Raw genomic sequence first — 57671 nt, forward strand, 5'->3', positions numbered from 1 at the left:
GCCGCTATTGCATTGGGAGCGCGACAAATAAAAGGCGGACTCGATTACCTTGACAATGCTACGCTAAGTAAGTCCTTCACATTAATCATCATAATTCTTGTTGGAGTTTTATCTCTAATCTCAGCTTTGAGTGGAATGCATAACGGCATTAAAAAACTATCTCGAGCTAATATATTTATGAGTTTTGCGCTGCTGCTTTTTGTTTTTGTTCAAAGTGATGTTCTCTTGATCTTAGAACAGTTTGTAATCGCACTGTATCATTATGTCGTCGACTTCATTCCGCTTAGTTTAGCCTATGGTAGCTTTAATCCCGGCGAGCAATTTCTAACAGATTGGACCTACTATTATTGGGCTTTTTGGATTGCCTGGGCTCCGTTTACAGGAATTTTTATCGCCAATATTTCCCGAGGAAGAACGCTTAGGGAAATTATAATTGGTGTGTTACTTATTCCCTCTTTAGGAAGTTTTTTCTGGTTCACCGTTTTTGGCCAAGCAGCCTTTGATCTTATCCAGCAATGGGGAACTTATACCAACGAGTTTGACAATGTGTTTAGTTCGTTATTTTTGTTTTTAAGCAATTATCCTGCGCAATTCATCATCAACACGCTAGTCATCCTGCTATTACTCAGTTTTCTCGTGACTTCTTTAGATTCCGCAATTCTTGTTTTAAGTCTTCATAGTGCTCGTAGAAAGAAGCCATCAAAACGCAACAGAATTTTGTGGGGATTGATTTTAACCATTACCGCGATCGCCTTTACCGTATTAAGTTTCAACAAAGAAGAGATAGACGTGCTCAACACCATGCAAAAGTTGCTCATCGTAACATCTCTACCGCTTAGCTTCTTTATGGTTTGGATGTTGATCAGGTGGATCAAAAATCTAATCGCTAAGACCTAGGCAGGAAAATTTCTGCCATCATACAACGGGCGCTTCCTCCCCCACAGGTTTCAATAGTTTTTAGATCACTGCTTAAAATCTCACTGTATTTTTCAATAGATGCTATTTGAGTTTCGTCTAGAGAATTATACGCTTGCGCACTCATCACCAAATACTTTTGGCCAGAAGCATTCACAACTTCAAGCATATTTCCTGCAAATTGATGCATTTGAGCTTCAGTGATCGCTATAATTTTTTTACCTGACTCCTTAAGCTGATTGATCACTTGCTTACGCTCTTTTTTATCATCTATAGACTGAAGACAAATCACGGCAAAATCTTGCGCGACACACATCATTACATTGGTATGATAAATAGGTAAGCGCTTACCATCAACGGTTTGATTGGCGTGAAAAATCACAGGCAAGTATCCAAAATCTTCACAAAATTCTATAAAAAGCATCTCATCTGCGCGTGCTGAAAGTGCGCAGTAGGCTTTCTCATTTTCCCGATCTAGAATAATGCTTCCGGTTCCTTCTAAAAAAAGTTCTTCCTCTTCAGCTTCGGTATAATCAATGACATTTTTTATAGCAAATCCAGAATCCTCAAGTAACGTAAAAAACTCCTCACGACGCTCTCTGCGTCTGTTTTCGGCATACATAGGATAAACAGCTACATCACCGTTAGCGTGCGTACTCACCCAATTATTAGGAAATATAGAATCTGGGGTGTCTAGCTCCTTCTCATCCTGTAGTACCAAAACATTAATTCCGGCTGCTTTGAGCTTTGCTACAAAGCCATCAAATTCTTCCTGCGCTTGTGCATTAATAGCTTCATTTTCAAGAGCGAGATCTTCTTGAAAATAATTGTTTACAGCAGTTTGCTCGTTCTTTCTAAAAGATGCAGGGCGCACCATCAAAACGGTATTGGTATTCTGTTTCATAGGGGTAATGACAATTTTATTGGCTCCGCCAAAGAATTTAATATCCAGATCGTTTTCGGGATTCCAAGAAATCAAAATTTTGTTTTTAACGTATGCCTCTTGGATTTGCCCGAGGTATTTTATTCTCTAACCAGAGGTAATGTGCTGCAACGCAAAAGCCCTTCCTGCTTAGATATTTCGGCATAAGGTACTTCTTCAACAGTAATACCTTTGTCGCGTAACCATGTGTTTAAACGCGTAAAATTTTGTTCTGAAATCACGACATCGGGAGCAATTGAAAAAATGTTTGAATTCATATGATACATTTCTTCCGCAGTGATCTCAAAGATATTTTCTTTTCCGAATAGATTTACAAGCCAATTATACTCAGACGCTTCCAAAAAACCGTTTTTATGCAAAATGGCATATTTTTCTCCAACCGGTTGAAAGCAGCAATCCAAATGCAAAGCATTCTCATAAGGATTGGTATTTGATTTCCTTAGATTAAACGAAACCACTTTTTTATCTGGAAACAGCTTTTGCAAATAGTCTATCGCTAGCATATTGGTGCGTGCGATAATATAATCAGAATAGTCTGGACCACGATATACTCCCACAAGAATATAATCTTTGTAAGGCATCACATCACCTCCTTCGATATGTGCTTCTTCTGGAAATCTTACAATTTTCTCAGGATCAATTTGTGTGAGCACGTGTTCTATAGCTTCGATTTCCTGCTCACGATCTGGTAAAATATTTGCTTTGATGAACGTATCTTCAATCACAAAACCAATATCTCTGGCAAAAATTTGATTATAATCTGCGATAAGTTTAGGTCTAAAAACCTGTACGCCATATTTATTAAAAACCTCTTCTACAGCATTCATCTCTGCCACCATATCCTCCTCTTTAGGGTAGGTTTTCTGTTTTATGTGTAAAATAGACTTAGGGTCATAAGCATCTTCAAGTTTTGGCACACCGCCATTGCTCAAAGCCGTCCCTAATATTACCGCTCGAAGACGAGAGGTTTCGTCTGTGATATTTAATTTAATCATACCCGCAAATATAAAAACAAAAGCGGGTTTTTGATCAACTCCAAAAACCCGCTTCAATTACTTTATTTTTTAATTCTAGCGTTCACTCATCGCTTTAAATGGACGGTGAGTCTCGCCTATATAAACCTGACGTGGTCGTCCAATAGGTTCTTTACGAAGACGCATTTCTCTCCATTGCGCGATCCATCCTGGCACACGACCCATCGCAAACATTACAGTAAACATTTCAACAGGAATTCCTAATGCACGATAAATGATACCTGAATAGAAATCTACGTTAGGATATAATTTACGTTTTACAAAGTATTCATCTTCTAGCGCTTCTTTTTCTAAACCTTTAGCGATAGCAAGTACTTCGTCTTCTATACCCAACTGTTCTAAAACGTCATCTGCTGCTTTCTTGATGATTTTTGCACGCGGATCAAAGTTTTTATAAACGCGGTGACCAAAGCCCATCAAACGGAATGGATCTTCTTTATCCTTTGCCTTAGCCATATATTTCTTAGTATCTCCGCCATCAGCCTTAATCCCTTCAAGCATTTCAATCACTGCTTGATTGGCTCCACCGTGAAGTGGTCCCCAAAGTGCAGAAATACCTGCGGAAATTGAAGCAAATAAACCTGCGTGAGATGATCCTACGATACGTACAGTTGAAGTTGAACAGTTTTGCTCGTGGTCTGCGTGAAGGATAAGCAGCTTATCTAAAGCTTCAATGATTGTTGAATCTACTTTGTACTCGCTGTTAGGTTTAGAGAACATCATTTTGTGTAAGTTCTCTACATAATTTAAGCTGTCGTCACCATAATCAAGTGGCTTGCTCTTTTTGGTACGCATCGTCCAAGCTACTAACACTGGAAATTTACCCAGAAGCTTAACGATTGCGTTATACATATCTTCTTCAGAATCTACATTAACAGCATCTGGATTGAATGCGGTCAAGGCTGAAGTAAGCGATGCCAAAACACCCATAGGATGCGCTGACTTAGGAAAACCGTTAAGAATTTTCTTTACGTCTTCATCTACGTGGTTTTCTTCTTTGATGTCATTGTGAAATTTGGTCAACTGCTCTTCAGTAGGTAATTCACCAAAAATCAGTAAATAAATCACTTCTAAGAAAGAAGCTTTTTCAGCTAAATCTTCAATGGCGTAACCGCGATATCTTAAGATTCCTTCCTCACCATTTAAAAAGGTTATTGCACTCTCGCAACTTCCTGTATTTTTAAAACCGGGATCTATAGTTGTTAAACCACCTGTTACTGCGCGCAAGCTGGCGATATCGATTGCACTTTCATTTTCACTACCAGTTACTATAGGAAACTCATAGGACTTATCACCTATTACTAGTTTAGCATTATCTGCCATTTTTTTAATATGTTTTAGCTGATTATCAATTTTTTCAAGAGCTGCTAAATTACGAAATGCAAAGGGATTTCTAAAGTATTTGCACTTATAGGAAGGTTAAAAAAATGAAAATAAAAAAGGGGTAAATACTTTAAAAGTATACTACCCCTCACCCAACTTCAAAACTTAGATATCTTAAGTTTGGTAAAAAAGAGCGAAACATACTTATTTCAGAATCGCTCTTTCACCCAACTTCAAATTTTCTGATCTAGTTACCTAGATATGTTAGGTGAAATAATCTAAATTTTGAACATTAAGTCCAATTTATTTGCGGTGGAAAATTAATAGTTTTTTTCTTACTAAAATTGAATTGTATCGAAAAAATAAGTACTTAATCGTTAAAACAAACCATTTAAGTCATCAAGTACTTGTATAAAGCGAGATATTCGGATTGCTACATTTTCATACAATGATCATTTTGAATCAGTTAGCATTTTTTACTGAAAAAATAATGCGATCAAAATAGACCCTGAGTATAAAAAAAGAGGCGCTTTATCAAAGCGCCTCTTTTAATAAGTTAAGCATTTAAAGATTAGCTTACTTTAAACGCTTTTTCTTTTGGGAAATACGCTACAGTCCCTAACTCTTCTTCAATGCGTAATAACTGGTTGTATTTTGCCATACGATCACTTCGTGAAGCAGAACCTGTTTTGATCTGTCCTGTATTTAACGCAACTGCAAGGTCTGCAATTGTATTATCTTCAGTTTCTCCAGATCTGTGAGACATTACCGAAGTATAACCTGCGTTATGCGCCATATTAACCGCTGCGATTGTTTCGGTTAAAGTTCCTATTTGATTTACTTTAATCAAGATTGAATTTGCAATACCGTTTTCGATACCTCTTGAAAGACGCTCTACATTTGTTACAAATAAATCATCCCCTACTAGCTGAACCTTATCTCCAATCTTTTCAGTTAAAGACTTCCAACCGTCCCAGTCGTTTTCATCCATTCCATCTTCGATAGAAATAATAGGATATTTAGAAGCAAGTTCTGCAAGATATTGTGCTTGCTCTTCGCTTGTTCTTACTACTCCTTTATCACCTTCAAACTTGGTGTAATCATATTTACCGTCTACATAGAATTCAGCAGAAGCACAGTCTAAGGCGATCATTACTTCGTCACCAAATTTATACCCTGCATTCTCAACAGCTTTCTGAATACTTTCGATTGCATCTTCAGTTCCCTCTAGCGTTGGTGCAAAACCTCCTTCATCACCTACCGCAGTGCTCAATCCACGATCGTGCAATACCTTTTTAAGATTATGGAAGATTTCAGTTCCCATTTTCATAGCATGAGTAAAATCTTCAGCCTTTACCGGCATGATCATAAACTCTTGAAAAGCAATAGGCGCATCACTATGCGAACCTCCATTAATAATATTCATCATAGGTACCGGAAGTGTATTTGCGCTTACTCCACCTACGTAACGATACAACGGCATGTTAAGTTCGTTTGCTGCTGCTTTTGCAACTGCAAGAGAAACACCTAAAATTGCGTTTGCACCAAGCTTTGATTTATTAGGAGTTCCGTCTAAATCAATCATCGTTTGATCGATCAGGTTTTGTTCAAAAACAGAAACACCTAAAAGCTCCTGAGCAATTACTGCATTAACATTCTCAACAGCTTTCAAAACTCCTTTGCCCATATAATCTGAACCACCATCACGCAGTTCAACCGCCTCGTGCTCACCAGTTGAAGCTCCTGAAGGAACTGCAGCTCTACCAAGCACACCGTTTTCGGTTAAAACATCTACCTCTACTGTGGGATTCCCACGAGAATCAAGAATTTGACGTGCGTGGATATTGATTATTATACTCATTGTTCTTTAAATATTGATTAGTTAATATAGTTAGCGCAATATACGCAATACTGCATTATTGAGCGGAGAAACAGCGAGCTTTTGACGAATTTTAAAGATTATTTAAAACTTTGTACGCATTGATTTCATTCTGTAGAAATATGTTAATCAATAGTCTAAAAGCTCCTTCTTTTAAACAAAAAATCCCGGCAATGCCGGGATTTAATTTATACTGAAACTTTATTCATTCGTTCTAAAAACTCATCAAAGAGATAAGTTGCATCGTTAGGACCAGGACCAGCTTCAGGATGGTATTGAACCGAAAAACAATTTTTGTTCTTCATACGTAGTCCCATCACCGTTTGATCATTAAGGTGCTTATGCGTCACCTCTACATCTGGATTGCTTGAAGCCTCATCGTAATTCACAGCAAAACCATGATTTTGAGAAGTGATCTCTCCTTTACCCGTACCGTGATTCAATACCGGATGATTAATACCGCGATGACCGTGGTGCATTTTAAATGTGCTAATACCGTTTGCCAAAGCAATAATCTGGTGTCCTAAGCAAATTCCAAATAGTGGCATATCATCTGCAAGTATGTTTTTTGCAGTTTCAATAACCTCTTTTAAAGGCTCTGGATCCCCTGGACCATTGGAGAGGAAAAAACCATCAGGATTCCAAGCCTTCATCTCCTCGTAAGGTGTATTATATGGAAAAACCTTGATATACATATTACGCTTAGCCATATTGCGCAATATATTTTTCTTGATACCTAAATCTACCGCTGCAACTTTATAAGATGCATTTTCGTCTCCAAAATAGTAAGGCTCTTTGGTACTTACTTTAGAAGCTAACTCTAAGCCGTGCATATTAGGAACATCAGCCAGTTTTTTCTTAAGGCCTTCCACATCATCCACCTCTGTAGAGATTACAGCGTTCATAGCGCCATTGTCTCGAATATAGGAAACCAAAGCTCTCGTATCAACATCAGAAATCACAAAAAGATTATTGCGATCTAAAAATGACTCAAGTGATTCATCTACACGAATACGTGAATAGTTATAACTAAAATTCTTACAAATAAGCCCTGAAATCTTTACGGTATCAGACTCTGTTTCTTCATTATTACCACCATAATTACCAATGTGTGCATTAGTAGTAACCATTAATTGACCGTAATATGAAGGATCTGTAAAAATTTCTTGATACCCTGTCATACCGGTATTAAAACAAACTTCTCCAAAAGCAGTCCCTTCTTTATTCCCTACAGATTTGCCATAAAAAATTGTACCGTCTGCAAGCAACAAAAGTGCTTTTCTATTGGTTTGATATTTCATTTAGTTTTTTTTCAAAATTAATTTAAAGGTTTATAATACTAAACAGAACTTCTGCATTTAATTTTTAAAGACTATTTACATAGTCCATCATTTTTATAATGTCTTTCTCGTCACCATAAGAAAGGTCGTTTTGCTTTACATATTTTACCAACTCTTTCTCCTTAGGCTTTTCTAAATCAAAAGATTTAAGCACACGCCCTTTACGCAATGGCATTAAGGTAATTTTATCATCATGCTCATAGTAAAAATTCTCTCTTCTGATGTATTTATCTACAGGTCTGTTTTTCATAGGATCCGGTGAACTAGGAACCAATTTTACGGTATAAGCTCTAAGTAGTCTGTCATCGCCATAATCTGCAATAACTTCATAAATCTGTCTCCCAGTCTTAGTGAACTTACTTTCATATTTTCTACCTAAAACTTCAAAATAATCGATCTGATTAAATTGAAAAGTAAATAAGGAATCTTGACCGATTTTGGTTACAAAAGCCTGTGTATTTAAGTTTAGATTGATATTATCTAACATATACAGTTGCCCATTAGTTGCATACACACGTGCACTATGAATCCAGTCATCAAATAGATACGGAGTACCTTCAACACGAGCTACCGGCGGAATACTTTGTATAGAACCATAAGAATTACGCACTCCATTAGAAACTGATAATAGTTGATCTGGATTATTAACCAGGCGTTCTTGATCTTGAGAATAAGTTGTAGCAATTGTAAGTATACAAACTGCTAGACTGATGAATGGTTTAAGCATAGTAAAAAGTATTAAAGGTTTATAAATACAAAAAAAAGGATAAGCCATAAGGCTTATCCTTTTTTAAAAAATTAAAACATTGGTATGTTTTTACTCTTCCTCGTCATTAGCTTTTGTTTCTTTAACAGGAGCTTCAGTTTTTGCAGTGGATGCTTTCTTACCTGCTCTACGAGTAGATTTTTTCTTGGTTTTACCAAGGTTATATAGTTCGTTGTAATCAACTAATTCGATCATCGCCATATCTGCATTATCTCCAAGACGATTTCCTAATTTGATGATTCTTGTATAACCACCTGGACGATCACCAACTTTTACAGCCACATCTCTAAAAAGTTCTGCAACCGCATCTTTTTGGCGCAATTTACTCATCACAATACGACGATTGTGAGTAGTATCTTCTTTAGACTTTGTTACTAGCGGCTCAACAAACTGCTTTAAAGCTTTTGCTTTTGCAACAGTTGTATTGATACGTTTGTGCTCAATTAATGAACAAGCCATGTTTGCTAACATAGACTTTCTATGAGCGGTCTGACGTCCTAAATGATTATTCTTTTTTCCGTGTCTCATGACATTTAATTTAAGCTACCATCTTGCTCTACCCTTTTTGAGGAGCAAAATATGGAGCGTTACTAATCTTTATCTAATTTGTATTTTGAAAGATCCATTCCAAAATTCAGTCCTTTTACATTTACAAGCTCTTCAAGCTCTGTAAGTGATTTTTTACCAAAATTACGGAATTTCATCAAATCGTTCTTGTTATAAGAAACTAAGTCTCCTAAAGTTTCAACTTCAGCAGCTTTAAGACAGTTCAAGGCACGTACAGAAAGATCCATATCTACCAATTTTGTCTTAAGCAATTGACGCATATGCAATGACTCTTCATCGTAAGTTTCAGTCTGAGCAATCTCATCAGCCTCAAGGGTGATACGCTCATCAGAAAACAACATAAAGTGATGAATCAAAGTTTTTGCAGCTTCAGTTAAAGCATCTTTAGGATGAATAGAACCATCTGTAATGATCTCAAAAACCAACTTTTCATAGTCAGTCTTCTGCTCTACACGATAGTTCTCAATGCTATACTTCACATTTTTGATTGGAGTATAGATTGAATCTGTAAAGATCGTACCTACAGGTGCGTTTTGTTTCTTATTCTCTTCAGCAGGAACATAACCACGACCTTTTTCTACCGTGATTTCCATATTGATATTAACACTTTTCTCCATATTGGCGATTACCAAATCTGGATTAAGAATTTGAAAACCAGAAATAAATTTCTGGAAATCTCCGGCAGTTAACTGCTCTTTATCAGAAACCGAAATAGTTACAGTTTCATTATCAATCTCATCAATCTGTCTTTTAAAACGTACTTGTTTAAGATTAAGAATGATTTCTGTAAAGTCTTCTACAACTCCTGCTATAGTTGAAAACTCATGATCTACTCCTTCAACACGTACAGAAGTAATAGCAAAACCTTCTAAAGACGAAAGCAATACTCTACGTAACGCGTTACCCACAGTTAAACCGTAACCTGGCTCTAAAGGTCTGAATTCAAACTTACCTTCAAAGTCAGTAGAGTCAATCATTATGACCTTATCGGGCTTCTGGAAATTTAGTAATGCCATATTATGTTTTCTAAGAGTTGTTATTTATTATTTAGAGTACAATTCGACAATGAACTGTTCGTTGATGTTTTCTGGAATCTGAATACGTTCAGGAACAGAAACGAAAGTACCTTGTTTTGAATCATTATTCCAAGAAATCCACTCATATACGTGGCTAGCATTTGCTAAAGAATCCTGAATTGCACTTAATGATTTTGATTTTTCACGTACAGCAACAACATCTCCAGCCTTTAATTGATAAGAAGGAATGTTTACAAGCTCACCATTAACAGTGATATGTCTGTGTGAAACTAATTGACGAGCAGCTCTTCTTGAAGGAGCAATACCCATTCTGAATACAACATTATCCAAACGTGACTCACAAAGTTGTAATAACACAACCCCGGTAATTCCCGTTGCGCTTGTTGCTTTTTCAAACATATTACGGAATTGATTTTCTAATATCCCGTAAGTATATTTTGCTTTTTGCTTCTCTTGAAGCTGGATCGCATACTCAGACTTCTTACCACGACGTCTGTTGTTACCATGCTGACCTGGAGGATAATTTCTCTTTTCGAAAGATTTGTCATCTCCAAAAATCGCTTCTCCAAACTTACGAGCGATTTTAGTCTTAGGACCGGTATATCTTGCCATTTTAAAAAATAATTAGTGGGGTGATTAAGGAATTAAGGTCTAGTCCTTCGCAAAATCGTTACTCCCCGATTGATATAAAAAATTGATTAAACTCTTCTTCTTTTAGGAGGACGACATCCATTGTGAGGTAATGGAGTAACATCGATAATTTCAGTTACTTCGATACCGCTATTGTGGATAGATCTGATTGCAGATTCACGACCATTACCTGGTCCCTTCACATACACCTTTACTTTACGCAATCCTGCTTCGTGTGCAACTTTGCTTGCATCTTCTGCAGCTAATTGAGCAGCGTAAGGAGTATTTTTCTTAGAACCTCTAAAGCCCATTTTACCGGCAGAAGACCAAGAAACAACATCACCTTTCTTATTTGTCAAAGAAATTAAAATGTTGTTGAAAGACGCTGCAATATGCGCTTCTCCTACAGACTCAACAATTACTTTACGCTTTTTAGTGGTTTTTGCAGCCTTACCGCTTTTTCCTCCACCTTTAGTGTTTTGCTTTGCCATTGTTAATTATTATTTAGTTGCTTTTTTCTTGTTAGCAACCGTTTTACGCTTACCTTTTCTAGTTCTAGAGTTGTTCTTTGTACGTTGACCTCTAAGTGGCAAACCAGAACGGTGTCTGATTCCTCTGTAGCAACCAATATCCATAAGACGCTTGATACTCATAGAAACTTCACTTCTAAGTTCACCTTCTATCTTGTAAGAACCTACAGCCTCACGAATACGACCAATTTGATCATCATCCCATTCGTTTACTTTTAAATTCTCATCTACGTCAGCTTGAGCTAATATTTTCTGAGCTCTGCTCTTTCCGATTCCAAAGATGTAAGTCAAAGCGATTACACCTCTCTTTTGTTTTGGGATATCTACCCCTGCAATTCTAGCCATAATCCTTAACCTTGTCTTTGTTTGAACTTAGGGTTCTTTTTGTTAATTACGTATAATCTTCCTTTGCGACGTACAATCTTGCAGTCTGCACTTCTTTTCTTTACTGATGCTCTTACTTTCATCTTACTAGTATCTATAAGTTATACGAGCCTTTGTTAAATCGTAAGGGCTCATTTCAAGTTTTACTTTGTCCCCAGGTAGTAATTTTATATAATGCATGCGCATCTTACCTGAGATATGCGCTGTTACGATGTGACCGTTTTCTAGCTCAACGCGAAACATTGCGTTAGACAATGCTTCAATAATTGAACCGTCTTGCTCTATTGCTTGTTGTTTTGCCATTATGCTACTGCTTTTCTATTCTTACCTGTTTTCATCAAGCCATCATAATGTCTATTCAACAAGTATGAATTAACCTGTTGCATAGTATCGATAGCTACACCCACTAGAATAAGCAATGATGTTCCACCATAGAACAAAGCCCATCCTTGTTGCATTCCAAGTACACTTACTGCGACAGCAGGAAATATTGCTATAAGCGCTAAAAATATAGAACCCGGAAGCGTGATTTGCGACATGATACGATCTAAATATTCTGAAGTCTCACTGCCTGGTCTAATACCGGCAATAAAGCCTCCGCTTCTCTTAAGATCATCGGCCATCTTATTGGTAGGAACGGTTATGGCTGTATAGAAATATGTAAAAATTATAATCAACAGACCAAATACCAAATTATACCAAAAACCAAAAATATTTGTAAACTGAGACGCGATAGACTCTGCTAAAGGCGAATCAGACAAACCAATTACTGCTCCAGGAATAAACATAATTGCCTGAGCAAAAATGATAGGCATTACCCCAGAAGCATTAAGCTTAAGCGGTATATACTGTCTACTACCCATTACGTTACGCTCATAACTACCGCTAGCAGTTCTTCTTGCATATTGCACAGGTATTTGACGTACTGCCATCACAAGAAGTACTGATAATAAAATGATAACAAACCAAATTACTAATTCAATAAGAATCATAATTAGTCCACCATTTGATTCAGATACTCTTGAAACCCATTCCTGTAAAAAGGATTGTGGTAATCTCGCGATGATACCCACCATAATTAAAAGTGAAATACCATTACCTATACCTTTATCGGTAATCTTCTCACCCAACCACATTGCAAAAATACAACCTGTAGTTAAGATAATAACAGAAGAAATGATAAACGTTACATTACTTCCCATTACAAAAGCTTCCGGCGGAAGCAAGTTGAAAAGGTTTGTAATATAACCAGGTCCTTGAATTAAGGTAATCGCAATAGTTAACCATCTTGTGATCTGGTTAATTTTACGACGTCCACTTTCACCTTCCTTTTGCAGTTTTTGTAAATAAGGCACCGCAATACCCATAAGCTGCACTACAATAGATGCAGAAATATAGGGCATGATACCAAGAGCAAATACAGAGGCATTAGAAAATGCCCCTCCTGTAAATGCGTTCAACAAACCAAGTAGCCCACCATCTGTCTGTGCAGCAAGGTTAGCTAATTGAGATGCATCAATACCCGGAAGTACGATTTGAGCACCAAATCGGTATACTAAAAGCAGACCTAGGGTTAAAAGAATGCGATTCTTTAACTCTTCGATCTTCCAGATATTTTTTATCGTTTCTATAGCCTTCATGCTGATTTGTGTTATAAAGTTACTGCTTCTCCGCCTGCTGCTTCAATAGCTTTCTGTGCTGAGGCTGTAAATTTATGAACTGTAATCTTCAATTTAGCTTTTAATTCACCGCGACCTAAAATCTTCACTAGATCATTTTTACCGGCCAATCTGTTTTCTACTAAAACATCGATGGTAACTTCATCTTTGATTCTACCAGCGTCAACATATTCTTGTAGGGTATCAAGATTAACTCCAGTGAATTCCTTACGGTTAATATTTGTAAAACCGAATTTAGGAACACGTCTTTGAAGCGGCATTTGTCCACCTTCAAATCCTACTTTTTTAGAGTATCCTGATCTTGACTTCGCACCTTTGTGCCCACGGCCTGCAGTTCCACCATTTCCTGTGGCTTCACCACGACCTCGCCTGCTATCGTTCTTTTTTACCGAGCCAGCTGCCGGTTTTAGATTGTTTAAACCCATTGTTAATTATGTTTAAGCTTCTTCTACAGAAACTAAATGACTTACTTTATTAATCATCCCCAAGATGTTAGGAGTATTTTCATGCTCTACAACTTGGCCCATTTTCTTAAGACCTAACGCCTCTAATGTTCTCTTTTGGTTTTGAGTACGATTGATCGCGCTCTTTACCTTAGTTACTTTAATCTTTGCCATTGTCTTAAAATTATCCTTTAAAAAGTTTCTCAAGAGAAATTCCGCGCTGTTTTGCTACGGTTTCTGCACTTCTTAATTGTAAAAGCGCGTCAAAGGTAGCTTTTACAACGTTATGAGGGTTAGAAGATCCTTGATTTTTTGAAAGTACATCGTGAATACCTACAGATTCTAATACTGAACGTATTGCCCCACCGGCAATAACACCCGTACCAGGAGCGGCTGGCATAAGCAGTACACGTGCACCACCATATTTACCTTTTTGCTCGTGAGGAATTGTACTCTTAGTTAATGGAATACGTACTAAGTTTTTCTTAGCGTCTTCTACTGCTTTTGCAATTGCACTAGCAACATCTTTTGACTTACCAAGACCTTGACCTACAACACCATTCTCATCTCCTACAACAACAATAGCAGAAAAACCAAAAGCTCTACCACCCTTTGTTACCTTAGTAACACGTTGAACACCAACTAAGCGATCTTTAAGATCAAGTCCGCTTGGTTTTACTAACTCGACGTTTTTATAATTTTGATACATAACTTCTTAGAATTTTAATCCGCCTTCTCGGGCTCCTTCTGCTAATTGTTTTACTCTTCCGTGGTATAAATACCCACCTCTATCAAAAGCTACCGCTTCAATACCGGCTTCTTTAGCCTTTTCAGCGATTGCTAATCCTACCTTCTTAGCTACTTCAGCTTTGCTACCTTCTGCAGAGAAACCTTTGTCTCTTGAAGATGCAGCACCTAATGTTTTACCGGTAGTATCATCTATTATCTGCGCGTAAATCTCTTTATTACTTCTATATACAGATAGTCTTGGACGCTCTGTAGTACCCTCAAGTGACTTGCGAATTCTACGACGTATTTTATTTCTTCTGGTATACTTTGAAAATGCCATAACTCTATATATTATGCAGATTTACCTGCTTTTCTTCTAATTTGTTCACCCACAAACTTGATACCTTTTCCTTTATACGGCTCAGGCTTACGGAAACTTCTAATTTTAGCAGCAACTTGACCAACTAATTGTTTGTCATGTGAAGTTAATTTTACGATTGGATTTTTACCTTTTTCAGTAACTGTCTCAACCTTAACTTCAGGAGCTATATCCATAACGATGTTATGTGAAAAACCAAGTGCCATATCTAATTTCTGGCCTTGATTGCTTGCTCTATAACCAACACCTACTAATTCTAAAGATTTAGTATATCCTTCAGAAACACCACCGATCATATTGGCAATAAGCGCACGATAAAGACCGTGCTTAGCTTTAAACTCTGCTTTTTCAGAAGGGCGCTCAAGTGTAACAACACCTTCTTCTACTTTAATATCTATGTTAGAATACTCTTGCTTTAGCTCTCCTAACTTTCCTTTTACCGTAATAATACCATCTGCTACATCGACAGTAACTCCAGAAGGTATTGTAATTGGATTTTTTCCTATTCTTGACATTGCTCTGTTCCTTTTAACTGATTAATATACGTAGCAAAGTACTTCGCCTCCAACATTCTCGCTTTGAGCCTGCTTCCCTGTCATTACTCCTTTTGAAGTAGAAACAATAGAGATACCTAAACCATTAAGAATACGTGGCACATCTTTAGAAGATGAATATTTACGTAAACCTGGCTTACTTATTCTCTGAATGTCTTTGATAATAGACTCCTTAGTGTCTTTATCGTACTTCAAAGCAATCTTAATGCTACCTTGAGCAGTTTTGTTCTCAAATTTGTAACTTAAAATATAACCTTGATCAAATAAGATCTTGGTTATCTCCTTTTTTAAGTTTGAAGCAGGAATTTCCACAACTCTGTGGTTTGCTGCCGCTGCGTTTCTAATCCTAGTTAGAAAGTCTGCAATAGTATCTGTATACATTTGTATTAAATTGCGGTCTTGGTTTTCCTTATTAGACTATCTAATAACGAACCTAAAACCAGTTTATTCTTAATTTACCAGCTAGCTTTTTTAACACCTGGTATAAGACCTTGGTTTGCCATCTCACGGAAAGTTACACGTGAAATACCAAAGGTTCTCATATATCCTTTAGGACGTCCCGTTAATTTACAACGGTTATGTTGACGTACAGGAGATGCATTTTTAGGCAGCTTTTGTAATGCCTCATAATCTCCAGCCTCTTTTAAGGCTTTTCTTTTTTCAGCATATTTGGCTGCAAGTTTCTCGCGTTTTCTCTCACGAGCTTTCATTGATTCTTTTGCCATAATTACTTCTTTTTAAAGGGTAGCCCCAATTGAGTTAATAATGCTTTTGCTTCTTTATCTGTTTCTGCAGAAGTTTCAAAGGTAATATTCATACCTTCAATTTTACGCACTTTATCAATATCAATTTCAGGAAAAATGATTTGCTCGGTAATCCCTAGGTTGTAGTTACCACGACCATCAAATCCAGTAGCATTAATACCGTTAAAGTCTCTTACTCGAGGTAATGCAGAAGTGATCAAACGATCTAAAAATTCATACATACGCTCTCCACGTAAAGTAACTTTTGCTCCAATAGGCATACCTTTTCTAAGTTTAAACGCCGCAACGTCCTTTTTAGAAACAGTAGCTACAGCTCGCTGACCAGAAATTGTTGTCAATTCTTCTACAGAATAATCAATTAGTTTCTTATCTGCAACAGCTGCACCGATACCTCTTGAGATAACGATCTTTCTTAATTTAGGTACTTGCATAACATTCTTATACCCAAATTCTTCAGTAAGAGCAGATATTACACGCTCTTTATATTCTGTCTTTAGTCTTGAAATGTAAGCCATAACTAAATTACTTCATTTGATTTTTTAGAAAAACGCACTTTCTTATCTCCTTCCACTCTGTATCCAACGCGAGTAGTATCTCCGTTAGCATCTACTAATGAAAGATTTGAAATGTGAATAGGCGCCTCTTTCTTTGCAATACCTCCTTGAGGATTTGAAGCACTAGGCTTCTCGTGTTTAGACACTAGGTTAATCCCCTCAACGATTGCTTTGTTCTTATCTTTAATAACGCGTTGTACTTTACCTTCTTGACCTTTATGATCACCGGCAATTACCTTAACATTATCTCCAACTTTTATTTTAAGCTTTGTCATCTTTTTACTGTATTAAAGCACCTCTGGCGCTAATGATACAATCTTCATGAATTGCTTTTCACGAAGTTCTCTCGCTACAGGGCCAAATACACGAGTACCGCGCATTTCTCCTTGAGCATTTAAAAGTACACAAGCATTATCATCAAAACGGATATAAGATCCATCAGGACGACGTACTTCTTTACGTGTACGCACTACAACTGCAGTTGAAACGGCTCCTTTTTTTACTTGACCGTTAGGAGTTGCATCTTTTACAGAAACAACAATTTTATCACCTACAGAAGCATATCTTCTTTTTGTACCGCCCAACACACGAATAGTCAAAACTTCTTTTGCTCCAGTGTTGTCAGCTACTCTTAATCTTGATTCTTGTTGTAACATAATTACTTAGCTCTTTCAATGATTTCTACAAGTCTCCAACTTTTTGATTTACTTAAAGGTCGTGTTTCCATGATCTTTACAGTATCTCCAATATTGCAGTCATTTTGCTCGTCGTGCGCTACGTATTTCTTCGTTTTCAAAACGAATTTACCATACATAGGGTGTTTTACTTTCTTAACCTCAGAAACCACAATAGACTTCTGCATTTTATTACTCGTAACGACACCTATACGTTCTTTTCTTAAATTTCTTTTTTCCATCTTAAGCAGCATTATTGTAATTCTCTTTTTGTAAGCTCAGTAGCAATACGCGCTACAGATCTTCTTAGACCTCTAAGCTGAATGGGATTTTCCAAAGGAGAAATAGCGTGAGCCATTTTTAAGTCAGAATAAGCTCTTTTTGCTTTTACTAACTCTTCCTGTAATTCTGCTACAGATAGTTCTTTTACTTCTGATTGTTTCATTTTTCTAGAATTTAGTCAGCTTGATAATCCCTAGCTACTACATATTTTGTTCTCACAGGAAGCTTCTGAGCCGCCAAACGCAACGCTTCACGCGCTACTGGTTCAGACACACCTCCAATTTCAAAGAGCATTCTGCCAGGTTTAACGACAGCTGCCCAGTATTCAACAGCACCTTTACCTTTACCCATACGTACCTCAAGAGGTTTCTTTGTAATAGGCTTATCTGGAAAAATTCTAATCCATAATGAACCCTCACGTTTCATAAAACGTGTGGCAGCAATACGTGCAGCTTCTATTTGTCTAGCCGTAAGGAAATTTGCATCAAGAGATTTGATACCAAAAGTTCCGTTTGATAGTTGATGCCCTCTACCGGCATTACCCTTCATACGACCCTTCTGTTGCTTACGGAATTTTGTCTTTTTAGGCTGTAACATCTTGTTTTACTTTAAAAAATTACTTTCTACGACGTGATTTTGGCGAACCAGATCCACGACCGCCCTTTCCTTGCTTCTTAGCAAGACCTACTAAAGGAGATAATTCTCTTTTACCGTAAACCTCACCTTTCATGATCCAAACTTTGATACCCAATCTACCGTAAGTAGTATGAGCTTCTACCAAAGCATAATCAATATCAGCTCTGAATGTTGATAAAGGAATACGACCTTCTTTATAAGATTCTGAACGTGCCATTTCTGCACCGTTCAAACGACCTGAAATCTGAATCTTAATACCCTCTGCGTTCATACGCATTGCAGCCGCGATTGCCATTTTTGTGGCACGACGGTAAGAGATACGATTTTCAATTTGACGAGCTACTGAGGAAGCAACTAAATATGCGTCAAGTTCTGGACGTTTGATCTCAAAAATATTGATCTGAACTTCCTTGTTAGTAATTTGTTTAAGTTCCTCTTTCAACTTGTCTACCTCTTGACCACCTTTCCCGATAATGATACCAGGACGAGCGGTAGTGATAGTAACGGTTACAAGCTTAAGCGTACGCTCAATAATTACTCTAGACACACTAGCTTTTGATAAACGAGCGTGAATGTACTTTCTAATCTTATCGTCTTCGGCAAGTTTATCACCGTAGTCGTTACCACCGTACCAGTTAGATTCCCATCCTCTGATAATACCTAGGCGATTCCCGATTGGATTTGTCTTCTGTCCCATTTATTACTTGCTTTGTGTGTTATCTTTAGCACCAAGCACAACTGTAACGTGATTGCTGCGTTTTCTTATTCTATGTGCGCGACCTTGAGGTGCAGGGCGAAGTCTTTTTAACATACTCCCACCATCAACACGAATTTCTTTAATAAACAAGTCTGCATCCTCGATACTTGCATCTTCGTTTTTCTCTTGCCAGTTTGAAATGGCAGAAAGAACTAACTTTTCTACACGACGAGAAGCTTCCTTATTACTAAATTTCAATATTTGAAGCGCCTTCTCTACTTTTTGACCACGTACAAGATCTGCAACTAAGCGCATCTTACGAGGCGAAGTAGGGCAGTTGTTCAGTTTTGCAAAGGCTAAACTTTTCTTAGCCTCTTTTATCTGCTCTGCTCTTTCCTTTTTACGAACTCCCATAGCTTCAATTATTTTTTACCTTTATTTTTTGACCCAACATGACCTCTAAAAGATCGTGTAGGTGAAAATTCTCCTAATTTATGACCTACCATGTTCTCAGTTACATAAACTGGAACAAATTGGCGACCGTTATGAACAGCTATTGTTTGACCAACAAAATCAGGAGTAATCATAGAGGCTCTTGACCAAGTTTTGATTACTGTCTTTTTGTTAGATTCTACATTAGCAGCAACTTTTTGCTCTAACTTATAGTGAACGTAAGGTCCTTTTTTTAATGAACGTGCCATATCTTATTATTTCTTTCTACGTTCTACAATATACTTATTACTCGCTTTCGTCTTAGTACGGGTTCTATAACCTTTAGCAGGAACACCGTTTCTATTACGTGGGTGACCTCCAGAAGCACGACCTTCACCACCACCCATTGGGTGATCAACAGGGTTCATAACCACTGGTCTTGTACGAGGACGTCTACCTAACCAGCGTTTTCTACCAGCCTTACCAGAAACGATAAGCTGATGATCACTGTTAGATACCGCACCAATAGTAGCCATACAGTTAGCAAGAATTAATCTTGTTTCACCTGAAGGCAACTTCACTGTTGCAAACTTCCCATCACGAGCCATTAATTGCGCAAACGCACCTGCACTACGCGCCATAATAGCACCTTGCCCAGGACGTAATTCGATACAAGAAATAATAGTTCCTAACGGAATATCTGATAACATCAATGCATTCCCAATTTCAGGAGCAGAACCAGAGCCAGACACAACGTTCTGACCTACCTGCAACCCATTAGGTGCAATAATGTAACGCTTCTCACCATCTTGATAATTCAAAAGAGCGATAAATGCAGTACGATTTGGATCATACTCGATGCTCGCTACAGTTGCAGGAACACCCTCTTTATTTCTTTTAAAATCAATAACGCGATAGCGTTTCTTATGACCACCACCTTTGTAGCGCATGGTCATCTTACCTTGACTGTTTCTCCCTCCAGACTTTTTAATCGGAGCCAATAGGCTTTTTTCCGGCTTATCAGTAGTAATGGCGTCAAACCCATTAACTACTCTAAATCGCTGTCCTGGAGTGATCGGTTTTAATTTTCTTACTGACATTTTTTAGTCTTAAATGTTACTATAAAAATCAATCACATCACCTTCCGCCACCTGTACAATAGCTTTCTTAAAGCCTTTTGTTTTACCAGTGATCATACCAGATTTTGTAAACTTGGTACTACGATCTGGGCGAACGTTCATTGTTCTAACTTTAATTACCGAAACACCATAAGTCGCCTCTACAGCGTTTTTAATTTCGATCTTATTCGAACCGGGATTTACTTCAAATGTATAGCGGCTATTTAGCTCACTATCCATTGTAGCTTTTTCGGTAATCACGGGTTTTATTAAAATACTCATGCTGTTACTTACTTAAAGTTTGCTCAATTTCTTCTAGAGATCCTTCTAAAAACACTACATTATTTGCATTCATAATTTTGTAAGTGCTTAATTCTGAACTCGTTATAACCTCAGAGGTCTTTAAATTGCGTGACGACAAATATACATTATTATTTGACGCGCCCAACACAAACAAAGACTTTTTATTATCTAAGCCTAAAGCAGTTACAACATCAACAAAATTCTTAGTTTTTGGAGTTTCGAAATTAAAATCCTCAACTACTGTTATTGCTTTGTCATTTGCTTTAAGAGTAAGCGCAGAACGTCTTGCTAAACGCTTAAGACCTTTATTCAATTTAAATGAATAATTACGTGGTCTTGGTCCAAACATTCTACCTCCACCTTTAAATACACCAGACTTGATACTACCAGCGCGCGCTGTACCAGTACCTTTTTGTTTTTTGATCTTACGTGTACTTCCGGCAATTTCTGCACGCTCTTTAGATTTGTGAGTACCTTGTCTTTTATTAGCAAGGTGCTGCTTCACATCTAAGTAAATAGCGTGATCATTAGGCTCTATAGCGAAAACAGAATCAGAAAGGTTTGCCTCTCTACCTGTTTCTTTTCCTTTAATATCAACTACTGCTACTTTCATTATCTTTCAATAATTACATAAGAGTTTTTGTGACCAGGAACACAACCCTTAACCACAAGTAGATTCTTTTCAGCAACTACTTTTAACACTCTTAAATTTTGAACTTTTACTCGCTCATTTCCCATTTGTCCTGCCATGCGCATTCCTTTGAATACACGTGAAGGATAAGATGCCGCACCGATAGAACCTGGAGCTCTTAATCGGTTATGCTGACCGTGGGTAGACTGTCCTACACCACCAAAACCATGACGCTTAACAACACCTTGAAAACCTTTACCTTTTGAAGTACCAGCTACATCTACAAACTGACCTTCTTTAAAGACCTCAACAGTTACTGCATCACCTAATTTGTACTCACCTTCAAAATCTTGGAACTCGACAACTTTACGCTTTGCAACTGTACCTGCTTTCTTGGCGTGGCCTTGAGCAGCTTTATTTGCAGTCTTTGCGTCATCGAAACCTAATTGAAGAGCACTATACCCGTCAACCTCTTCGGTTCTGACTTGGGTAACAACGCAGGGACCTGCTTCGATAACGGTACAAGGAATATTCTTCCCATTCTCATCAAAGATGCTGGTCATACCTACTTTTTTTCCAATTAACCCAGACATATTAATTATTATTGATTATTACTTATTTAATTCTTCTTTATCGACTCTTGTCGAAAATAAAACAGGGTCAAAATACCTTCGACCCTGAATGTATTTTTATCCGTTTTTCCCTCGCCCGCAGCTCAGGACATGTTATTCCGCGATGCGGAAGGTTACTTATACCTTGATCTCTACCTCTACACCACTTGGCAATTCAAGCTTCATCAACGCATCGATCGTTTTTGAAGATGAACTGTATATATCAAGTAAACGTTTGTAAGAGCTAAGCTCAAACTGCTCACGTGATTTCTTGTTTACGTGTGGAGAACGCAATACAGTAAAGATTTTTTTGTGCGTAGGAAGTGGGATTGGTCCCGTAACTACAGCACCGGTACTTTTTACCGTTTTTACGATTTTCTCAGCAGACTTATCTACTAAGTTATGATCGTAAGATTTAAGTTTTATTCTGATTTTCTGACTCATTTCCTAGTAAATTAAGCGTTAGCAGTTCCTTTTGCTGCAGCAATAACTTCTTCAGATACGTTAGAAGGAGTTTCTGCATAGTGTGAAAATTCCATTGTAGAAGTTGCACGACCAGAAGAAAGTGTACGTAATGTAGTTACATAACCAAACATCTCAGAAAGCGGCACAATAGCTTTTACAACTTTTGCTCCAGCACGGTCACCCATACTACTCATCTGACCACGACGACGGTTAAGGTCACCCACAATATCACCCATGTTTTCTTCTGGAGTAATTACCTCCACTTTCATCATTGGCTCAAGAACAACAGCTCCAGCAGCTTTTGCAGCAGCTTTAAATCCTAATTTAGCAGCAAGCTCAAAAGACAATGCATCAGAATCTACAGGATGGAAAGAACCATCCTTAAGCGTAACTTTCATAGCATCAACCTCAAACCCAGCCAAAGGACCATTGATCATCGCTGTTTTGAATCCTTTTTCTACAGCAGGAATATATTCTTTAGGAACGTTACCACCTTTCACTTCGTTAACAAACTCTAAACCAACTTTACCTTCTTCAGCAGGCTCTAATGTAAATACGATATCTGCGAATTTACCACGACCACCTGACTGCTTCTTATAAACCTCTCTGTGATCTGCAACACGAGTGATAGCCTCTTTATACTCAACCTGTGGCTGACCTTGACTAACCTCTACTTTGAACTCACGCTTAAGACGATCTACAATAATATCTAAGTGAAGCTCACCCATACCAGAAATAATAGTCTGACCAGAAGCTTCATCAGTACGCACTTGGAATGTTGGATCTTCTTCTGCCAACTTAGCCAAAGCCATACCTAATTTATCAACATCTGCCTTAGTTTTAGGCTCAACTGCGATACCAATTACCGGATCAGGAAACTCCATACTCTCAAGTACGATTGGGTGTTTCTCATCTGATAACGTATCACCAGTCTTAATATCTTTAAATCCTACAGCTGCTCCAATATCTCCTGCCTCGATAAAGTCGATAGCATTTTGCTTATTAGAGTGCATCTGATAGATACGAGAAATACGCTCTTTGTTACCTGAACGGTTGTTCAACACATAAGAACCAGCCTCTAAACGACCTGAATAGGTACGGAAGAATGCTAAACGACCAACAAATGGATCAGTAGCAATTTTAAATGCTAATGCTGCAAATGGAGCAGTAACATCTGGCTTACGAATTTCTTCTTCTTCAGTATCTGGATTGATCCCAGTAATACCTTCTTTATCTACAGGAGATGGCAAATAACGACATACAGCATCTAACAAGAACTGCACCCCTTTATTTTTAAAGGCAGAACCACAAATCATAGGAATGATAGACATATCCATCACAGCAGCACGAAGCGCAGCGTGCACCTCATCTTCAGTAATAGAATCTTCATCCTCCATAAATTTCTCAAGCAAATTCTCATCGTAAGCAGCAACCTCTTCGATCAACATACCACGATACATTTTTGCCTCTTCTTTTAACTCTTCAGGAATATCGATAACATCAAAAGTCGATCCTTGAGTTTCATCATGCCATACAACCGCACGGTTCTTGACAAGGTCGATAATTCCTCTAAAGTCCGCCTCTTCACCGATTGGAAGTACGATAGGCACTGCATTAGAACCTAACATTTCCTTAACCTGCTTACAAACCTCAAGGAAATTTGACCCTTGACGGTCCATTTTATTCACAAAGCCCATACGCGGCACTTTGTAGTTATCAGCAAGCCTCCAGTTAGTTTCAGATTGTGGCTCAACACCATCAACCGCACTAAATAAGAAAACAAGACCATCAAGTACACGTAAAGAACGGTTTACCTCTACAGTAAAGTCAACGTGTCCCGGAGTATCGATAATATTGAAGTTATAATCTTTTGTATCTGGAAGTGGCTGTGCATTCTCCATTGGGAATTTCCAAGTACAAGTTGTCGCAGCAGAAGTAATAGTAATACCACGCTCTTGCTCTTGCTCCATCCAGTCCATAGTAGCCGCACCATCGTGCACCTCACCTATTTTATGGCTTACACCAGTATAATAAAGTATACGCTCAGTAGTTGTAGTTTTACCCGCATCAATATGAGCCGCAATACCTATGTTTCTTGTAAATTTTAAATCTCTTTGTGCCATTTTTTTTTAGAATCTAAAGTGAGAGAATGCTTTATTTGCTTCTGCCATCTTATGAGTATCTGTACGTTTTTTAACAGCAGCACCTTCTTCTTTAGCTGCAGCAAGAACCTCTGCCGCTAACTTAGAAGCCATCGATTTTTCATTACGCTTTCTAGCAAAGCTAATCAACCACTTCATAGCAGTTGAAATCTTACGATCTGGTCTAATTTGCATAGGAATTTGAAAAGTAGCACCACCTACTCTACGGCTACGCACTTCAACATGAGGCATAACATTAGAAAGGGCGTCTTTCCAAACTTCTAAAGCTGTTTTTTCGTCGTTGTTTTTCTTCTCCTCTACGATATCCATTGCATCGTAAAAGATTTTAAAGGCTACCGACTTCTTACCGTCCCACATCATCATATTAACGAAACGCGTAACCAGCTGATCGTTAAAACGAGGATCTGGTAAAAGTGGTCTTTTTTTGGCCTGTCTTTTTCTCATTTCTTCTCTTTAAAAGTTTTAATTACTTCTTAGGGCGTTTTGCTCCATACTTAGAACGACGCTGTAGTCTTCCCTGAACACCTGCAGTATCCAAAGCTCCACGTACAATGTGATATCTAACACCTGGCAAATCTTTTACCCTTCCACCTCTAACCAATACTATCGAGTGCTCTTGTAAATTGTGTCCTTCACCACCAATGTATGCATTCACCTCTTTACCGTTAGTCAATCTAACACGCGCTACTTTACGCATCGCTGAGTTAGGTTTCTTAGGCGTAGTGGTATACACACGGGTACAAACCCCGCGGCGTTGTGGGCACGAATCCAAAGCAGCCGATTTACTCTTCTTGGTTATCTTGGCTCTTCCTTTTCGTACTAATTGTGAAATTGTTGGCATAATTTCCTTTTACCTAAATTATAGTTATTATAATAGCCCTTTTCTAAGGGTGTGCAAAGCTACAAAATAAATCTAGTATTTCAACACTTAAATCATTAATTTTCAAAGAGATTTTTCTATTATTAAATTCTTAACGATTACCTAACCTAACTCCATTTAAATTTTGAAGCTTAAATTCTTCATCCTCGGCACACTCTTCCTTTTAGGTCAATCGATATCCGCACAAAAAATCCATTTAAACATTTTCACCAATTCAGCTTCAGCGGATAGCATTATCAATTCCATCACAAAACCCAACAACTTCAATTCAAAACAAGAATTAAAAGCAACCATTCAATCCTTAAACGACTCCTTATATATAAGAGGCTATTTTCAACATTACTTTTCAGACATAAAGTCAGACAGCTCGAATTCAACCTCACTAAAACTTCATTTAGGAAAGAGAACTGATTCGATCACCCTAAAAACAACCAATCCTATACTCATCGAAACGATAAGAAAAAGCAGCATCCCATTTTCTGAAAACAAATTCCGCATTGCAATAGACGAATTACAACCTACATTTCAGAAATTGCTAGCCGCCGAAAACAACTCAGGTTTCCCACTCTCCTCTGTAAGCCTGGTAAATATTCGTCAATCTAATAACCACACCCAAGCTACACTCATTTTAACAAGAGAACAACAACGCGCACTTAATACTGTCACTATTAAAGGATATGACAAATTCCCAAAATCATTTCTCAGGCACTTTCTAAAGATCAGCAAAACCACTTTATTCAAGCGAGACGAAATTATATCAAAAACAAAGAATCTAGAGAACATCCCTTTCATTCAACAAACACAGGAACCAGAACTATTCTTTTCAAAAGACAGCACAAACCTTTACTTATATATAAAGAAGAAAAACATCAACAAACTTGAAGGCTTTTTAGGATTCGCCTCAAGAGAAGATATCAGCAAGCTACGAGTTGACGGCAACTTAGATTTAGCGCTAACCAACAACTTTAATTATGGCGAATCAATAAATCTACTCTACAAAAGCAATGGCGATGAGCAACAAACATTCAATCTCCACGCTCACTTGCCTTTTATTTTAAAAACACCTCTAAGCCTTAACGCTCAGCTCAATATCTTTAGACAAGACAGTACTTTCTCTAACACCACACAAGGCTTAGAGATCTCCTACAACCCCTCTCCACAATCAGAGATCAGCTTAGCTTATAATTTTGAAAGCTCCACAACACCAACCCCACTTGCATCTACAGAAGAATTCACTAAAAACAGAATCGGTCTAGGCTTTCAATACAACAGAAGAACCACGCTTTCATTTTTTAGCAATACAGAAACAATTAAAATTTACACAGGATTTGCACAACGCCAAACAGAAAACACAGTCACACAATTCGCATTAGGCATTGAAGCTATAAAATCATTTAACACTTCAAACAACACACAGATACACCTAAAGAACAAAACCCACTATTTACAATCGAGCAGTTATCTCACCAATGAACTAGAGCGCTTTGGCGGAATGAACACCTTAAGAGGCTTCAAAGAAAACAGCCTAAACGCCAACACGTTTAGCAGCATTCAGTCTGAATTTAGATACACCCCCTCTTCAAAACTCTACATAAACAGCATATTTGACTTGGCCTACATCAAAAACGACATCACCAACCAAAAAAACACACTATACTCATTCGGGTTTGGAACTTCTTTCTTAACTCAATCAGGCACATTAAAATTGAATCTCGCCAACGGCTTAAAACCAAAAGAAGGTTTTGATTTTTCCAACACAATTCTTCATTTAACTTTTTTAACCGTTTTCTAAAAGAGCGGCAACCCACAACAAAACAAACCTAATAGTAAAATTGACTATTTAACACCAAGATAAATCAAACATTGTTAAATACTGTTAATTTTAAAGTATTATCAGTTAAAAAGGATAAAAATTAGAAATATCCTTAATTAACACATTAGCATAATTAAATTAACAAAAATTTAAAAATAACACCAAATTTGTTGTTTGAGTCTATTTTTTTAATCATTTTTATCCTCGGCTAATTCAAATAAATATTAAACATGAAAAAACGATTACAAGGATTTCTAATGCTCTTTGTAGCATTAGTTGTGCAAGTTTCTTTTGCACAAACCAGAACAATTTCTGGAACGGTAACCGACGATAGTGGTGTCCCACTTCCCGGGGTTAACGTTCTTATCTCCGGAACATCAACCGGAACTCAAACAGATTTTGATGGATTGTATTCTATTGAAGCATCAACCGGAGACGTGCTTACATTTAGTTATGTAGGATTTTCTCCGCAAGATGTAACAGTAGGCACTTCTTCTACTATTGATGTTCAATTAACAGCAGGTGAAGCACTCGAAGAAGTAGTTGTAACCGCCCAAGGAATTAAAAGGGAGAAAAAAGCACTAGGTTACGCTGTAAGTGAAGTAGCTTCAGACGAATTAGAACAACGTCCAGAATCTGACGTTGCTCGTGTTCTATCAGGTAAGGCTTCAGGTGTTGAGATCACTGCACAAAACGGTACTTCCGGTTCTGCAACAAACGTGGTAATACGTGGTTACACCTCCATCAATGGTAGTAACCAGGCTTTATTCGTTGTTGACGGTGTGCCTTTTGCAAGTGACACCAACTCATCAGGAAGTTTTGTTAACGGTAACACAGGTTCGAGCCGCTTCTTAGATATTGACCCTAACAACATCGCGAGCGTTACTGTACTTAAAGGTCTGGCAGCTGCTACACTATACGGTACCGATGGTAGAAACGGGGTTATATTAATCACTACTAAAGCAAATAGTGGCCAAGGAGCTAAGAAGAAAACTGAAATCACATTGAACCAGTCTTTCTTTTTCAATGAAATCGCATCTCTTCCAGATTATCAACAAGAGTATGGTGGAGGTTTTAACCAATCTTTTGGATGGTTCTTTAGTAACTGGGGACCAAATTTCAGCCCGAACGGAGTTGACGGTTATTTAAATGACCCTGCCGGGATTATTGATGCAAATGGAAATGTTCCTCATCCATATTCTACTAACGCATTCTTAAGAAACTTCTTAGGAGGAGAAAATGAACTTTATCAGTCTTACCAAGGAGTTGATTATGCTTATAGACCCTATGCCAGTGTTGAAAACTTTTTCAGAACAGGTAGCGTAAGCAGTACTTCTTTAAACATAAGAGGAGCCTCTGATGATGGGAATATGTCTTTCAACGTAAACTTTGGTCATACAGACGATGAAGGTTTCACACCTGGAAACAGCCTTACAAGAAACACTCTTTCTGTAGGTGGTCGTGCTAAATTGACAAATAACTTTACGGTAACAGGAATTCTTAACTACTCAAGAACCAATTTTGTAACTCCACCAGTAGCTGCGGGTGATGGTAACGCTAATTACGGACTATCTGTTTTTGGTCAAGTATTCTTTACTCCAATTGGTGTGGATCTAATGGGATTACCTTACGAAATTCCAGAAACTGGCGGTAGTATTTACTATCGTAATGGTAATGACATCGTAAACCCACGTTGGATTGTGGCAAACGCTCAAAACGGACAGCTTACTAATCGTGTTTTTGGTAACGCGCAGCTATCTTATGAGTTTAACGACAATGTTAGTTTCCTATATCGTGGAGGTATCGACATCTATAATGAAAGAAACCACTCCTACTCAAACCGAGGAGGTGTAAACAGTGATGCTGACCGCTTTGGTTATTATGACACTTGGGATAACAATAGAACTAACTTTAATCACTATGCAGCATTTTCAGGAAACTATGACTTAACGGCAGACCAAAAGCTAAACGTTAGCTTTCTTGTAGGTGGAAGCTCTTTAGGAGAATATTACGACAGACAAGGTGTTGCAAGTACAAGTCAAATTGTATATAACGTACAAAGACACTTCAACTTTGAAAACCAATTACCAATTCAAAGTACTTCCGAAAGAAATACAATAGGTTTATTTGGAGATTTATCGTTTGAATACGACAACTATCTTTATCTATCATTATCTGGAAGAAATGACTGGATCTCTAACCTTATTTCAGAAAACAACAGTCAATTCTACCCTAGTGTAAGTGCTTCTTTCATCCCAACATCAGCTTTTGAAGGTTTTGGCGGCGGAAACAGTTTAGGCCTAAACTATCTTAAATTAAGAGCAGGTCTTGGATCATCTGCAGGATTCCCTGGCGGCTACCCTACGGTAAACACCATCGGTCAATCTACCCAAGTTTCAGGTGGTGCCGTTGGAGGACCAGGCGGAATTGTAACCAATGCAGTAAGCGATGGTCTTGCAAACCCTAACCTAAGACCAGAATTAATTAGCGAATGGGAAGTTGGTTTTGATGCTAGATTGCTTAAAAACCGACTAGATGTAAGTTTATCTTACTATGATCGTACCACTACAGATCAGATTGTAGGTATTCCATTATCCACATCTTCTGGATACACAAGTACTACAGGAAACATTGGTAAAGTAGAAGGTACCGGTTGGGAAGTTGATCTTGGAGTAGACATCTTTAAGAGTTCTGAACCAACAGGTTTCAATTGGAATACACGAGTTAACTTCACTACAAACGAGCAAATCGTTACTGAACTAGGAAGTGACCAAATTGTTTATGCAGGATTCTCAAACCTAGGTAACGCTGCTATTCAAGGTGAGCAACTTGGGGTGATCGTAGGAAGCCGTATTCTTCGCGATGATAATGGAAATTATGTTGTAGGAAACGATGGTTTCTATGTTTCTGAAACAGAAGTTTACATTGATGATGCTGGTAATGAAGTAGAAGCAGGAACTGAAGGAGCGCGTTCTATCGCTCCTATAATCGGTAATCCTAACCCTGATTATGTAATGAACTTGATCAACACGATCTCTTACCAAAACTTCACACTTGGTTTTCAACTTAGTCACGTAAGTGGTGGTGACATCTACTCACAAACAATAGGAACTTTACTAGGTCGTGGATTAATTAATCCTGATCGTAGAGAACCATTTATATTACCGGGTGTATTGGCCGATGGTTCTCCTAACAGACAACAATTAGACAACTCATCATTCTATTTTGATAATGTTCTTTTTGGACCTAGCGAATTAAGAATCTATGACGCTTCAGTTATACGTCTTAAAGAATTATCCTTAAGCTACAATATGCCTAAAAAATGGTTAGATAAAACTCCGTTCGGTAATTTATCTATCACTGCAGCAGGTTATAACTTATGGTATGATGCTTACAACACTCCAGACCGCGCTAATTTTGACCCTAACGTTGCTGGTATTGGTGTTGGTAACGGACGTGGGTTTGACTACCTCAACGGTCCTAGTTCAAGAAGATATGGATTAAGCGTTAAAGCGACATTCTAAGCTAATCGTAGAAGTCTACAATTATAATAGCATCTACTAAAAATTTTTAATATGAAAAAAATATATAATGTATTATTTATAGCTTTTCTTTCAGCCTTTACAGTCTTTCAAAGTTGTGAGACCGTTGAGCTAGAAATGCTAGAAAACCCTAACTCGTTGAGCCCCGATCAGGCCAACCCTACACTATTATTTAATAGTGTACAGCTGAGTTACAGAAATGGTGTTGCCTCTTTCAACAACATCGGTGCACAGCTTGGAAGAATAGACTATATGAGTGGCCGTATCTACTTTAACAATTACGGAAGTGGTACTATGAACGGCCCTTGGGCAAATCTATTCAGCTCAATGAATCCTGATATTGCTGTAATAGAAGAATCAAACACAGATGGATCTTACGACTATATCTTAGGAGCATCAAAGGCGATGCAAGCACACATGATGATGTTATTGGTTGACTATATTGGTGATATCGTTTGGACTGAAGCAAACATGCCTTTAGAGTTCCCTAATCCACAATTAGATGATGATGCCGCAGTGTATGATGCCGCGCTATCTTTATTGGATGAAGCTTCTGCTCTTTTACAGGGCTCAAGTGCAGGTACTGCAACAGACCTATATTATGAAGGTGATGCAAGCAAATGGATAAAATTTGTTAATACGCTTAAAATGCGTGCAGCACTTACAACCGGAGATTACAATGGTGTTATTAATGCAACTAACGTAATTGAAAGTGCTGATGACAATTTCGCATTTGCCTATGGTACAAACCTACAGCAACCTGACACACGTCATCCTGATTACGCTAGTGATTATACCGATAGTGGTGCAAACCTTTATAGATCTAACTGGTTGATGAACCTAATGGCAGGAACTTATGGAGATCTGTCTAGTAATACTGATCCACGTAGAAGATATTACTTCTATCGTCAAAACGCTGTAACTCCTGGTAGTTTCACCCTGTTGTTTTGGGAAGCAGACGAAAGTTATTACCTATACAATGGAGATGTTGATGCAGCTGCATTAGCGTGTTCCGCACAAGATGTACCTGGTCACTTAGAATTCACCGAGGAAGAAGATTACTGGTGTTCTATGCGCTTAGGATACTGGGGTAGAATTCACGGTAATAACGAAGGTATTCCACCAGATTCATTCTTGAGAACAGCGTCTGGTGTATATCCAGCAGGAGGTAGATTTGACGACAATTTAGACTGGGTAATTCTTTCAGCAGATCAAAGCGACATCACATTTTATGATGCAGCAGTAGGCCTTGGCCTTGGAGCCGGTGGTGCTGGTATCGAGCCTATCATATTATCTTCATTTGTTGAATTCTGGAGAGCTGAAGCATATACCATGTTAGGTCAAGACAGCAATGCTGAAGCTGCATTTGAAGCTGGTGTAACTGAATCTATTAGCTATGTAACTACATTTTCTGACCCTACAGCAGACACCAGTTTAGCTCCAACAGAGGAAGAAATCGACGACTTCATCGCAGATATCACAGATGATTTTGCTGATGCAGATGATGACACGGCGTTAGATGCATTCGGATGGCCTGTTGAAAAGTCTAAATTAGACATCCTAGGTGAGCAATTCTTCATCGCAATGTATGGAGGTGGCGCTGATGCATTCAACTTCATCAGAAGAACTGGATACCCAAGAACACTTGCTAGAAATATAGATCCTAACCCAGGACCGTTCCCTAGAACACTTCTATATCCTTCAAGCGAAGTTAACGCGAATCCAAATGTTAGTCAAAGACAAGATAACGCAACTCAGGTATTCTGGGATTCTGGAGTGACTAACCCTGCAAACTAAAATCAATATGAAGATGAAAAATTTATTTAAATACATACTAATTTTAGGGCTTGTCTTTAACACAATATCTTGTGATGACGACCCAGATAATGCAATCTACACCGTCTTAGATTATGAGAAAGGTGCTGCATTAAGAACTATTGAGGTGATAAACGCCTCCTTAAACTCAAGCGACCCGTCTTCTACATTTGCTGTTACCGTAGAGGAGCAAGATGAGCTTGATGGGGATTTAATGGAAAGTGTAGACATCTACGTTTCCCTTAGAGACTTAACAAGTGACAACGGAACTTCTGATCCAAACAGAAGCCTTGTAAAAACGGTTTCTGCTTCAGAATTCTCTGAAGGTCCTGTCGGATTACCAAGAGCAACATTAACTGCAACTTTTGGTGAAGCTGTTTCTGCTATGGGAATTACAGAAAATGAGTATACCGCTGGTGACGTTTTTATCTTTGAGTTAGTATTAAACTTAACTGACGGAAGATCATTAGGACCAGAAAGTAGCTCTGGCGTATTAACCGGTGTATTTTTCCAAGCTCCATTCCAATACAATGCTTTATTAACCTGTTCACCAGAGCCAGGTGACTACACAGTAAGAATGTTTGATTCTTACGGTGATGGTTGGCAAACAGACTGTGGCAATGGAGGGTCAGGAATTACAATTGTACTTGATTCCACGACTCTAGAAGTAGGTCTTTGCTCTCCATATGGAGGATGTAATGACGGTGCTTTCCTAGATGAAAGCCAAGGAGGCTGTACTCCAAATGATGGCTATGAAGGAGTTGCAACTGTAACTATTCCTGAAGGAACAGTAAGCGCTGAGTGGAACTTCCCTGGAGATAATTACGGAGAAATTCGTTTTGAGGTTTATGCTCCAGATGGCTCTTTAGTTTACGATTCAGGAGATTTTGGTGAGCAAGCCTCCGGTTTATTACCAATTACTGTTTGTGCTCAATAAGCTAAATCAAGATACCACGTAGAGATTATTAGCCAATAATCGAAGAAGCCTGCAAGTTTACTTGCAGGCTTTTTTTATGTGATCTATTTCTTATAGCAAATTTTAACACTTGTATATTAATGGATTTCAACACCCTTATTATTCCTAGACATATAACATCTTCTCAAACGATATAAACACCAAAAATTCTAAACTACATGGCAAAACATTAACACAGACAAACATCTACCTTTCAGCGCCTTATACTTCACGTTAACATATTTTTTACAAATACTTTAAAATTATACAAATTTACGAGCAGAACATTAACATATTCTCATATATACGCTGTTTAGGATAAGAATTAAACAAGAGCTCCTTTAAATTTTATGATGAATAAATTGGTTATTGATTATTATTTATACAAATTCGCCACTGGCTAATTCAAATAAACAATAACATGAAAATTAAATTTACTGGATTGCTAACGCTTTTCTTGGCGTTAGCAGTGCAATTTTCTTTTGCACAAACCAAAGAAGTAACCGGTACGGTTACTGATGGAAGCGGTGTTCCGCTTCCCGGCGTAAACATCGTCATCCAAGGTACCACTACCGGTACACAAACAGACTTTGACGGTAATTATGCAATTTCAGCTTCAGAAGGTCAAACTCTTGTCTTTTCTTATGTAGGATTTGGTGATTCTGAGCAAGTAGTTGGTGCATCAAGCACAATTAATGTAAGTCTTACCGCAGGTGAAGCACTTGACGAAGTCGTTGTTACCGCCTTAGGTATTTCAAGAGAGAAAAAATCACTAGGTTATGCGACTCAAGAAGTAAGTAATGAGGAGCTAACACAAACAAGAAACAGCAACGCGCTTAACGCCTTATCTGGTAAGGTAGCAGGTGTTCAAATTTCTAATGCGAGTGGTAACTTGGGTGGTTCTTCTAGAATTTTAATACGTGGTATTGGTTCTATTACTCAGGAAAACAGACCTCTTATAGTTGTTGATGGTATTCCATTAGATAACAGTAACTATAACAGTACCTCTGCTCAAAATGGTGGCGGTGGCCGTGATTTTGGTGATACTGGTTTTGACATCAACCCTGACGATATAGAAAGTATGAACGTACTTAAAGGTGGTGCTGCAGCAGCGCTTTACGGTTCTCGTGCATCTAATGGTGTAATTCAGATTACTACGAAGTCAGGTAAAAAAGGTAAAGGTGAGGTAACTGTAAATACAGGAATCACTTTTGAAGAAGTAAACATTTTACCACAAACGCAAAAACTCTACGGAGGTGGTGGTGGTAACTACACTATTGGAGATCAAGGAGGTTTTAACCAAGCGACAATCAACGGTTCTACTTACAACTTAGTTGACTATGCTACTGATGAATCTTGGGGACCACGCTATGAAGGTCAGCCGGTATTACACTGGGATGCTTTAGAACCAGGAACACCAGGTTATTTACAAACAAGACCTTGGGTCGCTCCTGCAAATGATGGTAGTACCCTATTCAAAACAGGTTATTCTTACAACAATGGCGTAGCCTTTTCACAAGCAGGTGAAGACTCTAACATGCGTATGTCTATAAACAACACGCAGACTGAAGGGATTTTACCTAACACAAAATTGAACAAAACGAGTATCAACTTCAATGGTTCAACAAAAATTGGTGACAAATTAAAAGTTGACGCTTCGGTAAACTTTACGGTAACTGATGGTTTTAACAGACCTGCTTCAGGTTACACAGGAGAAAGTGTAATTCTTCAATTATATCAATTTGGACAGACTTCACTTGATTATGAAAGATTGAAAAATTATCGTACTGCCGATGGTACTCAAAGAACATGGAACAGAGTTGCTTACGACGACCCTACTCCTCGATATACTGATAACCCATACTGGGTATTGAATGAAAATACTGCAGAAGATAAAAGAACGCGTTGGTATGGTACTGTAGGTGCCACTTACAACTTTACTGATGATTTCTATGCGGTAGCAAAAGTGTATGGTGATACTTATGATTTCAGAATTAATCAAAGAACTGCTGTAGGCTCACAAGCACAAGCATCTTACTCTGAGAGTGATCGTGATTTTCAAGAGATCAACTACGAAGGTAGACTACACTTTGACAAAACTGTATTTGATGACAAATTAAGCATCAATGCTTTTGTAGGTGGTAACAGAAGGGTTAATGAATACCATTTCTTAGGTTCAAATACCAATGGTGGTCTTGTTGTTCCTGGATTCTACAATCTTAGTAACTCTGTAGATAACCCTACCGTGAGTGAAAGTGATACACAACGTCAAATAAACAGTTTATTTGGCTCGGTTTCTTTAGGCTATGATAACTTCGCTTACTTAACAGTTACAGGTCGTAATGACTGGTCATCCACCCTTCCTGCAGAGAACAATTCATACTTCTACCCTTCTGTTAGTGGTAGTTTTATCGCTTCTCAATTCATTAATGCAGACTGGCTTTCTTTCTTAAAACTTAGAGCAGGTTATGCTGAAGTTGGTAGTGATACCACACCATACCAACTTAGTAATGTTTTCATCGGAAGCAACCCATTTTTAGGATCTGTTCCTTTCTCACTTAACAATAGTAACAGAAACCCTAATTTACTTCCAGAAGAGAAAAGAACTTATGAATTTGGTGTTGAAGCTTCTTTCTTCAACAGACGTTTAGGTTTTGATGTAACTTATTACAATGAGTTAACTAAAGACTTGATTACTCCAGTTCAAGTTGATCCTGCTACCGGTTTCTCTAGCACTGTGCTTAATGCTGGTGAGTTAGAGAATAAAGGTATTGAGATTCTTGTTAATGCAACTCCAATAATGACCGATGATTTTTCTTGGGATGTAACTTGGAACTTTGCTAAAAACGAGAACACTTTATTAAGTCTTGCACAAGGTCTTGAAACGCTTCAAATAGCAAGTTTCCCTTTTAACGGTGTTTCTTTGAACGCGGTTGTAGGCGAGCGTTATGGTCAAATACGTGGTACAAACTATGTATATGATGACGCTGGAAACCGTGTTGTAAATTCTAACGGAAGCTACGCAGAAACTCAAGATGTTGAAAATCTTGGTTCTATTCTACCGGATTACAATATGGGTATTAGAAACACATTCACTTACAAGGGCATTAGTTTAGGTGTGTTAATCGACAGACAAAAAGGTGGTGTATACCGTTCTTTAACCAATATCTGGGGTAACTACTCTGGTATTTTAGAGCAAACTGCCGCTAACAACATTCGTGAAGAAGGTTTAGTGCTTCCTGGTGTGACTGGTGATGTAACGTATAATGACGATGGTTCTTATACCGTATCAAATACTGCTGAAAATACTCAGGTAATCTCAGCACAACAATACGGTACTGACTTCTACTTTGGTAATGATGCACAAAACGTTTTTGACGCTTCTTACTGGAAATTACGTGAAATAACCCTTGGCTACAACCTTCCTAAAAATTGGATAGGTAACGCATTTAGCGAAGTACGTGTAACTGCATTTGGTAGAAACCTACTCGTTTGGGGTCTTGACAATGACAACTTCGATCCAGAAATCGCTACTACCGGTAGTGGTAACATTCAAGGTTCTGAAGGTGGTTCTTTACCGTCAACACGTTCTTACGGACTTAACGTTCAATTAAAATTTTAAGAAAAAGATGAAAAATAAATTTATAATCTTATTAATGCTCGTCATCTCCGCAGGATTTAGTTCTTGTGATGAGGGCTTAGAAGAAGTTAATATAAACCCTAACGACCCTGAAGTCGTTCCTACTGCAAACATTTTTGCATCTGCTACTAAAAGCTTTATCGATTTTAATCGTAACGCTTTTAATTCAGGACGTTTAACGCAAAACTGGGTAGAATACTGGGGGCAAACAGCTTATGCTGACGAAGATCGCTATTTATATCGTGAGTCTTCTGCTCAAAGTATTTATCAAAACACATACTTAGTTGCATCAGATCTAAAGTCTATCATTGATCTTAACACCGATGAAGCGACAATGGATGACGCTGCTGCTTCTGGAGATAACGACAACCAAGTTGCTGCTTCTCGTATTATGTTATCTTACATGTTTTATGAGTTGACCAATTTCTTTGGTGATGTACCTTACTATTCTTACGGTTCTAATAATGAGAATTTTCAGGCACTTGATGTTGATGAAGATTTGAATCCGGTATTTGCTCCTCAAGAGGAAATCTATGCTGATATTCTTAGCGAACTACGTCAGTCTGCAGATATGATCAATGTTAACAGCCCGGTATTCACCAGTGGTGATAACATTTTTAACGGTGATGCTGCAAAATGGAAAAAGTTTGCAAACTCATTGATCTTAAGAGTAGCAAACAACCTTCGCGAAGTTGACCCAACAACTGCCTCTAATGCAATCAACGTGGCGGTTCAGTCTGGAGTAATGACTTCTAACGATGACAACGCAGTACAAAGCTATGAGACTACTGACCTAAACGCTTCTCCTTGGTGGAGAGCCTTTATTGGTAGAACTGACTTTGCTGTAACTGCTCCATTTATTGACCTTCTTAAAGGAGAAAGTGGAAACTTTGGCCTTGATCCTAGATTATTTGAAATGGCAGCGCCAATTTCAGCAGGAATTCAAGAGGTACAAGATGGGACTTATACACCAAGCAATGATCCTGCAGATTATGTAGGTGCTCCATATGCATTTAGAAACATGAACGCACTTCCATTCTCTTCATACTCTTTTATGAGTAGTAAAGTATTGAGACCAGATTATGGCGAAGTACTTATGGAATATGCTGAAGTTGCTTTCATCCTTTCTGAAGAAAATGGTTTTGACCAAGCAAATTACGAGGAAGGTGTACGTGCATCTATGGAAAAATGGGGCGTAGCTGATGCTGATATCACTGCATTTGTAAGCGCTTTACCTGCTGCTTCTGAAGAGAATGTACTTAATCAAAAGTATGTTGCCTTATATATGCAGCCAAATACGGCATACGCAATGTACAGAAGAACAGGATATCCTAATGTTTTATTATTACCTGGTGACACAGTAACCTTGCCTCAAAATCAAATTGATGCGCAATCACCTGATAATAGAATTGAATCATACACTTTTGAATCTGGTGTAAACGGAGTGACTGATTTACCTTTCCGTTTAAGATACCCACAAATCTTGCAAACGCTTAACGGTGAAAATCGTGCAGCAGCTGCTTCAGGTTTAGAAAATGGAGATACCATACTTAGTCAATTATTTTGGGATGTTGACTAACGCTCCAGTTATTATTTGATTTAGGAAAGCCACCTTTTTAGGTGGCTTTTTTATTTCTGCATCCCAATTAACCAACTTATCTTTGCCGTATGTCAAAAACCACAAACATCTACGGAACCCGGGCAATTATCGAAGCGATTCAAGCCGGCAAAGAAATTGGTAAAATTTATCTTCAAAAAGGCTTAAGCAATCCACTTTCTAAAGAATTAGATAAGTTGATTCGTGAGGAGGGAATTTCGGTTTCTTATGTTCCGCAGGAAAAACTTCATAAACTTTCTGATCAAAATCATCAAGGAGCAATTGCGACTATCTCCCCTATTCAATTCGCCGAATTTGAAGCTACCGCCGAAGCAGTTTTGGCAGCTGCAAAACCCGGACTTTTTCTGCTATTAGATCAATTGACAGATGTGCGTAATTTTGGTGCTATTATCCGTACTGCGGTTTGTACCGGTGTCGATGCTATCATCATCCCAAAATCTGGTGGAGCTCCCGTTACCGATGATACGGTTAAAACTTCAGCAGGAGCGATTTTTAATATCCCAATTTCTAAGGTTGATCACATCAAAGATGCTTTGTTCTACTTACAGGGTTCTGGTGTACAAGTTGTCGCTGCTACAGAAAAAACCGAAGATTCTATTTATGATCTAGACTATACGACACCTACCGCGCTTGTAATGGGTAGTGAAGGAAAAGGTGTTACACCGGGAGTTTTAAAACTTGTAGATCATAAGGCAAAACTGCCCATGGCAGGAACTATTAGTTCGCTTAATGTTTCGGTGGCTTGTGGGGCTTTTCTTTATGAAGTCGTACGACAACGCATCAAGTAAGTTCATCTTCTTCCTCTTCTTCTGAAGGCGGATCTATAAAATTTCCATCTTCATCAAATTGCTGTAAAAAAGGGTCATCCTCCGGATTATAAGCTTCGGTTTCCCAAACATATTTTACAGGTTTTGCAATTTTAGCCTTGAACACAAAAGCTAGAATCAAACCTGTTAAAAAACCGGATAAGTGGCCTTCCCAACTCATTCCATCACGTATAGGCATCGTTCCCCAAATTAAACTTCCGTAGAGAAAAACCACAATTAGTGAAAAAGCAGTCAGCCGATAGTGCTTAGACCAAATTCCTTTAAAAAATAAAAAGGAAGCAAGACCATAAACCACACCGCTGGCTCCTATGTGGTACGCGTCTCTTCCTATAAGCCACGTCCCTAAGCCAGAACCCAAAACGATCCAGAAAAGGACCTGCCACGCCACCGGTTTATAGAAATAAAACAAACCTGCGATAAGAACCAATGTAGGTACACTATTGTGCCACAGATGACTTAAGGTGGAATGTATAAACGGAGAAAGAATGATACCCGCCAAGCCAGAAATTTCACGAGGTTTGACGCCGAAAGGAGTAAAATTATATCCAAACCTCAACTCAAACCAAAATACCAGCCATAAAGACAATACAACAATCAACGGGTATAAAACCACACCTGTTGAAAATTGAAAAGCCGAATTTTGTCTTTGAGCGTTCATTCTATTATCTAATCTAGCAATTGTTTGGCCAAAATCATAAAGTAAGAAATACTGGCAGTTTATCCCGTACAAATAAATAATTTTGAAGTTATGAATACACCGCTAGCAGAACGTTTACGTCCTAAAACATTAGACGACTATTTGAGCCAAGAACACCTTGTAGGAGACAAAGGTTCTTTAACTTCTTCTATAAAATCTGGAGTCATCCCTTCACTTATTTTATGGGGACCCCCGGGCGTTGGTAAAACCACGTTAGCTTCTATAATTGCTGAAGAATCCAAACGTCCATTTTATGTTTTAAGTGCGATAAATAGTGGAGTAAAAGACGTACGTGAAGTCATTGATAAAGCAAAAAATGCGGGAGGTCTGTTTACACAGAAAAATCCGTTATTGTTTATAGATGAGATTCACCGTTTTAGTAAATCGCAGCAAGACTCGCTTCTCGCTGCAGTAGAAAAAGGCTGGGTTACTTTGATAGGCGCAACTACAGAAAACCCAAGTTTTGAAGTGATTCCTGCATTGCTGTCACGCTGTCAAGTTTATGTGCTCAATCCATTTTCTGCAGACGATCTCAGAGCGCTTTTGAAGCGGGCTATGACGCAGGACAGCATTTTGTCTAAAAAAGAAATAGAACTTCAAGAGACTGAAGCGCTGTTGCGCATCAGCGGTGGTGATGCACGTAAACTGCTTAATATTTTTGAGCTTCTGGTCACCACAGAAACTTCAGAAAAAGTGGTGATCACCAATGCGATGGTACAACAAAAAGTGCAGCAAAATACGGTGATGTATGACAAAACCGGTGAGCAGCACTACGATATCATTTCGGCATTTATAAAATCAATACGAGGCAGTGACCCTAATGCGGCGGTTTACTATCTCGCCCGTATGTTAGAAGGTGGTGAAGATTTGAAGTTTATCGCCAGAAGACTTATCATTCTTGCTTCTGAAGATATTGGCAATGCCAATCCTACCGCTCTAATTATGGCTACAAATGCATTCACTGCCGTCACTACAATAGGTTATCCTGAAGCTCGAATCATCCTGAGTCAGTGCGTTACTTATCTTGCCACTTCTCCCAAAAGCAACGCATCGTACATGGCGATCAACAGAGCACAACAACTGGTTAAGCAAACAGGAGATTTACCTATTCCCATTGCATTGCGCAATGCCCCTACAAAACTTATGAAAGAATTGGGCTACGGCGACGAATATAAATACTCGCACGATGGTGCAGGCAATTTTATAGCTCAAGAATTTTTACCGGAACAAATCACCAATCAAAAGCTTTATGATCCCGGCGCTAATGCGCGTGAAGATGGAATTAGAAAATTCCTAAAAAATAGATGGGGAGACAAATATGATTACTAGCCGCTCTAAGTAAACTATTTTAAGATGTTATATTATTAAGTGTTACAAAAGAAAACTCGCTTTAAATGGTGTTCTCAATTTGGAAAAGACCACTTAAAACGAGCTAAACTTAAGCGTATTCGGGTTTTCTATTTTTGCGTAAAAATCATCTTCACCAGACCACTTACACCTTTAATTTCGCGCTCTACTGTAAACTCAGTACCGTCAAAATAACCAACACCTGTAAATTGATTGGTGTTTACCAGATAGGATCCTGCTGAAGTTTTTGTAGCAGTACCTATTTTGGTTTGCCCTTCATATACGTCAAATCCATTTGAAGTAGGACGCATACTAAAGCTGCCATCGGCACTCGTAAGAACAGATGTTACTTTTGATTTTGCTTCTGCCTTTTTGGCTTCAGTTTCAGAATTGATCTTGGTGCTTACTTCTTCCTTTATAAACACATTGCTATTTTTAGGTATCGCCGAAACGACAACTTCTTCTTTCTCAGTAGATTTATTTGCCACAGCTTCTACCAAAGTTTTGGGTTCCTCCTCTTCTGTTTCAACCTCTTCAATAAGTTCAGCACGCTCGACAATCTCATCAGAATACGTGTAGCCATACTCTTCTTCAAGCTCCTCAAACGCATCTCTAAAAGCATCTTGATGCCCTGCTTTAAATTCTTTAATCTTACTTTTTCCTTCAGGAAGCACAAAGATTTCTTTCCCTCTACAGTTTACTAAAGTGATAAGCGCTTTAGTGCTTAAAAATCCGCTGATATCAGCGCGGGCATACAACGTGTTACATCCCGAAGCATTTAAATCTGCAGGCAAGGCTTCATTTTCCATATAAGCATTAAAACCATATTTTATAAATAAAAAGCGGGTAAGCGCATTAAGATCATATTGACCGGGCTCATCTTGAAATTCAAATTTTTGTGGAATAACGATGTATTTATAATCTGCCAGCTCCTGTGCAGAAACTGAAACCATTGAGAATAAAGCAAAAAGAGTTCCTATGATATAATTTTTAGTCTTCATTATTTAGTGTTTGATATTAGTTGAAAGCCAATTTGAAAACTGGCCGTATTTGAATCGGCAATATTTGAATATGAAAGTAAATTATCTGCTGCCAAATACACATTAAAACTACGGATTTTGGCAGAAATGAGAAAGCCAACATTAGTATATGTAAAAGAATCTACACCATAAGTGAGCTTTGTATTTAAAAATGAAGTTACGGGCGCATCTAAAAATGCAGTAAGCCCGGCCTGAATACCTCCCGGACGCTTTATTGCTATGGCTTGTAAGCCCGTTTTAAATCGATAGCGATTTTCCTCCGGATTCAAACAATTGCATTTTAGACGCTCTCCAAAAGAATAGGTTAAACCGCCCAATAACTTTACAGGACGTAGTAATGTGTAGCTTACATCAGCTCGCTCGCCAAAGTTCATGTTTTCATTAAACTCCTCTTCTAAATCGGTCCAATACGGTCTTATTACGGTATTCTCATCAACTACCGAGGGAAATATAAATTCAATACCATCAAAGTCAAAGTCTCCATTACCGTAATATTCATACGTTCTGCTTCGGTAGTTAATAAAACCCAGATCAAGTAAACTTCCGCTTGCAGACCAGCGTTCATTAAAATCATATGAAAATCCAAGATCGATACCTACACCATAATTTCCACCGAAAACGGAATTCTGCAAAATTTGAGACTCAGAAACCTCTTCAAAACTTCCTATCCCGGCGATCTTAAGTCCGCCGTTAATATTTTCTAATCGATGCTCATAGTAGTTATTTCCGTCAGGAGTCAAGTATGTAGTAAAAGTCCCGGAGTTATGAGTACTCTCTGCACTAAACATACCACTATAAAGCTTAAAACGCCCTCCTATACTAAAGTGCTCATTTACTTTTTTATTCATTCCTATATGAAAGACCGAAACCATCTCGGCGCGTGCTTTAATATCTGAAGCTTTAAAAGCATATCCTAAATGCTGCTGATTGCCTTCATAGGCCAATGTAGCCACATCTTTCGGGAAATAGGTAATAGCATCCAACTCTTCATACCAACCAAAGGAAATATAATTTCCTTTCCTAGTTCTAAAACCGGCACTTAAAATTTCTAGACTTTGATGAAGCACAGCATAATCTCTATTGCTCAATTGATCAACTTTTGCACGTATTCTCTCATTGATCTCATCACGCTCATTCACCTGAAAAATATCATACACTGAAACATTCCTTGTTGCTGCTTGCACCCCAACACCACTCAATAAAGGAATACCAAAGTGTTTATCAAAATCTACTTTATTACCGGGATTAAGCAATAGACTTTGAGGCAAGTAATCAGTATCATATAGCTGCTGATATTGTGCAGCAACCCCGGCTGAAGTCAATAAAACCAACAGATATAGAAATTTTCTACAATTCAACGGTGTATGCTGCTTTTGATTCAAATTTCAGGCTACCTACAATCGGAGCGCTATTGGTATTGATGTAATACTCAACAAGCACAGTATCGGCAGTGGTAATATTGCTTATCGCTGTCCCTTCTTTTACCACTTCATATTCAGAAACTACAGCTTCGCCATTGGTACTCCCTGAAGCTTCGAGCGTGATAGATTCACGGGTGACTCCATCTTCATCATTAAATTTTATTACGGCTGTGAGCGATTGGGAAAAAGTATTGGTCATTCTGAAGTCAAAAACGATCCTAACCAGACGGTTTTGAAAAAAGGGATCGTCTAAAAAATCAAGTTTTACCGCTTCTACTAGCCCATTCTGTTGGGTCTGCCCGCCATCATCTACAAAATTGTCTTGAGTAAGTAAAAAATGTACGAGATCAATATCCTGAGTAGTAGTTAAGGATACTTCTTCAACCTGATTAAAATCTATTTCTTCTGTACAACCAGTGGCCAGCAATACAAGTAAAAAGAAAAGTAACTTTTCAATTTTCATGATTAGGGGATTTGATGTCCTAACGCAAAAAACCGAGCAATAGTTTATAAGAAATTGCTTATTTCTGTTAAATCATCTATTGCGACAAGCGACTCTGGCAATTTGGTTTTATGATAGTTAAAACAAATCGTATGTAAACCCATATTTTGAGCTCCTAGAATATCTGCCTCATAATTATCTCCTATCATCACACTTTTTTTAGGATCTGCTGCTGCCAGTTCTAAAGCATGCTTAAAAATACGTGCATCTGGCTTCTTTACTCCTACCGACTCACTGCTGGTTATGGTTTTGAAAAAATGATCGATTTTAGAATTTTGAAGTTTTAAAGATTGAACTTCCTGAAATCCGTTTGTGATGATGTGCAACTCGTATTTTTTGTGAAGATTGCTTAGTTGGTCTACTGCTCCCTCAAACAAATGGTTATGATTAGGCAAATGATGTATATAATCTACAGACAAACGGTCTATCAAAAAGTCATCTATAGCAATTCCCAGCTCTTTAAAACTGTTTTTCAACCGGCCGTAACGCAACTGTTCTTTGGTAATACGAGACTCACGATAATACTTCCAATACTGAAAATTAATGGGAACATACACCTCAAGAAAATCATCAATGGCAACGCTTATATTGTTTTTCTTAAAAATATCTTCAAAAGCCAACTTAGAATTTCGGTCAAAATCCCAAAGGGTGTGATCCAGATCAAAAAAAACGTGTTGAATATTCTTTAACTTAGTCATTTACCAATTCTCTAAAAAATTGCTTCCATTGCCCCTGATCCTGTCCTTTTCCGGTCACCGATTTATTCCGGAAACTAAACACAAAATTACCGTTTACACGTTCTACAGCCTCCTTCATCTCAAAGAAAGTATCTAACTCATGATTGAGCTCTTTCTCATCTGAAGCACTTGTTTCAAAAGCCGAAGCTTGCGCACAAATAGGATGAATAAGCAAGGGCGTTATGGTTTCATAATCCAGATCATAAAAATTAAAAGGCGTACACGTACCCGCTCTAAATCCTAAATATTCAGGATATCCCATCGAGTAATCGTTTTTCATTTCAAACTGTATCATCTCGCGGTAATGCTCGGGCAAACTTTGCATATGCTTACTGCAGCGCACTGCGCTAAGCTGCTTATTATTGATGCCTTCAATACGCCGCTTTTCTAATTTCATCTGCCTTTTGCTCAACAAAGCCTCTTTAGATAGCAGAAGTCCGATCTCACTGTAATCTCCTACCATTTTAATAAGCTCTCTAAAATTCTTTTTATTGAATCTAATGTTGCGCGTGTAGGTCGAGTAATTGCCTACCATAAAGAAAAAGACAAACTTGAACTTGGCATTTTTTTGCACATTGATCAACCAGCTAAAGGTATCGTAAGGATCTTTTCGCAAGCCAAGACTTACCTGTAATCGCAACAAAATCTTACTGAACTGAAACTTCACCAAATCACCAAGAAAATTGGTAACCCAACGCATAATCCCTATGCCATACATTTCATAAGCCTGTTCGACATCAACCAAGGCTTGAAATGAGAACTTTCGGTGTTCAAAATTATAATCGGGATATTTCTCCTGAAGCACCTCTTTAAAATAATAGGCCCAAACATCAATAACAGGTTGAGTCAAAAATTCTTCTTGATATCCCAAACTCTCTGTTGCGGGAAATCTTCCTTGCTCATCCTTAACGTGAGGTAAAAACTCTTCATACCTACTCAACAATACAAAAGCTGCTGCAAAAATATCATAAGGCAATGCACTCTTGGTACCCGTTACAAAAAAGCACTTGGACTCGCGCCAATCTTGTACTTTGATCTCAAAATCACTTATTCCTTGCTCGAAAAGCAGCTCCTGACTTTTGATATGCAATTCCTTACCCAGAGGTTTATTGGTATACGACAGCTTCAAACTATCGTGCACAATAAATTCATCAACCGCAGTTGTGAACTTAACAGGAATCCCCAAAATATTGGTACAGATATGCTTGAAGGTATATCGCAGTCTTGGAGTGATCTTGTGCGTGTAGATAAGGAGCATATGCAATTTTATACCGGCAATTTCCGTAATTTTTAATTAAAGCGGAAGGAATTACAGCAAACCTTCATCAGCAAAGCTAAAATAGGAGTTTTCGGTAATAATAAGATGATCAAGCACCTTTATGTCGAGACTGGCAGCAGCAACTTTAAGTTTTGTGGTTATGTCTTTATCTGCCTGACTTGGTCGCAACCCTCCCGATGGATGATTATGTGCCAAAATAAGAGAAACCGCTCCGCGCTCTAGTGCCAGTTTGAGCACCAAACGCACATCGACCAGCGTACCGGTCATTCCGCCTTTGCTCAATTGATGCTTATGTAAGACTTTGTTGGAATTGTTTAAATAAAGAATCCAAAACTCTTCATGCGGCAATTCACCTAAAATAGGCTGAAGCAATCTAAAAACCGCGTTGCTTCCGGTAATTTTTGTTGGCTCTTCGGCTTTATCTGATTGTCTGCGACGCCCCAACTCGGTTGCGGCTGCAATACTCACAGCTTTGGCCTCACCTATGCCTTTAAATTTCATCAACTGCCCAACGCTCAGTTTCCCCAAAGCATTCAGATTATGATCTACTGAGGCCAAAATGCGCTTGCTCAAGGCTACCGCACTTTCGTTTCGGCTTCCGGAACCAATCAAAATGGCTACAAGCTCTGCATCACTTAGTGCATCTTTTCCTTTGTGTAATAACTTCTCTCGGGGTCGATCATCAAGCGACCACTTTTTTATCGAAAAATTCTCTGAGTTTTGCTGCATATCAGTTGGGCTGAAATAATTAGTGAACCATAGGGGCAGCTCGCGCAGTCTAAATTTAAAAAATGTATTTTTAGAATTTCAGGTTTAGAGATTAAAATATTCAGTAAAAATCTAATTTTCAAAATCTTATAGATTCTGTAGCGATTTAAATTAAAAATAACTTATGAGTAAGTATCCACCGGCACATCATCAAGAAGCTGAATACACCAACATCATAGAAACCTTAAAAACGTTTCCGCTTGCGACACTTATAACAGTTTCTGAAGGTTTACCCGTAATCACTCATCTTCCATTAGATTATAAGGTAGACGATCATTTGGGCAAACTCGTAGGTCATATAGATAACAACAATCCACAACTCCAACAGTTGAAGTTAGGAGCCAAAGCTACAGTGCTCTTTAATGGGCCAGACACCTATATTTCGCCAAGCATTTATACAACTACGCAATTACCCACGTGGAATTACATCAAACTACACCTTGAAGTAGAAGTTTCTAAAATTTTAAATGCTGAAGAATTAAAAGACGCTATGGTCGAATTAACCTCGTTTCTTGAAGGTGATGCGCAGCGCTATATTCTGGAAAAAGAGAATTCTAGAATGGAAGCTTTTGTAAATTATGTCACCGGTTTTGAATTAAAAATCACCGCGTGGGAAGGAAAATTCAAACTCTCTCAAGACAAAAACAAGAAAGACCAAATACAAGCGAAAGAAGCACTACTTCAAAATTACAGCCTAGTAATGCCTTCGTATCTCGAAAAGATCTACAGTTCACACGTCACCAAAAAGAATTAGAGCAATTCTTGAACGGTTTCAAAATCGAGACCGCCATAATTACCACTACTCATAAGGAGTAACACGGCATTGTCAAATTGCTGTTGCTTCAGGTAAGTTTTAAACGCTTCTGCATCTGTGAAGATGATGAGATCATCACGATCAAAAGCAACTTCGATCTGCTCTTTACTAATAGCCTCTAATTGTTTTACCGCAACTGCTTCTGGCGAATAAAAGACAACAGCTTCTTCGGCAGCATCCAGAGCTCCTTTATAGCCTTTTATAAATTCAGCATTTAAGCTGCTGTACGTGTGTAATTCTAAACAAGCAAAAAGCTTTCGGTCAGGAAATTGATTTTTCACCGCTTTTGTCGTTGCAGCCACTTTACTAGGAGAATGTGCAAAATCTTTAAAAGCAATATTACTCGCTGTTTCTCCTATTTTTTCTAAGCGTTTTGCCGCACCTTCAAAGCTTGCAATTGCTTCATAAAAATCATCTTCATCGATCCCCATATGCTGGCAAATCCATTTTGCGCCTGCCAGATTACTCAGGTTATGCTTGCCAAATACCGAGATTGGCATAGGACCTTCAGGTGTTTCTAACAAGGTTTCGCCATCTTCAATACTATATTCTGGAGTGGTGTAAGCGTGTTTACGTGTGGGAGCTGTAGCAGCTTCGGCGATGCGTTTCACCTCAGCATCTTCTTCATTGTAAACGAGAATTCCGCCACGCGAAATAGAATCAGCAAAGATCTCAAACTGTCCTACATAGTTTTCATAAGTTGGAAACACATTCACGTGATCCCAGGCGATCCCACTGATCAAAGCGATATTGGGCTTATACAAATGAAATTTAGGACGACGATCTATAGGAGAAGATAAATACTCGTCACCTTCTAGCAGGATAAAATCATTTTCTTCGGTGAGATGCACCATGGTCTCGAAACCTGGCAACTGAGCCCCAACCATAAAATCTACCTCACGATCGTGATAATGCAACACGTGTAAGATCATTGAGGTAATTGTCGTTTTCCCGTGCGAACCTCCTATCACCACACGCGTTTTCTCTTTAGATTGCTCATAGAGAAATTCGGGGTAGCTGTAAATTTTAAGTCCGAGTTCTTGTGCTTTTAAAAGTTCTGCATTATCAGGCTTTGCGTGCATCCCAAGGATTACAGCATCCAATTGCGTATCTATTTTTTTTGGAAACCAGCCGAGTTCTGGCGGCAGTAAATCATATTTAGCCAATCGGGATTTGGAAGGTTCAAAAATCGCGTCATCGCTTCCGCTTACTTCATATCCTTTATGATGTAAGGCTAAAGCCAAATTGTGCATCGCACTTCCTCCAATAGCTATAAAATGTACTCGCATAGTCCTGTGTAGAATCTTTAGAATAGATGCTGCAAGTTAAGAAATCACAGTTTCAGAAAACGAAATAATACCGTATTCTAACCTATAATTCTTGAATGCGTTTCTTTTCTTCTAAAGCCTGCTCAAAATCGGGTTCATCGGCGAGTGCTAAATTTATGTAGTGCGTTGCGCTTGCTTTATCTCCCTTATTTCTATAAATCTGAGCCATTCTAAAATGCGCCCATCGCACCGGAACACCATCTTTGACTGAATGATTCTCGATGTATTGCTTTAAACTGGCTAAACCCAATTCAGGCTCCATATCAAATTCGGCCGCAATTTTTCCGATTTGATAATTGATTTGATTGCGTTTGTGCAGTTTTAAACTGGAAGCTGCATTGTCTATGGCTTTTTTAGGCTGATTTTTCTTTTCATACAAATTGGTAAGTTTCTCATAGGTTGTGGGAGAACCACCAACCTCAATAGCTTTTTTGTATAAGGCTTCGGCTTCATCCATCTCATCCTCATGTTCTGCGACATAACCTCGAGCAAGAAAACCGTCTACCGGCGAAATATCCTGTAACTCCATCGCATAAGCTTTGGCTTTTTTTGTACTTCCGCCTATAATCCCGGGAAGCTGAAGATATAGCTCTACAAGTGCCCAGCGCGTTTCAATATGCTTGGGATCTAACTCGGCAGCTCTGGTAAAATGTTCCTTGATATCATCGATATAGGTCAAGGCGCGCAATTTGCTAATCTCAAGGGCTTTCATCCCTAGCGCGCCACCATATTTAAAATGATAATTAGCACTTGACGGCGATTCTTCTACTAGAGGTTCGTAATAGGTTATGGCAGTATCCCAATCTTTTGCATAGGCCGCAATATCGCCAAGATATTCCCGGGTTTTAGCGTGTTTAGGATTAGCATCCAGATATTTATAAAAAATAGGTTTTGCGAGTGCAAACTTTTCAGCTTTGAAATAGGCTTCGGCTTTTTGATATGCTGCATCCTGAGCAAATACAGAAGCCGAAATAAGCAGTGCAAATAAGAATTTCAAATGCATAAATGGTTGTTTGTATCAAAACTAAACAAAAAGCACGCCATTCTATGTAGTAATTTTAAACCGACGAATTATTCCCCTGGCGGAAATTCGTCAAAAATCTTATTTGCAATTTTGGTAAAATAACTCACACGGTCCTGCGGATTAGTATTTATAGCAATATTACTATCGCTTACCGCTTGCCAGACGAGAATATCCTTTTGAGCATCAACCAGATCGAGAGTTATGGTCTGGTGATTTTTGTTTCCTCCAAGTGGAAAACCCGCTCCAACGCTTACACCGCCACCGTAACTTCCGCCACCAATACCTACTCCTACCGAATTGCGCTGAACATCTTCATACTGATCTGCAATGATGTTTATAAGCAAATCAGGAGTTATAGACTTGGTGAATCCTTTTGACTGCAGCACGGCCTCAGTAGCATCTAGAAGGCGATTTAAATCGAGCTGACTCAAACCGCTATCCATATCGGTCATAAAGTTGTAGGTCTTGTACTGGGTAAAATCGATTTGCTCGTCATAATCATAGGCAACTTTGGTAGAACCGCACGAAATGAAAGTAATTATGCTTACTAAAATTAAAAAATGCTTCATCTTGTCTTTTCTTTTAAAATTAGACAAAATGAAGCATCCTTCTAGTCAATAAAATCCTAAAACCAGAGCTATTCTTCTATAGCGGGACGGTTAAGCATAGCCCAAAGTCTGTCTTTTAATACCGTGAGTCCTTGTTGAGCTACCGAAGAAATAAACATATACTCAATAGGCAAATTCTTATCTAACTCTGCTTTAAGTTCTGCCTTCAATTCAGCATCAAGCATATCGCTTTTGGTGATCGCGATCAACCGATCTTTATCTAAAAGCTCCGGATTGTATTTTTCTAATTCGTGTAATAGTATTTGGTATTGCTCGGTGATATCTGGCGCATCTGCCGGAATCATAAAAAGTAAGGTAGAATTACGCTCTATATGCCGAAGAAAGCGATATCCTAATCCTTTCCCTTCTGCTGCGCCTTCAATAATCCCCGGAATATCTGCAATCACAAAAGTCTGAAAATCCCGATACTGAACAATTCCTAAGTTAGGCTTCAATGTAGTAAACTCGTAGTTTGCTATTTTGGGTTTTGCTGCTGTAATTACAGAGAGTAAAGTGGACTTACCTGCGTTAGGAAAACCTACAAGACCAACATCTGCAAGCACCTTCAACTCTAAAGTCACATCAACTTCTTGCCCGTCTATACCGGGTTGCGCATAGCGCGGCGTCTGATTGGTCGCTGTTTTAAAATGCGAGTTTCCTAGTCCGCCCATACCACCTTCCGCGATGATATATTCTTGGCCTTCTTCGGTGATCTCTTTTAAAACTTCTTGTGTTTCTGTATCGCGTATCACAGTTCCCAAAGGCACTTCGATATACACATCTTCACCATCAGCTCCGGTACTGGTTTGCTTTCCACCATTGGCACCGTGACCTGCCTTAAGGTGTCTCTTAAACTTGAGGTGAAGTAACGTCCATAGATTTGGATTGGCTCGCGCAATTATATGACCGCCGCGACCTCCATCACCTCCATCAGGCCCACCTTTTGCCACAAACTTTTCTCGTCGCAAATGCGCAGAGCCTGCACCTCCTTTTCCTGAGGTTACGTGCATTTTTACATAATCAACAAAATTTCCTTCGGTCATCTTCTGTTCTGTTTTCTGTTTATTGTTTTCTGTTTTGAAACTAACATTTGAATTTAGTTCCTCTGTATTTTGTTGAGCTTAAATATTTAATGAAAGAGCCTGGTTTTGCGTTAATATGGTCGCATTGTTCTATTAAATCCTCGTAATCTTTCTGTAGTATTAACTGCTTATCGTACAACCGATAAATTTGTGATTTTAACTCAGAGCAAGAGCCTTTAGCATAGCCTAAAAAATTTCTAAATTCTAAACTTCCCGATCTCCCAAAGCCTTCAGCAATGTTATCCATAATTGAACCGGAGCTTCTATCTATCTGATCCTTTAGCGCGTAACGTCTTGATAATTCATCTGAAGCAATTAAAGCCTCTATCTTTTGACATAAATCCCGAGATAATTGCCAAACTTCAAGATCTTCGAATTTTTCAACTGTCGCCAAACTTCCCTGCTTTTAAACTGCAAACGCGAAACCCTAAACTGTTTAAAGCTTATCTATAACGCTGCTTAAGCGTGTTGTGATTTCGTTTATTTCGCCTACACCGTCTACACCAAAATACTTATCCTGTTTTTGATAGTAGCCTTTTAAAATCGCCGTCTCATCATAATACACTTTGATTCGGTTGCGAATTACAGTCTCATCTGCGTCGTCCTTTCTTCCTGAAGTTTTTCCGCGTTCCAAAAGACGTTTTACTAAAATCTCGTCATCAACTTCTAGCGCGATCATTGCAGAAACTTCAGTTCCCTTTTCAGCAAGAAGTTTATCTAAAGCTTCAGCTTGTGCTGTTGTTCTAGGAAAACCATCAAAAATAAACCCATTGGCATCTGGAGTTTCATCTACTGTTGCACTCAACATATCTATGGTTACCGAATCTGGAACCAATTGTCCTTTATCAATATATGATTTTGCCAAGGTTCCCAGCTCTGTAGCGTTTTTAATGTTGTATCTAAAAACATCTCCGGTAGAAATATGAACCAGATTGTATTTTTCCTTTAAAAAAGAGGCTTGTGTACCCTTACCTGCTCCAGGAGGGCCAAACAATACCAAATTTGTCATTTTTGTGGTTTTTAGTTTATAAATAGCATTGAGGTTACGCCCCAAACCGTTGTAATCAAGACCATATCCTACAATAAAATCATTGGGAATTTCTAGGCCAACATAGTGTATTTTATATTCTTTGGTATAGGCTTCGGGCTTGTAAAACAAACTTGCAATACGGTATTTGTTTACGCCGGCCTGTACCATCATTTGCGTTATTTTTTCAATAGTGTTACCGCTATCTACAATATCTTCAACAATCACGACCTCGCGTTCTTCAAGATCTGCCTCTAAAGGAATATGCGTTTGAACCTGCCCTGTGCTTGAGGTCCCATCATAAGAACTCATTTTAATAAACTCGATCTCGCAATCGCCTTCAAACCTGCTTAAAAGCTCTGTCGCAAACTTATAAGCACCGTTGAGCACGACTAAAAAAACGGGCTCTTTCCCTTTAAAATCACTATTGATTTGAGCGGCAACCTCATCAATCGCCTTAAGCAATGTAGCCTCTGAAATATACTCCTGAAACTGAAGTCCGTTTAACGTGATCATGGTTAGTTTGGCTGTGGTTCTAGCTAGATGCCAAATATACATATTGTAGATGAATATTGGGTTGACCAACATTGAATTACACTAAACCCGCTTTAATTCTTTTTTTGAGCTTTTTAAACCGAAGTATTTGCCGACGCAATTCGACTTTCTATAGGTAATAAGTTACTTTTGCAAGACTAATTTTTTATCGTATAAAGACATAGAATTAATGACCTCATATTTTTCTTCAGATTTTAAACTCGCTATTCTTGGCGGTGGTCAATTGGGTAAAATGCTACTTTATGAGACCCGTAAATTTGATATCCAAACGCTGGTTTTAGATCCTAATCCGGAAGCGCCTTCTCGCTTAGCAGCCAATTATTTTCAACAAGGAGACTTGATGGATTTTGATACCGTTTACAACTTCGGAAAGCAGGCAGATGTAGTGACTTTTGAGATCGAAGCCGTAAATGTTGACGCTTTAGAAAAACTGGAAAACGAGGGAATCGCCGTTTATCCTAGTCCGCAAACCTTGCGAAAAATTCAGGATAAAGGAATTCAAAAGGATTTTTATACCGAAAAAAATATTCCGACGGCACCCTATAAAAAATATCCAACGCTCGATGATCTTAAACTTGCGCTTACCGCTAATCAAAACAGCTTTCCATTTGTGTGGAAAAGCACGCAAGGCGGCTATGACGGCAAAGGGGTTCAGGTCGTTCGCTCTCAGGAAGATCTCGAGAAACTTACAGACACGCCGTGCATCGCAGAGCAAATGATTCCGTTTAAGAATGAGTTGGCTGTAATCGTGGTACGATCCCCAAAAGGTGAAGTAAAAACATATCCTGTCGTAGAAATGGAATTTCATCCAGAGGCCAATCAGGTCGAGTATGTGATCTGCCCGGGCCGCATTGATGATGAAGTCGCAAAAAAAGTGCGTGAAGTTGCCACTCAGGTTTCTGAAGCGTTTGAACACGTGGGATTGCTAGCTGTAGAAATGTTTCAGACTCAAGATGATGAGATTTTAGTAAACGAAGTTGCTCCGCGCCCGCACAACAGCGGTCATTATAGCATCGAAGGAAGTTATACCAATCAGTTTGAGCAGCATTTACGCGCGATTTTAAACCTTCCGTTAGGAGAAACCGAAAGTAAAATAGGAGCTGTGATGGTAAATCTTGTGGGAGCAGAAGGTTACACCGGCGACGTGTACTACGAGAAGATCGAAGATATTATGGCGCTTAAAGGCGTTACTCCGCATATTTATGGAAAACGCGAGACCAGACCTTTTAGAAAGATGGGCCACGTGACGATCGTGAACAGCGACTTGAGTGAAGCGCGCAAAATTGCCGAACAAGTTAAAAATGCTATTCGCGTGATCACCAAATAATTTCTGAACTTCAACAAAATAAATTCAATTCAAAACGCACTTAGCGTACTAAAAAAACAATTATGGTAGGAATAATCATGGGAAGCACCAGCGATATGCCGGTGATGCAAGCAGCGATAGATGTTCTTGAACAACTGGGAATCAAAACTGAAGTTGATATCGTTTCGGCACACCGCACTCCAGATAAATTGTTTGACTATGGTAAAAACGCGCATGAGCGCGGTATTCAGGTGATTATCGCCGGTGCTGGTGGTGCAGCACATTTACCGGGAATGATCGCTTCATTATCTCCGCTACCCGTAATTGGCGTACCCGTAAAATCCCGTAATTCGATAGACGGGTGGGATTCTGTGCTTTCTATTCTACAAATGCCGGGAGGTGTTCCTGTGGCAACGGTAGCCCTTGACGGCGCTCAAAATGCAGGAATACTGGCTGCTCAAATTCTTGGAGCTTCAGATGTAAAGATTCGTGAGAATATCATTGCCTTCAAAAACGGACTCAAAGAAAAAGTGATCAAAGGCGCTGCCTCGATCAAAAAGTAAAGGACTTTTAGGCAAGCCTTTATTCTTCAACCTTTTAGCCGTGCAAAAAAAGAGAGCCGTTAAAAACGGCTCTCGAGAAATGTATAAGGTAAATTAAAGTATTTATTAACCATTCTAAATATTATTAATCAAACCCTTGCTACATATCTGTGCTAGTATTTTTGGAGTAACAAATTTACTTTAAAGTAAAGAAAATTATCGTCAAAGATATCATAATACTAGCTAAAATACATTTAATTCAAAAAAATCTAGAGAAAATTGAAAGATTCAGAAAATATATTGCTGCAAAATTTTGATATCGCACCTTTTGATGCGATACAAAATGAAGACTATAAGCCTGCGATTGAAGCAGCTATCGCTCAGGCAAGACAAGAAATAGATCTAATAACTAACAATCCAGAACCCGCAACTTTTGAGAATACCATTGCCGCGCTGGATTATGCAGGTTACCAATTAGACCGGGTAACCAGCATCTTTTTTAACTTGAATAGTGCCGAAACCAACGAGACGATTCAGAAAACGGCCCAAGAGGTTTCTCCGCTATTATCAGAGTTTTCTAATGACATTACGCTTAACGAAGCTTTGTTTAAACGCGTTAAAAATGTTTACGATTCACGCGAGTCTCTTGATCTTACCAGAGAAGAGGAAGTGTTATTAGATAAACGCTATAAAGGTTTTTCTCGCAACGGTGCTAATTTAGCTGAAGACAAAAAAGCACGTTTACGTGAGATCGATACCGAATTGTCCAAGCTTTCGCTAACATTTGGCGAAAATGTTTTAGCCGAAACAAACAAGTTTGAGTTGCATCTTACTGATGAAGCAGACCTTGCCGGATTACCGGAAAGCACCAAAGAAGCTGCAGCACAAACCGCTGAGGAAAAAGGGAAAGAAGGCTGGGTGTTTACACTTGAATATCCTAGCTACATTCCGTTTATGAAATATGCTGAAAACCGTGAATTGCGTAAAAAAATGGCGATAGCCTTCGGGGCAAAAGGTTTTCATAATGACGAACTAGACAATCAGGAGAATGTTCTTAAAATCGTGAATCTGCGTCAGGAACGCGCTAATCTTTTAGGCTATAAAACCCATGCGCATTTTGTTCTCGAAGAGCGTATGGCTAAAAGCCCTGAGAATGTAGAACGTTTCTTACAAGATCTACTGGAGAAAGCTAAACCTGCGGCTGAACGCGAATTTACACAACTTGCCAACTTCGCTAAGAAACGCGATGGCATCGAAGAATTACAAAAATGGGACAGCGCTTTTTATTCTGAAAAACTGAAGCAAGAGCTTTTTGAATTGGATGATGAGCAACTGAAGCCCTACTTTAAATTAGAGAATGTTATTAACGGCGTCTTCACTATTGCTCAGAAATTATACAAGCTGCGTTTTGTTGAAGTGCAAGACATTCCAAAATATCACAAAGACGTAAAGACCTATCAGGTTTTTGATGACCAAGATAATTTCATTGCTATTTTTTATGCTGATTTTCATCCACGTGCAGGGAAACGTGCAGGAGCTTGGATGACGCAATACAAAGGTCAGTTTAAAAAAGACGGAGTGAATGAGCGACCACACGTTTCAAATGTATGCAACTTCACAAAACCAACGGCTTCAAAACCGTCTTTGTTAACCTTTAACGAGGTGACTACACTGTTTCACGAGTTTGGCCACGGACTTCACGGAATGCTGGCAAACACCACCTACCCTAGCCTGTCTGGACCATCTGTATATTGGGATTTTGTTGAATTACCAAGTCAGGTTTTAGAGAACTGGTGTTACGAGCCTGAGGCTTTAGAACTATTTGCCAAGCATTACGAGACCGGAGAAACCATCCCGATGGTATTGATCGACAAGATCAAAAAAGCAGCCAACTTTCAAGAGGGGATGCAAACGCTTCGCCAGTTGAGTTTTGGCATTTTGGATATGTCTTGGCATGGTGCAGACCCTAGCGGAATAACAGACGTAAAAGCACACGAAAAAGCTGCTTTTGAAAACACCAAACTGTATCCGGATGTTGCCGAA

Annotated in this window: 64 protein-coding genes (2 of these 64 only partly in view); 13 read left to right on the top strand and 51 right to left on the bottom strand. The window is 38.6% G+C overall.

All coding sequences use genetic code 11. The annotated features are described in order from the left end of the window. Positions 1 to 897 carry the 3' portion of a BCCT family transporter gene (locus WA338_RS05925; RefSeq protein ID WP_272984651.1) on the top strand. 582 nt of this gene lie to the left of the window's left edge, so the window shows 897 of its 1479 coding nt (coding positions 583-1479); its start codon lies beyond the left edge, outside the window; its stop codon occupies positions 895 to 897. On the opposite strand, the gene ctlX is transcribed toward WA338_RS05925, so the two are convergent. The 38 genes from ctlX to rpsL form a co-directional block, all read right to left on the bottom strand. Next, on the bottom strand, positions 887 to 1819 hold the full coding sequence (gene ctlX, locus WA338_RS05930; protein ID WP_040533217.1) for a citrulline utilization hydrolase CtlX: 933 nt from the start codon (positions 1817 to 1819) through the stop codon (positions 887 to 889). The genes WA338_RS05925 and ctlX overlap by 11 nt on opposite strands. A 119-nt stretch (positions 1820 to 1938) precedes the next feature. Continuing rightward, the gene (locus WA338_RS05935; protein WP_040533215.1) at positions 1939 to 2853 is read right to left on the bottom strand and encodes a dimethylarginine dimethylaminohydrolase family protein; all 915 of its coding nucleotides are present in this window, start codon (positions 2851 to 2853) and stop codon (positions 1939 to 1941) included. Between the two features lie 75 nt (positions 2854 to 2928). Then, on the bottom strand, positions 2929 to 4215 hold the full coding sequence (locus WA338_RS05940; RefSeq protein WP_009779212.1) for a citrate synthase: 1287 nt from the start codon (positions 4213 to 4215) through the stop codon (positions 2929 to 2931). Positions 4216 to 4786: 571 nt separating this feature from the next. Further along, positions 4787 to 6076 (bottom strand): phosphopyruvate hydratase, encoded by a 1290-nt coding sequence (eno, locus tag WA338_RS05945; protein WP_009779211.1) that lies wholly within the window; start codon positions 6074 to 6076, stop codon positions 4787 to 4789. A 206-nt stretch (positions 6077 to 6282) separates the two neighbouring features. Beyond that, positions 6283 to 7395, bottom strand: a complete 1113-nt coding sequence (carA, locus tag WA338_RS05950; RefSeq protein WP_009779210.1) for a glutamine-hydrolyzing carbamoyl-phosphate synthase small subunit — start codon at positions 7393 to 7395, stop codon at positions 6283 to 6285. 64 nt (positions 7396 to 7459) lie between these two features. Next, complete coding sequence (locus WA338_RS05955; protein WP_154648901.1) at positions 7460 to 8161, bottom strand: hypothetical protein; 702 nt, start codon at positions 8159 to 8161, stop codon at positions 7460 to 7462. A gap of 90 nt (positions 8162 to 8251) precedes the next feature. Next, positions 8252 to 8728, bottom strand: a complete 477-nt coding sequence (gene rplQ, locus WA338_RS05960) for a 50S ribosomal protein L17 (protein WP_040532571.1) — start codon at positions 8726 to 8728, stop codon at positions 8252 to 8254. A 62-nt stretch (positions 8729 to 8790) separates the two neighbouring features. After that, positions 8791 to 9783, bottom strand: a complete 993-nt coding sequence (locus tag WA338_RS05965) for a DNA-directed RNA polymerase subunit alpha (protein ID WP_040532569.1) — start codon at positions 9781 to 9783, stop codon at positions 8791 to 8793. Between the two features lie 27 nt (positions 9784 to 9810). Then, entirely contained in the window at positions 9811 to 10416 is a 606-nt protein-coding gene (gene rpsD / locus WA338_RS05970; RefSeq protein ID WP_009779206.1) for a 30S ribosomal protein S4, read from the bottom strand. 86 nt (positions 10417 to 10502) lie between these two features. Further along, entirely contained in the window at positions 10503 to 10925 is a 423-nt protein-coding gene (rpsK, locus tag WA338_RS05975; RefSeq protein WP_009779205.1) for a 30S ribosomal protein S11, read from the bottom strand. A 9-nt stretch (positions 10926 to 10934) separates the two neighbouring features. Beyond that, the gene (gene rpsM, locus WA338_RS05980) at positions 10935 to 11309 is read right to left on the bottom strand and encodes a 30S ribosomal protein S13 (RefSeq protein WP_009779204.1); all 375 of its coding nucleotides are present in this window, start codon (positions 11307 to 11309) and stop codon (positions 10935 to 10937) included. A gap of 5 nt (positions 11310 to 11314) precedes the next feature. After that, positions 11315 to 11431, bottom strand: a complete 117-nt coding sequence (gene ykgO / locus WA338_RS05985; RefSeq protein WP_009779203.1) for a type B 50S ribosomal protein L36 — start codon at positions 11429 to 11431, stop codon at positions 11315 to 11317. 4 nt (positions 11432 to 11435) lie between these two features. After that, complete coding sequence (infA, locus tag WA338_RS05990) at positions 11436 to 11651, bottom strand: translation initiation factor IF-1 (RefSeq protein WP_009779202.1); 216 nt, start codon at positions 11649 to 11651, stop codon at positions 11436 to 11438. Further along, the gene (secY, locus tag WA338_RS05995; protein WP_009779201.1) at positions 11651 to 12988 is read right to left on the bottom strand and encodes a preprotein translocase subunit SecY; all 1338 of its coding nucleotides are present in this window, start codon (positions 12986 to 12988) and stop codon (positions 11651 to 11653) included. Before secY ends, infA begins: the two co-directional genes overlap by 1 nt. Positions 12989 to 12999: 11 nt before the next feature. After that, positions 13000 to 13452, bottom strand: a complete 453-nt coding sequence (gene rplO, locus WA338_RS06000; protein WP_009779200.1) for a 50S ribosomal protein L15 — start codon at positions 13450 to 13452, stop codon at positions 13000 to 13002. A gap of 12 nt (positions 13453 to 13464) precedes the next feature. Further along, complete coding sequence (rpmD, locus tag WA338_RS06005) at positions 13465 to 13644, bottom strand: 50S ribosomal protein L30 (protein ID WP_009779199.1); 180 nt, start codon at positions 13642 to 13644, stop codon at positions 13465 to 13467. Between the two features lie 10 nt (positions 13645 to 13654). Beyond that, positions 13655 to 14179 (bottom strand): 30S ribosomal protein S5, encoded by a 525-nt coding sequence (gene rpsE, locus WA338_RS06010; protein ID WP_009779198.1) that lies wholly within the window; start codon positions 14177 to 14179, stop codon positions 13655 to 13657. 6 nt (positions 14180 to 14185) lie between these two features. Further along, a complete protein-coding gene (rplR, locus tag WA338_RS06015; protein ID WP_009779197.1) occupies positions 14186 to 14539 on the bottom strand; it encodes a 50S ribosomal protein L18 in 354 nt (117 codons plus the stop codon). Between the two features lie 11 nt (positions 14540 to 14550). Further along, positions 14551 to 15093 (bottom strand): 50S ribosomal protein L6, encoded by a 543-nt coding sequence (rplF, locus tag WA338_RS06020; RefSeq protein ID WP_272984616.1) that lies wholly within the window; start codon positions 15091 to 15093, stop codon positions 14551 to 14553. Positions 15094 to 15114: 21 nt separating this feature from the next. Then, positions 15115 to 15513: a 30S ribosomal protein S8 gene (gene rpsH, locus WA338_RS06025; protein WP_272984615.1), complete on the bottom strand. Its 399-nt coding sequence runs from the start codon at positions 15511 to 15513 to the stop codon at positions 15115 to 15117. Between the two features lie 74 nt (positions 15514 to 15587). After that, on the bottom strand, positions 15588 to 15857 hold the full coding sequence (gene rpsN / locus WA338_RS06030; protein ID WP_009779194.1) for a 30S ribosomal protein S14: 270 nt from the start codon (positions 15855 to 15857) through the stop codon (positions 15588 to 15590). 2 nt (positions 15858 to 15859) lie between these two features. Continuing rightward, positions 15860 to 16411, bottom strand: a complete 552-nt coding sequence (gene rplE, locus WA338_RS06035; protein ID WP_009779193.1) for a 50S ribosomal protein L5 — start codon at positions 16409 to 16411, stop codon at positions 15860 to 15862. A 2-nt stretch (positions 16412 to 16413) separates the two neighbouring features. Beyond that, positions 16414 to 16725: a 50S ribosomal protein L24 gene (rplX, locus tag WA338_RS06040; protein WP_009779192.1), complete on the bottom strand. Its 312-nt coding sequence runs from the start codon at positions 16723 to 16725 to the stop codon at positions 16414 to 16416. 12 nt (positions 16726 to 16737) lie between these two features. Beyond that, the gene (gene rplN / locus WA338_RS06045; RefSeq protein ID WP_009779191.1) at positions 16738 to 17106 is read right to left on the bottom strand and encodes a 50S ribosomal protein L14; all 369 of its coding nucleotides are present in this window, start codon (positions 17104 to 17106) and stop codon (positions 16738 to 16740) included. Positions 17107 to 17108: 2 nt separating this feature from the next. Beyond that, positions 17109 to 17366 (bottom strand): 30S ribosomal protein S17, encoded by a 258-nt coding sequence (rpsQ, locus tag WA338_RS06050; protein ID WP_040533212.1) that lies wholly within the window; start codon positions 17364 to 17366, stop codon positions 17109 to 17111. 11 nt (positions 17367 to 17377) lie between these two features. Then, a complete protein-coding gene (rpmC, locus tag WA338_RS06055; RefSeq protein ID WP_009779189.1) occupies positions 17378 to 17569 on the bottom strand; it encodes a 50S ribosomal protein L29 in 192 nt (63 codons plus the stop codon). Positions 17570 to 17580: 11 nt separating this feature from the next. Further along, positions 17581 to 18003, bottom strand: a complete 423-nt coding sequence (gene rplP, locus WA338_RS06060) for a 50S ribosomal protein L16 (RefSeq protein ID WP_009779188.1) — start codon at positions 18001 to 18003, stop codon at positions 17581 to 17583. A 19-nt stretch (positions 18004 to 18022) separates the two neighbouring features. After that, positions 18023 to 18739: a 30S ribosomal protein S3 gene (gene rpsC, locus WA338_RS06065; RefSeq protein WP_009779187.1), complete on the bottom strand. Its 717-nt coding sequence runs from the start codon at positions 18737 to 18739 to the stop codon at positions 18023 to 18025. A 3-nt stretch (positions 18740 to 18742) separates the two neighbouring features. Beyond that, positions 18743 to 19153 carry a 50S ribosomal protein L22 gene (gene rplV / locus WA338_RS06070; protein ID WP_009779186.1) on the bottom strand — a complete coding sequence of 137 codons (411 nt, stop codon included), beginning with the start codon at positions 19151 to 19153 and terminating at the stop codon, positions 18743 to 18745. An 8-nt stretch (positions 19154 to 19161) separates the two neighbouring features. After that, complete coding sequence (rpsS, locus tag WA338_RS06075) at positions 19162 to 19440, bottom strand: 30S ribosomal protein S19 (protein ID WP_009779185.1); 279 nt, start codon at positions 19438 to 19440, stop codon at positions 19162 to 19164. Between the two features lie 6 nt (positions 19441 to 19446). Next, entirely contained in the window at positions 19447 to 20271 is an 825-nt protein-coding gene (gene rplB, locus WA338_RS06080) for a 50S ribosomal protein L2 (protein ID WP_009779184.1), read from the bottom strand. Between the two features lie 9 nt (positions 20272 to 20280). Further along, positions 20281 to 20571, bottom strand: a complete 291-nt coding sequence (gene rplW, locus WA338_RS06085) for a 50S ribosomal protein L23 (RefSeq protein WP_009779183.1) — start codon at positions 20569 to 20571, stop codon at positions 20281 to 20283. 4 nt (positions 20572 to 20575) lie between these two features. Continuing rightward, a complete protein-coding gene (gene rplD / locus WA338_RS06090) occupies positions 20576 to 21205 on the bottom strand; it encodes a 50S ribosomal protein L4 (RefSeq protein ID WP_009779182.1) in 630 nt (209 codons plus the stop codon). Next, positions 21205 to 21816 (bottom strand): 50S ribosomal protein L3, encoded by a 612-nt coding sequence (gene rplC, locus WA338_RS06095; protein ID WP_009779181.1) that lies wholly within the window; start codon positions 21814 to 21816, stop codon positions 21205 to 21207. Before rplC ends, rplD begins: the two co-directional genes overlap by 1 nt. 156 nt (positions 21817 to 21972) lie before the next feature. Beyond that, positions 21973 to 22278, bottom strand: coding sequence for a 30S ribosomal protein S10 (rpsJ, locus tag WA338_RS06100; RefSeq protein ID WP_009779180.1), 306 nt, complete (start codon positions 22276 to 22278; stop codon positions 21973 to 21975). 11 nt (positions 22279 to 22289) lie between these two features. After that, complete coding sequence (fusA, locus tag WA338_RS06105) at positions 22290 to 24422, bottom strand: elongation factor G (protein WP_009779179.1); 2133 nt, start codon at positions 24420 to 24422, stop codon at positions 22290 to 22292. A 6-nt stretch (positions 24423 to 24428) separates the two neighbouring features. Next, complete coding sequence (gene rpsG, locus WA338_RS06110) at positions 24429 to 24905, bottom strand: 30S ribosomal protein S7 (RefSeq protein WP_009779178.1); 477 nt, start codon at positions 24903 to 24905, stop codon at positions 24429 to 24431. Positions 24906 to 24927: 22 nt separating this feature from the next. Further along, a complete protein-coding gene (rpsL, locus tag WA338_RS06115) occupies positions 24928 to 25302 on the bottom strand; it encodes a 30S ribosomal protein S12 (protein ID WP_009779177.1) in 375 nt (124 codons plus the stop codon). A gap of 163 nt (positions 25303 to 25465) precedes the next feature. On the opposite strand from rpsL, the gene WA338_RS06120 reads away from it, so the two are divergent. The 7 genes from WA338_RS06120 (at position 25466) to rlmB (ending at position 39512) form a co-directional block, all read left to right on the top strand. Beyond that, on the top strand, positions 25466 to 27133 hold the full coding sequence (locus WA338_RS06120; RefSeq protein WP_273016631.1) for a hypothetical protein: 1668 nt from the start codon (positions 25466 to 25468) through the stop codon (positions 27131 to 27133). Between the two features lie 251 nt (positions 27134 to 27384). Then, positions 27385 to 30678 (top strand): SusC/RagA family TonB-linked outer membrane protein, encoded by a 3294-nt coding sequence (locus WA338_RS06125; protein WP_273016629.1) that lies wholly within the window; start codon positions 27385 to 27387, stop codon positions 30676 to 30678. A 51-nt stretch (positions 30679 to 30729) separates the two neighbouring features. Further along, positions 30730 to 32493: a SusD/RagB family nutrient-binding outer membrane lipoprotein gene (locus WA338_RS06130; protein ID WP_336092653.1), complete on the top strand. Its 1764-nt coding sequence runs from the start codon at positions 30730 to 30732 to the stop codon at positions 32491 to 32493. 13 nt (positions 32494 to 32506) lie between these two features. Further along, positions 32507 to 33448, top strand: coding sequence for a hypothetical protein (locus WA338_RS06135; RefSeq protein WP_273016625.1), 942 nt, complete (start codon positions 32507 to 32509; stop codon positions 33446 to 33448). A 439-nt stretch (positions 33449 to 33887) separates the two neighbouring features. After that, the gene (locus WA338_RS06140; protein WP_336092656.1) at positions 33888 to 37088 is read left to right on the top strand and encodes a SusC/RagA family TonB-linked outer membrane protein; all 3201 of its coding nucleotides are present in this window, start codon (positions 33888 to 33890) and stop codon (positions 37086 to 37088) included. 7 nt (positions 37089 to 37095) lie between these two features. Next, positions 37096 to 38685 (top strand): SusD/RagB family nutrient-binding outer membrane lipoprotein, encoded by a 1590-nt coding sequence (locus tag WA338_RS06145; RefSeq protein ID WP_273016621.1) that lies wholly within the window; start codon positions 37096 to 37098, stop codon positions 38683 to 38685. An 89-nt stretch (positions 38686 to 38774) separates the two neighbouring features. Further along, positions 38775 to 39512, top strand: coding sequence for a 23S rRNA (guanosine(2251)-2'-O)-methyltransferase RlmB (gene rlmB, locus WA338_RS06150; protein ID WP_273016619.1), 738 nt, complete (start codon positions 38775 to 38777; stop codon positions 39510 to 39512). On the opposite strand, the gene WA338_RS06155 is transcribed toward rlmB, so the two are convergent. Continuing rightward, positions 39505 to 40209, bottom strand: a complete 705-nt coding sequence (locus WA338_RS06155) for a rhomboid family intramembrane serine protease (protein ID WP_273016617.1) — start codon at positions 40207 to 40209, stop codon at positions 39505 to 39507. The two genes, rlmB and WA338_RS06155, sit on opposite strands and share 8 nt — an antisense overlap. A 90-nt stretch (positions 40210 to 40299) precedes the next feature. Here WA338_RS06155 and WA338_RS06160 point away from each other — a divergent pair, with 90 nt between their 5' ends. Beyond that, the gene (locus WA338_RS06160) at positions 40300 to 41577 is read left to right on the top strand and encodes a replication-associated recombination protein A (protein ID WP_009779168.1); all 1278 of its coding nucleotides are present in this window, start codon (positions 40300 to 40302) and stop codon (positions 41575 to 41577) included. Between the two features lie 128 nt (positions 41578 to 41705). Here WA338_RS06160 and WA338_RS06165 read toward each other — a convergent pair whose 3' ends face one another. The 6 genes from WA338_RS06165 to radC are packed head-to-tail and all read right to left on the bottom strand — an operon-like array spanning position 41706 to position 47303. After that, positions 41706 to 42596 (bottom strand): hypothetical protein, encoded by an 891-nt coding sequence (locus WA338_RS06165; protein ID WP_336092665.1) that lies wholly within the window; start codon positions 42594 to 42596, stop codon positions 41706 to 41708. After that, positions 42596 to 43993: a DUF5723 family protein gene (locus WA338_RS06170; RefSeq protein WP_336092668.1), complete on the bottom strand. Its 1398-nt coding sequence runs from the start codon at positions 43991 to 43993 to the stop codon at positions 42596 to 42598. Before WA338_RS06170 ends, WA338_RS06165 begins: the two co-directional genes overlap by 1 nt. After that, a complete protein-coding gene (locus WA338_RS06175; RefSeq protein WP_273016611.1) occupies positions 43983 to 44519 on the bottom strand; it encodes a hypothetical protein in 537 nt (178 codons plus the stop codon). The genes WA338_RS06170 and WA338_RS06175 overlap by 11 nt, the downstream gene beginning before the upstream one ends. 44 nt (positions 44520 to 44563) lie before the next feature. Then, complete coding sequence (locus WA338_RS06180) at positions 44564 to 45256, bottom strand: YjjG family noncanonical pyrimidine nucleotidase (protein WP_272984603.1); 693 nt, start codon at positions 45254 to 45256, stop codon at positions 44564 to 44566. Then, on the bottom strand, positions 45249 to 46553 hold the full coding sequence (locus WA338_RS06185; protein ID WP_273016609.1) for a polysaccharide deacetylase family protein: 1305 nt from the start codon (positions 46551 to 46553) through the stop codon (positions 45249 to 45251). Before WA338_RS06185 ends, WA338_RS06180 begins: the two co-directional genes overlap by 8 nt. Before the next feature lie 51 nt (positions 46554 to 46604). Then, complete coding sequence (gene radC, locus WA338_RS06190) at positions 46605 to 47303, bottom strand: RadC family protein (protein ID WP_009779162.1); 699 nt, start codon at positions 47301 to 47303, stop codon at positions 46605 to 46607. Positions 47304 to 47466: 163 nt separating this feature from the next. Between radC and WA338_RS06195 the strand changes: the two genes are divergently transcribed. Further along, positions 47467 to 48096, top strand: coding sequence for an FMN-binding negative transcriptional regulator (locus WA338_RS06195; protein WP_272984601.1), 630 nt, complete (start codon positions 47467 to 47469; stop codon positions 48094 to 48096). Here the strand turns inward: WA338_RS06195 and WA338_RS06200 are convergent. From WA338_RS06200 to WA338_RS06225, 6 genes are all read right to left on the bottom strand, one after another. After that, positions 48093 to 49445 (bottom strand): UDP-N-acetylmuramate--L-alanine ligase, encoded by a 1353-nt coding sequence (locus WA338_RS06200; RefSeq protein WP_336092676.1) that lies wholly within the window; start codon positions 49443 to 49445, stop codon positions 48093 to 48095. The two genes, WA338_RS06195 and WA338_RS06200, sit on opposite strands and share 4 nt — an antisense overlap. An 82-nt stretch (positions 49446 to 49527) precedes the next feature. Then, positions 49528 to 50487 carry a tetratricopeptide repeat protein gene (locus WA338_RS06205; protein ID WP_336092679.1) on the bottom strand — a complete coding sequence of 320 codons (960 nt, stop codon included), beginning with the start codon at positions 50485 to 50487 and terminating at the stop codon, positions 49528 to 49530. 68 nt (positions 50488 to 50555) lie between these two features. Continuing rightward, the gene (locus WA338_RS06210; protein ID WP_336092682.1) at positions 50556 to 51077 is read right to left on the bottom strand and encodes a DUF4136 domain-containing protein; all 522 of its coding nucleotides are present in this window, start codon (positions 51075 to 51077) and stop codon (positions 50556 to 50558) included. A 68-nt stretch (positions 51078 to 51145) separates the two neighbouring features. After that, entirely contained in the window at positions 51146 to 52159 is a 1014-nt protein-coding gene (gene obgE, locus WA338_RS06215) for a GTPase ObgE (protein ID WP_336092685.1), read from the bottom strand. A 40-nt stretch (positions 52160 to 52199) separates the two neighbouring features. Beyond that, entirely contained in the window at positions 52200 to 52592 is a 393-nt protein-coding gene (locus WA338_RS06220; RefSeq protein ID WP_009779156.1) for a four helix bundle protein, read from the bottom strand. Between the two features lie 42 nt (positions 52593 to 52634). Then, the gene (locus WA338_RS06225) at positions 52635 to 53741 is read right to left on the bottom strand and encodes an adenylate kinase (RefSeq protein ID WP_154648899.1); all 1107 of its coding nucleotides are present in this window, start codon (positions 53739 to 53741) and stop codon (positions 52635 to 52637) included. Between the two features lie 208 nt (positions 53742 to 53949). Here WA338_RS06225 and WA338_RS06230 point away from each other — a divergent pair, with 208 nt between their 5' ends. The 3 genes from WA338_RS06230 to WA338_RS06240 form a co-directional block, all read left to right on the top strand. Then, a complete protein-coding gene (locus tag WA338_RS06230; RefSeq protein ID WP_009779154.1) occupies positions 53950 to 55107 on the top strand; it encodes a 5-(carboxyamino)imidazole ribonucleotide synthase in 1158 nt (385 codons plus the stop codon). 62 nt (positions 55108 to 55169) lie between these two features. Next, positions 55170 to 55649 carry a 5-(carboxyamino)imidazole ribonucleotide mutase gene (purE, locus tag WA338_RS06235; RefSeq protein ID WP_009779153.1) on the top strand — a complete coding sequence of 160 codons (480 nt, stop codon included), beginning with the start codon at positions 55170 to 55172 and terminating at the stop codon, positions 55647 to 55649. 258 nt (positions 55650 to 55907) lie between these two features. Further along, positions 55908 to 57671 carry the 5' portion of a M3 family metallopeptidase gene (locus WA338_RS06240; protein ID WP_336092695.1) on the top strand. 267 nt of this gene lie beyond the right edge of the window, so the window shows 1764 of its 2031 coding nt (coding positions 1-1764); it begins with the start codon at positions 55908 to 55910; its stop codon lies beyond the right edge, outside the window.

This window comes from Leeuwenhoekiella sp. CH_XMU1409-2, from assembly GCF_037029365.1.
Lineage (GTDB): Bacteria > Bacteroidota > Bacteroidia > Flavobacteriales > Flavobacteriaceae > Leeuwenhoekiella > Leeuwenhoekiella blandensis.

Coding starts and splice junctions, on each gene's coding strand:
- ctlX (WP_040533217.1), bottom strand. CDS start 1,819: ATGAAACAGAATACCAATACCGTTTTGATGGTGCGCCCTGCATCTTTT.
- WA338_RS05935 (WP_040533215.1), bottom strand. CDS start 2,853: ATGATTAAATTAAATATCACAGACGAAACCTCTCGTCTTCGAGCGGTA.
- WA338_RS05940 (WP_009779212.1), bottom strand. CDS start 4,215: ATGGCAGATAATGCTAAACTAGTAATAGGTGATAAGTCCTATGAGTTT.
- eno (WP_009779211.1), bottom strand. CDS start 6,076: ATGAGTATAATAATCAATATCCACGCACGTCAAATTCTTGATTCTCGT.
- carA (WP_009779210.1), bottom strand. CDS start 7,395: ATGAAATATCAAACCAATAGAAAAGCACTTTTGTTGCTTGCAGACGGT.
- WA338_RS05955 (WP_154648901.1), bottom strand. CDS start 8,161: ATGCTTAAACCATTCATCAGTCTAGCAGTTTGTATACTTACAATTGCT.
- rplQ (WP_040532571.1), bottom strand. CDS start 8,728: ATGAGACACGGAAAAAAGAATAATCATTTAGGACGTCAGACCGCTCAT.
- WA338_RS05965 (WP_040532569.1), bottom strand. CDS start 9,783: ATGGCATTACTAAATTTCCAGAAGCCCGATAAGGTCATAATGATTGAC.
- rpsD (WP_009779206.1), bottom strand. CDS start 10,416: ATGGCAAGATATACCGGTCCTAAGACTAAAATCGCTCGTAAGTTTGGA.
- rpsK (WP_009779205.1), bottom strand. CDS start 10,925: ATGGCAAAGCAAAACACTAAAGGTGGAGGAAAAAGCGGTAAGGCTGCA.
- rpsM (WP_009779204.1), bottom strand. CDS start 11,309: ATGGCTAGAATTGCAGGGGTAGATATCCCAAAACAAAAGAGAGGTGTA.
- ykgO (WP_009779203.1), bottom strand. CDS start 11,431: ATGAAAGTAAGAGCATCAGTAAAGAAAAGAAGTGCAGACTGCAAGATT.
- infA (WP_009779202.1), bottom strand. CDS start 11,651: ATGGCAAAACAACAAGCAATAGAGCAAGACGGTTCAATTATTGAAGCA.
- secY (WP_009779201.1), bottom strand. CDS start 12,988: ATGAAGGCTATAGAAACGATAAAAAATATCTGGAAGATCGAAGAGTTA.
- rplO (WP_009779200.1), bottom strand. CDS start 13,452: ATGGGTTTAAACAATCTAAAACCGGCAGCTGGCTCGGTAAAAAAGAAC.
- rpmD (WP_009779199.1), bottom strand. CDS start 13,644: ATGGCAAAGATTAAAGTAACTAAGGTAAAGAGCGCGATCAATCGTACT.
- rpsE (WP_009779198.1), bottom strand. CDS start 14,179: ATGTATCAAAATTATAAAAACGTCGAGTTAGTAAAACCAAGCGGACTT.
- rplR (WP_009779197.1), bottom strand. CDS start 14,539: ATGGCATTTTCAAAGTATACCAGAAGAAATAAAATACGTCGTAGAATT.
- rplF (WP_272984616.1), bottom strand. CDS start 15,093: ATGTCAAGAATAGGAAAAAATCCAATTACAATACCTTCTGGAGTTACT.
- rpsH (WP_272984615.1), bottom strand. CDS start 15,513: ATGTATACAGATACTATTGCAGACTTTCTAACTAGGATTAGAAACGCA.
- rpsN (WP_009779194.1), bottom strand. CDS start 15,857: ATGGCAAAAGAATCAATGAAAGCTCGTGAGAGAAAACGCGAGAAACTT.
- rplE (WP_009779193.1), bottom strand. CDS start 16,411: ATGGCTTACATTTCAAGACTAAAGACAGAATATAAAGAGCGTGTAATA.
- rplX (WP_009779192.1), bottom strand. CDS start 16,725: ATGACAAAGCTTAAAATAAAAGTTGGAGATAATGTTAAGGTAATTGCC.
- rplN (WP_009779191.1), bottom strand. CDS start 17,106: ATGTTACAACAAGAATCAAGATTAAGAGTAGCTGACAACACTGGAGCA.
- rpsQ (WP_040533212.1), bottom strand. CDS start 17,366: ATGGAAAAAAGAAATTTAAGAAAAGAACGTATAGGTGTCGTTACGAGT.
- rpmC (WP_009779189.1), bottom strand. CDS start 17,569: ATGAAACAATCAGAAGTAAAAGAACTATCTGTAGCAGAATTACAGGAA.
- rplP (WP_009779188.1), bottom strand. CDS start 18,003: ATGTTACAGCCTAAAAAGACAAAATTCCGTAAGCAACAGAAGGGTCGT.
- rpsC (WP_009779187.1), bottom strand. CDS start 18,739: ATGGGACAGAAGACAAATCCAATCGGGAATCGCCTAGGTATTATCAGA.
- rplV (WP_009779186.1), bottom strand. CDS start 19,153: ATGGGAGTTCGTAAAAAGGAAAGAGCAGAGCAGATAAAAGAGGCTAAG.
- rpsS (WP_009779185.1), bottom strand. CDS start 19,440: ATGGCACGTTCATTAAAAAAAGGACCTTACGTTCACTATAAGTTAGAG.
- rplB (WP_009779184.1), bottom strand. CDS start 20,271: ATGTCAGTAAGAAAATTAAAACCGATCACTCCAGGACAGCGATTTAGA.
- rplW (WP_009779183.1), bottom strand. CDS start 20,571: ATGAGTATTTTAATAAAACCCGTGATTACCGAAAAAGCTACAATGGAT.
- rplD (WP_009779182.1), bottom strand. CDS start 21,205: ATGAAAGTAGCAGTAGTTGATATTAAAGGAAAAGAAACAGGTAGAGAG.
- rplC (WP_009779181.1), bottom strand. CDS start 21,816: ATGTCTGGGTTAATTGGAAAAAAAGTAGGTATGACCAGCATCTTTGAT.
- rpsJ (WP_009779180.1), bottom strand. CDS start 22,278: ATGAGTCAGAAAATCAGAATAAAACTTAAATCTTACGATCATAACTTA.
- fusA (WP_009779179.1), bottom strand. CDS start 24,422: ATGGCACAAAGAGATTTAAAATTTACAAGAAACATAGGTATTGCGGCT.
- rpsG (WP_009779178.1), bottom strand. CDS start 24,905: ATGAGAAAAAGACAGGCCAAAAAAAGACCACTTTTACCAGATCCTCGT.
- rpsL (WP_009779177.1), bottom strand. CDS start 25,302: ATGCCAACAATTTCACAATTAGTACGAAAAGGAAGAGCCAAGATAACC.
- WA338_RS06125 (WP_273016629.1), top strand. CDS start 27,385: ATGAAAAAACGATTACAAGGATTTCTAATGCTCTTTGTAGCATTAGTT.
- WA338_RS06130 (WP_336092653.1), top strand. CDS start 30,730: ATGAAAAAAATATATAATGTATTATTTATAGCTTTTCTTTCAGCCTTT.
- WA338_RS06135 (WP_273016625.1), top strand. CDS start 32,507: ATGAAAAATTTATTTAAATACATACTAATTTTAGGGCTTGTCTTTAAC.
- WA338_RS06140 (WP_336092656.1), top strand. CDS start 33,888: ATGAAAATTAAATTTACTGGATTGCTAACGCTTTTCTTGGCGTTAGCA.
- WA338_RS06145 (WP_273016621.1), top strand. CDS start 37,096: ATGAAAAATAAATTTATAATCTTATTAATGCTCGTCATCTCCGCAGGA.
- rlmB (WP_273016619.1), top strand. CDS start 38,775: ATGTCAAAAACCACAAACATCTACGGAACCCGGGCAATTATCGAAGCG.
- WA338_RS06155 (WP_273016617.1), bottom strand. CDS start 40,209: ATGAACGCTCAAAGACAAAATTCGGCTTTTCAATTTTCAACAGGTGTG.
- WA338_RS06160 (WP_009779168.1), top strand. CDS start 40,300: ATGAATACACCGCTAGCAGAACGTTTACGTCCTAAAACATTAGACGAC.
- WA338_RS06165 (WP_336092665.1), bottom strand. CDS start 42,596: ATGAAGACTAAAAATTATATCATAGGAACTCTTTTTGCTTTATTCTCA.
- WA338_RS06175 (WP_273016611.1), bottom strand. CDS start 44,519: ATGAAAATTGAAAAGTTACTTTTCTTTTTACTTGTATTGCTGGCCACT.
- WA338_RS06180 (WP_272984603.1), bottom strand. CDS start 45,256: ATGACTAAGTTAAAGAATATTCAACACGTTTTTTTTGATCTGGATCAC.
- WA338_RS06185 (WP_273016609.1), bottom strand. CDS start 46,553: ATGCTCCTTATCTACACGCACAAGATCACTCCAAGACTGCGATATACC.
- radC (WP_009779162.1), bottom strand. CDS start 47,303: ATGCAGCAAAACTCAGAGAATTTTTCGATAAAAAAGTGGTCGCTTGAT.
- WA338_RS06195 (WP_272984601.1), top strand. CDS start 47,467: ATGAGTAAGTATCCACCGGCACATCATCAAGAAGCTGAATACACCAAC.
- WA338_RS06200 (WP_336092676.1), bottom strand. CDS start 49,445: ATGCGAGTACATTTTATAGCTATTGGAGGAAGTGCGATGCACAATTTG.
- WA338_RS06205 (WP_336092679.1), bottom strand. CDS start 50,487: ATGCATTTGAAATTCTTATTTGCACTGCTTATTTCGGCTTCTGTATTT.
- WA338_RS06210 (WP_336092682.1), bottom strand. CDS start 51,077: ATGAAGCATTTTTTAATTTTAGTAAGCATAATTACTTTCATTTCGTGC.
- obgE (WP_336092685.1), bottom strand. CDS start 52,159: ATGACCGAAGGAAATTTTGTTGATTATGTAAAAATGCACGTAACCTCA.
- WA338_RS06225 (WP_154648899.1), bottom strand. CDS start 53,741: ATGATCACGTTAAACGGACTTCAGTTTCAGGAGTATATTTCAGAGGCT.
- WA338_RS06230 (WP_009779154.1), top strand. CDS start 53,950: ATGACCTCATATTTTTCTTCAGATTTTAAACTCGCTATTCTTGGCGGT.
- purE (WP_009779153.1), top strand. CDS start 55,170: ATGGTAGGAATAATCATGGGAAGCACCAGCGATATGCCGGTGATGCAA.